The organism is Lactobacillus sp. ESL0700 (assembly GCF_029392095.1).
In the GTDB taxonomy this organism is placed as follows: Bacteria; Bacillota; Bacilli; order Lactobacillales; family Lactobacillaceae; genus Lactobacillus.
On the sequence record NZ_CP113930.1, the window covers coordinates 1,721,030 to 1,778,700 of the forward strand.

At 38.8% G+C, this 57,671-nt stretch carries 53 protein-coding genes (2 of these 53 running past the window's edge); 10 read left to right on the top strand and 43 right to left on the bottom strand.

Annotated features, from left to right (window positions below; all coding sequences use genetic code 11):
• Positions 1–632, bottom strand: partial view of a DeoR/GlpR family DNA-binding transcription regulator gene (locus OZX63_RS08255; RefSeq protein ID WP_277143093.1) — the 5' portion only. It extends 127 nt beyond the left edge of the window; only the first 632 of its 759 coding nucleotides appear in the window; the start codon lies at positions 630–632; the stop codon falls past the left edge of the window.
• A gap of 141 nt (positions 633–773) precedes the next feature.
• On the bottom strand, positions 774–1,964 hold the full coding sequence (locus OZX63_RS08260) for an amidohydrolase (protein WP_277143095.1): 1,191 nt from the start codon (positions 1,962–1,964) through the stop codon (positions 774–776).
• Between the two features lie 136 nt (positions 1,965–2,100).
• Between OZX63_RS08260 and OZX63_RS08265 the strand changes: the two genes are divergently transcribed.
• Entirely contained in the window at positions 2,101–3,456 is a 1,356-nt protein-coding gene (locus OZX63_RS08265; RefSeq protein WP_277143097.1) for a threonine/serine exporter family protein, read from the top strand.
• A 446-nt stretch (positions 3,457–3,902) separates the two neighbouring features.
• Here OZX63_RS08265 and OZX63_RS08270 read toward each other — a convergent pair whose 3' ends face one another.
• The 7 genes from OZX63_RS08270 to OZX63_RS08300 all read right to left on the bottom strand — a co-directional run bounded on the left by OZX63_RS08270 (position 3,903) and on the right by OZX63_RS08300 (position 11,597).
• The gene (locus tag OZX63_RS08270) at positions 3,903–4,628 is read right to left on the bottom strand and encodes an LrgB family protein (RefSeq protein WP_277132090.1); all 726 of its coding nucleotides are present in this window, start codon (positions 4,626–4,628) and stop codon (positions 3,903–3,905) included.
• On the bottom strand, positions 4,628–5,071 hold the full coding sequence (locus tag OZX63_RS08275; protein ID WP_277143100.1) for a CidA/LrgA family protein: 444 nt from the start codon (positions 5,069–5,071) through the stop codon (positions 4,628–4,630). The genes OZX63_RS08270 and OZX63_RS08275 overlap by 1 nt, the downstream gene beginning before the upstream one ends.
• 145 nt (positions 5,072–5,216) lie before the next feature.
• On the bottom strand, positions 5,217–5,960 hold the full coding sequence (locus OZX63_RS08280; RefSeq protein WP_277143102.1) for a LytTR family transcriptional regulator DNA-binding domain-containing protein: 744 nt from the start codon (positions 5,958–5,960) through the stop codon (positions 5,217–5,219).
• Positions 5,961–5,977: 17 nt separating this feature from the next.
• The gene (locus tag OZX63_RS08285; protein WP_277143103.1) at positions 5,978–7,732 is read right to left on the bottom strand and encodes a sensor histidine kinase; all 1,755 of its coding nucleotides are present in this window, start codon (positions 7,730–7,732) and stop codon (positions 5,978–5,980) included.
• A gap of 124 nt (positions 7,733–7,856) precedes the next feature.
• A complete protein-coding gene (locus OZX63_RS08290) occupies positions 7,857–9,260 on the bottom strand; it encodes an MDR family MFS transporter (RefSeq protein ID WP_277143105.1) in 1,404 nt (467 codons plus the stop codon).
• Between the two features lie 48 nt (positions 9,261–9,308).
• Positions 9,309–9,761: a MarR family transcriptional regulator gene (locus OZX63_RS08295; protein ID WP_277143107.1), complete on the bottom strand. Its 453-nt coding sequence runs from the start codon at positions 9,759–9,761 to the stop codon at positions 9,309–9,311.
• 66 nt (positions 9,762–9,827) lie between these two features.
• Entirely contained in the window at positions 9,828–11,597 is a 1,770-nt protein-coding gene (locus OZX63_RS08300) for an FAD-dependent oxidoreductase (RefSeq protein WP_277143109.1), read from the bottom strand.
• Between the two features lie 209 nt (positions 11,598–11,806).
• Between OZX63_RS08300 and mmuM the strand changes: the two genes are divergently transcribed.
• Positions 11,807–12,727, top strand: coding sequence for a homocysteine S-methyltransferase (mmuM, locus tag OZX63_RS08305; protein WP_277143110.1), 921 nt, complete (start codon positions 11,807–11,809; stop codon positions 12,725–12,727).
• A gap of 80 nt (positions 12,728–12,807) precedes the next feature.
• Positions 12,808–13,014 carry a hypothetical protein gene (locus OZX63_RS08310; RefSeq protein ID WP_277143112.1) on the top strand — a complete coding sequence of 69 codons (207 nt, stop codon included), beginning with the start codon at positions 12,808–12,810 and terminating at the stop codon, positions 13,012–13,014.
• Positions 13,015–13,075: 61 nt separating this feature from the next.
• Here OZX63_RS08310 and OZX63_RS08315 read toward each other — a convergent pair whose 3' ends face one another.
• From OZX63_RS08315 to OZX63_RS08380, 14 genes are all read right to left on the bottom strand, one after another.
• Positions 13,076–14,521, bottom strand: a complete 1,446-nt coding sequence (locus tag OZX63_RS08315) for an FAD-binding protein (RefSeq protein WP_277143114.1) — start codon at positions 14,519–14,521, stop codon at positions 13,076–13,078.
• Between the two features lie 71 nt (positions 14,522–14,592).
• The gene (locus tag OZX63_RS08320; RefSeq protein ID WP_277143116.1) at positions 14,593–16,455 is read right to left on the bottom strand and encodes an FAD-dependent oxidoreductase; all 1,863 of its coding nucleotides are present in this window, start codon (positions 16,453–16,455) and stop codon (positions 14,593–14,595) included.
• A gap of 25 nt (positions 16,456–16,480) precedes the next feature.
• Positions 16,481–17,689 carry an MFS transporter gene (locus OZX63_RS08325; protein WP_277143117.1) on the bottom strand — a complete coding sequence of 403 codons (1,209 nt, stop codon included), beginning with the start codon at positions 17,687–17,689 and terminating at the stop codon, positions 16,481–16,483.
• Positions 17,690–17,720: 31 nt separating this feature from the next.
• Complete coding sequence (locus OZX63_RS08330) at positions 17,721–19,205, bottom strand: FAD-dependent oxidoreductase (RefSeq protein ID WP_277143119.1); 1,485 nt, start codon at positions 19,203–19,205, stop codon at positions 17,721–17,723.
• Between the two features lie 197 nt (positions 19,206–19,402).
• Entirely contained in the window at positions 19,403–20,311 is a 909-nt protein-coding gene (locus tag OZX63_RS08335; RefSeq protein ID WP_277143121.1) for a LysR family transcriptional regulator, read from the bottom strand.
• A 131-nt stretch (positions 20,312–20,442) separates the two neighbouring features.
• Entirely contained in the window at positions 20,443–21,636 is a 1,194-nt protein-coding gene (locus OZX63_RS08340; protein ID WP_277143123.1) for an MFS transporter, read from the bottom strand.
• Positions 21,637–21,659: 23 nt separating this feature from the next.
• Entirely contained in the window at positions 21,660–23,147 is a 1,488-nt protein-coding gene (locus OZX63_RS08345; RefSeq protein ID WP_277143125.1) for an FAD-binding protein, read from the bottom strand.
• Between the two features lie 111 nt (positions 23,148–23,258).
• Entirely contained in the window at positions 23,259–24,749 is a 1,491-nt protein-coding gene (locus OZX63_RS08350; RefSeq protein WP_277143127.1) for an FAD-dependent oxidoreductase, read from the bottom strand.
• A gap of 202 nt (positions 24,750–24,951) precedes the next feature.
• The gene (locus OZX63_RS08355) at positions 24,952–25,845 is read right to left on the bottom strand and encodes a LysR family transcriptional regulator (RefSeq protein WP_277143128.1); all 894 of its coding nucleotides are present in this window, start codon (positions 25,843–25,845) and stop codon (positions 24,952–24,954) included.
• Between the two features lie 370 nt (positions 25,846–26,215).
• Positions 26,216–26,377, bottom strand: coding sequence for a hypothetical protein (locus OZX63_RS08360; RefSeq protein ID WP_277143130.1), 162 nt, complete (start codon positions 26,375–26,377; stop codon positions 26,216–26,218).
• A gap of 249 nt (positions 26,378–26,626) precedes the next feature.
• Entirely contained in the window at positions 26,627–27,817 is a 1,191-nt protein-coding gene (locus OZX63_RS08365) for an MFS transporter (protein ID WP_277143132.1), read from the bottom strand.
• Positions 27,818–27,991: 174 nt separating this feature from the next.
• Positions 27,992–28,876: a LysR family transcriptional regulator gene (locus OZX63_RS08370; RefSeq protein WP_277143134.1), complete on the bottom strand. Its 885-nt coding sequence runs from the start codon at positions 28,874–28,876 to the stop codon at positions 27,992–27,994.
• A 13-nt stretch (positions 28,877–28,889) separates the two neighbouring features.
• On the bottom strand, positions 28,890–30,311 hold the full coding sequence (locus OZX63_RS08375) for an aryl-sulfate sulfotransferase (RefSeq protein WP_277143136.1): 1,422 nt from the start codon (positions 30,309–30,311) through the stop codon (positions 28,890–28,892).
• 17 nt (positions 30,312–30,328) lie between these two features.
• Positions 30,329–30,634, bottom strand: coding sequence for a thioredoxin family protein (locus tag OZX63_RS08380; protein ID WP_277132125.1), 306 nt, complete (start codon positions 30,632–30,634; stop codon positions 30,329–30,331).
• Between the two features lie 189 nt (positions 30,635–30,823).
• Between OZX63_RS08380 and OZX63_RS08385 the strand changes: the two genes are divergently transcribed.
• Positions 30,824–31,744 (top strand): FAD-dependent oxidoreductase, encoded by a 921-nt coding sequence (locus OZX63_RS08385; protein ID WP_277143137.1) that lies wholly within the window; start codon positions 30,824–30,826, stop codon positions 31,742–31,744.
• Positions 31,745–31,769: 25 nt separating this feature from the next.
• Positions 31,770–32,960, top strand: coding sequence for an MFS transporter (locus tag OZX63_RS08390; RefSeq protein ID WP_277143139.1), 1,191 nt, complete (start codon positions 31,770–31,772; stop codon positions 32,958–32,960).
• A gap of 62 nt (positions 32,961–33,022) precedes the next feature.
• Here OZX63_RS08390 and OZX63_RS08395 read toward each other — a convergent pair whose 3' ends face one another.
• Complete coding sequence (locus OZX63_RS08395) at positions 33,023–33,712, bottom strand: 2,3-diphosphoglycerate-dependent phosphoglycerate mutase (RefSeq protein ID WP_277143141.1); 690 nt, start codon at positions 33,710–33,712, stop codon at positions 33,023–33,025.
• A 157-nt stretch (positions 33,713–33,869) separates the two neighbouring features.
• On the opposite strand from OZX63_RS08395, the gene OZX63_RS08400 reads away from it, so the two are divergent.
• The gene (locus OZX63_RS08400) at positions 33,870–34,661 is read left to right on the top strand and encodes a hypothetical protein (protein WP_277143143.1); all 792 of its coding nucleotides are present in this window, start codon (positions 33,870–33,872) and stop codon (positions 34,659–34,661) included.
• Between the two features lie 39 nt (positions 34,662–34,700).
• On the opposite strand, the gene OZX63_RS08405 is transcribed toward OZX63_RS08400, so the two are convergent.
• Positions 34,701–35,315, bottom strand: a complete 615-nt coding sequence (locus OZX63_RS08405; protein ID WP_277143145.1) for an RloB family protein — start codon at positions 35,313–35,315, stop codon at positions 34,701–34,703.
• 21 nt (positions 35,316–35,336) lie between these two features.
• A complete protein-coding gene (locus OZX63_RS08410) occupies positions 35,337–36,623 on the bottom strand; it encodes an ATP-binding protein (RefSeq protein ID WP_277163667.1) in 1,287 nt (428 codons plus the stop codon).
• A gap of 350 nt (positions 36,624–36,973) precedes the next feature.
• Here OZX63_RS08410 and OZX63_RS08415 point away from each other — a divergent pair, with 350 nt between their 5' ends.
• Both OZX63_RS08415 and OZX63_RS08420 read left to right on the top strand, forming a co-directional pair.
• The gene (locus OZX63_RS08415; protein WP_277143150.1) at positions 36,974–37,750 is read left to right on the top strand and encodes a DUF6612 family protein; all 777 of its coding nucleotides are present in this window, start codon (positions 36,974–36,976) and stop codon (positions 37,748–37,750) included.
• A 101-nt stretch (positions 37,751–37,851) separates the two neighbouring features.
• Positions 37,852–38,814 (top strand): Gfo/Idh/MocA family oxidoreductase, encoded by a 963-nt coding sequence (locus OZX63_RS08420; RefSeq protein WP_277143152.1) that lies wholly within the window; start codon positions 37,852–37,854, stop codon positions 38,812–38,814.
• A 47-nt stretch (positions 38,815–38,861) separates the two neighbouring features.
• Here OZX63_RS08420 and OZX63_RS08425 read toward each other — a convergent pair whose 3' ends face one another.
• From OZX63_RS08425 to OZX63_RS08455, 7 genes are all read right to left on the bottom strand, one after another.
• On the bottom strand, positions 38,862–39,713 hold the full coding sequence (locus tag OZX63_RS08425) for a PfkB family carbohydrate kinase (protein WP_277143154.1): 852 nt from the start codon (positions 39,711–39,713) through the stop codon (positions 38,862–38,864).
• A 127-nt stretch (positions 39,714–39,840) separates the two neighbouring features.
• Positions 39,841–40,980 carry an SLAP domain-containing protein gene (locus tag OZX63_RS08430; RefSeq protein ID WP_277143155.1) on the bottom strand — a complete coding sequence of 380 codons (1,140 nt, stop codon included), beginning with the start codon at positions 40,978–40,980 and terminating at the stop codon, positions 39,841–39,843.
• 28 nt (positions 40,981–41,008) lie between these two features.
• Complete coding sequence (locus tag OZX63_RS08435) at positions 41,009–42,229, bottom strand: glucosaminidase domain-containing protein (RefSeq protein WP_277143158.1); 1,221 nt, start codon at positions 42,227–42,229, stop codon at positions 41,009–41,011.
• A gap of 108 nt (positions 42,230–42,337) precedes the next feature.
• A complete protein-coding gene (locus OZX63_RS08440) occupies positions 42,338–42,844 on the bottom strand; it encodes a sigma-70 family RNA polymerase sigma factor (protein ID WP_277143160.1) in 507 nt (168 codons plus the stop codon).
• Positions 42,845–43,075: 231 nt separating this feature from the next.
• Complete coding sequence (locus OZX63_RS08445; RefSeq protein ID WP_277143162.1) at positions 43,076–43,915, bottom strand: hypothetical protein; 840 nt, start codon at positions 43,913–43,915, stop codon at positions 43,076–43,078.
• Between the two features lie 118 nt (positions 43,916–44,033).
• Positions 44,034–45,113: a hypothetical protein gene (locus OZX63_RS08450; RefSeq protein ID WP_277143164.1), complete on the bottom strand. Its 1,080-nt coding sequence runs from the start codon at positions 45,111–45,113 to the stop codon at positions 44,034–44,036.
• 11 nt (positions 45,114–45,124) lie between these two features.
• A complete protein-coding gene (locus tag OZX63_RS08455) occupies positions 45,125–45,553 on the bottom strand; it encodes a hypothetical protein (protein ID WP_277143166.1) in 429 nt (142 codons plus the stop codon).
• Between the two features lie 419 nt (positions 45,554–45,972).
• Between OZX63_RS08455 and OZX63_RS08460 the strand changes: the two genes are divergently transcribed.
• On the top strand, positions 45,973–46,128 hold the full coding sequence (locus OZX63_RS08460) for a hypothetical protein (protein ID WP_277143169.1): 156 nt from the start codon (positions 45,973–45,975) through the stop codon (positions 46,126–46,128).
• Positions 46,129–46,444: 316 nt separating this feature from the next.
• Entirely contained in the window at positions 46,445–46,600 is a 156-nt protein-coding gene (locus tag OZX63_RS08465; RefSeq protein WP_277143170.1) for a hypothetical protein, read from the top strand.
• 274 nt (positions 46,601–46,874) lie between these two features.
• Here OZX63_RS08465 and OZX63_RS08470 read toward each other — a convergent pair whose 3' ends face one another.
• From OZX63_RS08470 to OZX63_RS08515, 10 genes are all read right to left on the bottom strand, one after another.
• Positions 46,875–49,070, bottom strand: a complete 2,196-nt coding sequence (locus tag OZX63_RS08470; protein WP_277143172.1) for an SLAP domain-containing protein — start codon at positions 49,068–49,070, stop codon at positions 46,875–46,877.
• A gap of 315 nt (positions 49,071–49,385) precedes the next feature.
• On the bottom strand, positions 49,386–51,362 hold the full coding sequence (locus OZX63_RS08475) for an SLAP domain-containing protein (RefSeq protein WP_277143174.1): 1,977 nt from the start codon (positions 51,360–51,362) through the stop codon (positions 49,386–49,388).
• A 1,343-nt stretch (positions 51,363–52,705) separates the two neighbouring features.
• Positions 52,706–52,981 carry a DUF2922 domain-containing protein gene (locus OZX63_RS08480; protein WP_277143176.1) on the bottom strand — a complete coding sequence of 92 codons (276 nt, stop codon included), beginning with the start codon at positions 52,979–52,981 and terminating at the stop codon, positions 52,706–52,708.
• Between the two features lie 43 nt (positions 52,982–53,024).
• On the bottom strand, positions 53,025–53,237 hold the full coding sequence (locus OZX63_RS08485) for a DUF1659 domain-containing protein (protein WP_277143178.1): 213 nt from the start codon (positions 53,235–53,237) through the stop codon (positions 53,025–53,027).
• Between the two features lie 397 nt (positions 53,238–53,634).
• On the bottom strand, positions 53,635–54,501 hold the full coding sequence (locus OZX63_RS08490; protein WP_277143180.1) for a DNA/RNA non-specific endonuclease: 867 nt from the start codon (positions 54,499–54,501) through the stop codon (positions 53,635–53,637).
• Between the two features lie 97 nt (positions 54,502–54,598).
• Complete coding sequence (locus tag OZX63_RS08495; protein WP_277143182.1) at positions 54,599–55,552, bottom strand: exonuclease domain-containing protein; 954 nt, start codon at positions 55,550–55,552, stop codon at positions 54,599–54,601.
• A gap of 12 nt (positions 55,553–55,564) precedes the next feature.
• Positions 55,565–56,386, bottom strand: a complete 822-nt coding sequence (locus tag OZX63_RS08500) for a Sir2 family NAD-dependent protein deacetylase (RefSeq protein ID WP_277143184.1) — start codon at positions 56,384–56,386, stop codon at positions 55,565–55,567.
• Between the two features lie 11 nt (positions 56,387–56,397).
• The gene (locus OZX63_RS08505) at positions 56,398–57,033 is read right to left on the bottom strand and encodes a DUF421 domain-containing protein (RefSeq protein WP_277143185.1); all 636 of its coding nucleotides are present in this window, start codon (positions 57,031–57,033) and stop codon (positions 56,398–56,400) included.
• Between the two features lie 11 nt (positions 57,034–57,044).
• Positions 57,045–57,494, bottom strand: a complete 450-nt coding sequence (locus tag OZX63_RS08510; protein WP_277132173.1) for a DUF3290 domain-containing protein — start codon at positions 57,492–57,494, stop codon at positions 57,045–57,047.
• Positions 57,495–57,593: 99 nt separating this feature from the next.
• On the bottom strand, positions 57,594–57,671 hold the 3' end of the coding sequence (locus tag OZX63_RS08515; protein ID WP_277143187.1) for a PAS domain-containing protein. It continues 678 nt past the right edge of the window; 78 of the gene's 756 nt are visible here — the last part of the coding sequence; its start codon lies off the right edge, out of view — the gene reads right to left on this strand; its stop codon occupies positions 57,594–57,596.

The following is a 57,671-nucleotide window of genomic DNA, read 5'->3' on the forward strand; positions in this document are numbered from 1 at the left end:
TTAGAAGCATCAGTTAGCACATAGGCATGCCGCGATTGCATAATCTCCAGCTTCTTCATTGCGGCTTCTTCTGGGTCAGGCGTGGTTAAATTGCCTTCCTGATCCAGACCGTTAGTCCCAACAAAGCTGGCCGCAAATTTCATCCCTTGCAGCTGGGTAATCGCAGACTGGCCAACAACAGCGTGAGTATCTTCCTTGATGCGACCACCTAGCAAAATCGTATCAATCTCGTGATTTAATGCTCCCAGTGCTGTTTCAATGCCGTTAGTCACAACCGTCACGTGAGGAACATCTGCTAAAAAAGGCACCATTTCGTAAGCAGTTGTTCCTGCATCAATAAAAATATAGTCATTTTCATGAACAAAATGTTCAACCGCAAAACGAGCAATCTTAATCTTGGCTTCATGGTTCATACTAAAGCGAATATGTTGCGACACATCATGGGCAAAATTCTTCACGGATTGTGCGCCACCATGAATTCGCTTCAGCAGTCCCTGCTGCTCTAGTTGAATTAAATCACGGCGAATTGTCGACTCTGACGTGTTGGTAACCGTCGATAGGTCCTTGACCTGACACAATTCGTGTTGATTAACATAATTCTCAATGATTTTTTGCCTTTCTTGCGTTAACATTCTATCCACCTCTTGCAACTATTGTATTCGGTTCCATCGTCAAAAGCAATCATTTTTTATCAAAAATATTCATTTTTATTCATAAGTACGCATGAATAGTTATCAAAAAAGCACTAACTAAAGAAGCTAGTGCTTTTTGGGTTAAGCCAATAAATATTGCACGGTTGCCGTACCTGCAGCTTTTGCCGCAATTAGCAGACAGCGTTCGTCTAACATAAAGTTAGGACTATGATGCGGATGAGTTTGACCATCGGCAATATCACAGCCAACATATAAGAAGGTACACGGCTTTTGCAAAGCGTAATAAGAAAAGTCTTCAGACGGATCTTGAGCGCCAAAATCCGTTACTTCGTTAATTTCTGGAATATTAGGCACTTCTTTTTGTAAACCAGCGACTACCTGCTTGGTAAAATCTGGGTCATTGTACAGAACTGGTACATCCTTCGTGATTTCATATTCAGCCTTGACACCAAACATTGCCTCAGTTCCTTCAATTAATTGCTTGAGGCGCTCATGAATAACCTTACGCGTGCTTTCCTTCATAATACGAATATCACCTTTAAGTGTGACTGACTCCTTAATGGCGTTACTGGTGCCAACGCCGTCAAATGAGCCAACGGTAATACTTGCATGATCAGCCGGCTCAATGCGCCGCGAGACAATCGTTTGCAAAGCAGTTACAAAATAAGAACCAGCAACAATGGCATCATTTGACAATTGCGGCATTGAACCATGACCGCCCTTACCAATGAACTTAATCGTAAAGTTCGACCGTCCCGTCTGACTTTCACCTAAATGATAAGCAACTGAACCAACGGGCATGGTCGACATCACGTGAATACCGATGACATTATCAATATTGTCTAAAACGCCGCCAGCAATCATTGCTTGGGCACCACTTGGCGCCTTTTCCTCGGCTGGCTGGTGGATAATTCTAACTGAGCCGCGCAATTTGTCTTTCACCGCAATCAGATTTTTAGCTAACACCATTAAGTAAGCAGTATGGGCATCGTGGCCACAAGCATGCATCACTCCAGCATTTTGCGATTTAAATGGTAAGTCATTATCTTCTTGAACGGCCAAACCATCAAAGTCAGCCCGAAGCCCCAACTTAGGTCCGGGCTTGCCGCTATCAATATCTACGGTAATACCGTAACCTGAGCCGCAGTCTTTAACCGTGCAATCCAGCCCATCATAGAAATGCTTAATATAATCATGCGTTTGCTTTTCCTGATTTGATAATTCGGGATGAGCATGCAAGTGACGCCGAATTTTAATCATTTCATCCTGATCATCATCCAGGCGCCGCATTAATTCTTCTTCAACTGTCATTTTATTCTCCTTATAACTCTAGCACATTACAATTAATTCAATTATACAACACAATTTTGCTAGTACTAAAAATGGACTGGATCTTGTGCTAAAATTAAAAGGTTGTCTTTGATAAAGAAGTAAGGAAGTTTAATTAATGGAAGAAAACGAACCACAGATACGACGACACCACATTTCTGCTAGTCACCACATGAAAATTCAATGGAAAGAATTTTTTAAAAGTCCTGACGACACCCTAATTAAGGACACAACCTTGGTTGAAAAAGGGTCGCTAGTCGGCAGAATCGGCATTATGCTACTGGAGTGCGGAACGGGAGCTTGGCGCGTGCGTGACTCAATGAACACCGTAGCACGAGCACTTGATATTACTTGCTCGGTTGATATTGGGCTGATTTCGATTGAATATACCTGCTTTGATATTAACAACAAGTCATATTCGCAGACCCTGACTTTGGCAACAACCGAAGTTAATATGAATAAGCTAAACAAAATGGAGCAGTTTATTCGTAAATTTGAGAATGATCATGATCACTTATCCATTGGGGCAATTCACCATAGTTTAAATGAAATTGAACGGCACACGGTTAACTATCCCGTCACTGTTTCGGCTTTAAGTGCCGGAATTGCGTGCTGCAGCTTCATTTTTCTATTAGGTGGCGGTCTGCCGGAAATGATCTGTACCTTCTTTGGCGCATTAATCGGCAATTATGTGCGTGGCGAAATGGGCAAACGTAAAATCACCCTTGTGGCAAAAATCGCCGTGGGCGTTGCCATTTCTTGTGCAGTTTACTTTTTATGCTTTATGCTGGGACAAAAACTATTGGGCTGGAACCACGACCACGCATACGGTTATATTGGCGCAATGCTCTACGTTATTCCCGGTTTTCCTTTCATTACTTCTGGTCTTGACATGTCGAAGCTCGATATGCGCTCGGGATTAGAACGACTGGCTTATGCCTGCTTAGTAATCATGACGGCAACGATGGTTGGCTGGGGAATTGCTATCGTTCTTAACCTAACACCCGGCGCCATGCCTAAGCTCAATCTCGCGCCCGGTATTCTAACTTTTTGCCGAATTTTAGCAAGCTTTGGCGGTGTCTTCGGCTTCTCCGTAATGTTCAACGCCAAGCCGCAAATGGCGCTGGTGGCAGCCTTAATTGGTGCCCTTGCCAACACTTTGCGCCTCAGTCTAGTTGACTATAATCATTTACCGGCAGCACTTGCCGCCTTTATCGGTGCTTTACTAGCAGGGCTGCTCGCCAGCTTTGTTCGCGAAAAGGTGGGCTTTCCTAGAATTGCCATTACTGTACCGGCAATTGTCATCATGGTGCCCGGGCTTTACATGTACCGCGCCGTGTTCAACTTCGGTGTCACCAATATTAATGTCGGTGCCTACTGGATTATGAATGCCTTAATGATTGTGGTTGCTCTGCCAATTGGCCTGTTGACGGCCCGCATCTTAACTGATGCCAAGTGGCGCCACGCCGATTAATTTTTAGATAAAAACAAACTAAATTTAAATTTATTAATCAACAAAAATACTAGTATGTAAAAGGCTCTTTCATGTTATTTATGAAAGAGCCTTTATTTATCTTTGCTTATTCAAGACATATTTTTTACATAAAAAAGTCCTTGACAGCAGAGCCAAAGACTTTAACAAGAAAATATTTACAAGCTGGTTAGTGCTTGTAGGTGTTACCTTGATACATTCCATAAAGCAATTATATCGTATTTGTTTTTGTATTCAATCTAAACTTCTTTAACTCATTAAGTATGCTAAAAGACACGGATAAAACCGTGTCTTTTTTGAATTAATTTATTTTTACCCAAAACAAAAACAGACAAGACTCCTATCTTGTCTGTTTCTATGTAAGTAAACATTAGCTATTAAATATTAATAAAACCAATAAATTTTTACAACCTATTTGCTTGTCCCAACTACAAGCCCAACATGTGAGCAAAAACTGGAACAAGTAAATTATCAACTAAGCCAGTAGCGACCACTGCAACTGCAGCCATTGCACCTTGGACAGAGCCAAGTTCTAGACCAAAAGCTGAACCGATTGTGTGACCAGCAGCACCTAGACCTAAACCTGTACCCATTGGGTCACTATCAAGTCTGAACCACTTAACCATTTGCTTACCTAAAGCATAGATCACAACCGCATTCAAGATGCAGGCCATCGCTGTAATTGAAGCATTACCACCAATTGATGTCGTTAATGGCATTGCAATTGCCGTTGTTGCTGATTGACTAAGCATTGATCTAATCCCGACTTCATCAAGTCCAACTGCCTTAGAAACTAAAGTAATCAGGATTAATGAAATAAAGGTACCAATGATTAGGCTCAATAAGATAATAACCCAATTCTTCTTTACAACGTCATTACGTTTATACAAAGGTACTGCAAAAGCAATCGTAGCTGGTGTGATAAACCAAAAGATGATATCGCCACCAGGCTTGTAAGCCTTAGCATAAACCTGAGCTGTTGAAACATCAAAGAACTTGCCCAAAACTACTAAAATCGCAATTCCCAAAACCATTGCAACAAACAAAGGTTGGAAAATAAATAGTCCATGAGACTTTTTAAATAACCACTTACCAATTAAAAAGACGAGCAGTGATAAAAAGACACCGAATAAAGGATTACTGATATAAGCCATTATTTTCCATCTCCTGTCTTAACATCGTTAGAAACTGAACCCAACTTAACTGAGGTCAACTTCTTCTTTAACCAAAGCAATGCTCTAGTTGTGTAGGCAGTTACAACTAATAGAATAACTGTTGATAGTAAAATTACTAAGACTAGTTGCACACCCTGTGCTTTCATAATATCAAGATTACCTGCAATGGAAATTCCTGATGGAACAAACATAAAGCTAATTAATGAAATTAGGGCACTGCCAAATGAGTCAACCCACTCAAGTTTAATAACGTGAGTTGTTAATAATACATATAGTAGAACTAAACCAATAACTGGTGTTGGTATCGGAAAGCTCTTTGGCATTGTTTCTGAAATTAATTGTGATGCAAACAAGATTGCTGCATAAACCAACATTTGAAATAAAAGTGGAGCTGATTTATGTTCGGGTTCTTTATTTTTCATCTTACTCATCCTTTCTCGTTTCCTTATCTTCACTGATAAAGATACTAGGTAAAAGGCATTTTGTGAGCAAAATTACGCCGAACTGCAAAAATCGACTGGTGAACTGCATGTGAGCGAAAGTAAAAGTTATTTTCTTTTGTAGCGCTTACATTCCTAAACGCTGGCTTAAATCCTTTCTGTATGAGCGACCAACCTGTACCTTTTCGCCATTACTCATCACTAACAAAAGCGTGTTATTAAACCACGGCTGCACTTCTTTGACTTCCTCAACGTTAATAATTGCGTTGCGATGAACCTGCATAAACTTAGCTTGATTGAGCCGCTCCTTTAACCAAGCTAGGGTCTCACGGGTTTTATAATGATCTTGGGCCGTTGAGATTGTCAGGACCCCACTATTGATTGTCGCCGTAATTAAATCATTCTTTTTAATGACAATATTACGATCATCGAGTTCAATACTGAGCATCTCATTAACTACATGAGGCCGCTCCTTGCTAATCTGCGTTTGTACTCGCGACTCGATGACATTGCGCGCTTTAGTCAGGGCTTGGTCTATTCGTTCCTGTTCAAATGGTTTTAGAACATAATCCACGGCACCAACATCAAACGCCTTGACCGCATACTCATCATAGGCAGTTGAAAAGATAATAATCGGTGAATAATCCGCTGGCTTTAATTCATTGGCTAACTCAAAGCCATTTTCTTCATTAAGTGAAATATCCAAAAACATCAAGTCAATTTTGTTTTTAAGTAGTTCCATTTGGGCCTGCTTAATATCTTCTGCTTGATAAATATCGACTGCCACACCAGCAAGACTTGGGCTTTTTGTAATTAAATATTCTAACTCTGTTCTCGCCAGTGGCTCATCGTCAACCAATAAAATCTTCATTATCTGTGTCCTCTTTTTCAATTATTACCAATCAAATTCGCTGTCGCCTTATTTTTTAATGGAATATTCGTCCTAAAAATCGTACCGTTGTCATTAGTCTCAATCTGCAGCTGACTGCTGGTACCATACAACCCTTTGAGGCGCATATTTAAATTATACAATGCTGTCCCACTGCCTTTGGACTCACTAATTGGTTCTTTGCCTAAATGTTTAAGAACAGTTGGGTCAATCCCGTTACCATTATCAATAACCGCGATCTCCATGTGCTCATCGTCTAGCTGCTTAAGGCGGATAATAATCCGATTACCCTGCTTGCGGCCTTTGAAAGCATGACGGACCGCATTTTCGACAAAAATTTGCAGGCAAAATGACGGCAATAATGTATCATCGGGAACGCCAACTTGGTAGTCAATTGTAAATTTATTAGGAAAACGCAGCTTTTCAATACTCATGTACGAATCAACATGGCGTCGTTCTTCCTTGAGCGTTACCTCTTTTTCTTGCCCATTGCGCAAGCTTGACCTAAAGAAGACACTCAGCTGCATTAATGCTTGGTGCGCCTTTTCCACATTAACCCGCATTAACGCGCTAATTGTATTAATCGCATTAAAGAAGAAGTGCGGATTTATCTGTACCTGTAAGGCTCTGATTTCTGCTTCGTTGAGCAAGCTTGTCTGCTGCTCGGCGATTCCGATGGCTAATTGTCCTGAAAAAATCATGGCAAGGCCGCGAACCAAATTTTCTTCAACGACCGTCATCTTACTGCCTTCACAGAAGTAGACTTTAAGTGCGCCAATTGTCTGGTCATTGACACGCAAGGGGAAAACAATTGCGGAAGTTAACGGGCAGGATGGTTCCGGACAACCAATCTCCTCTTTGGTATATGCCAGCTTTTCTTTCCCTGTTAAAATCGCACTCTTGGATAAGTCCGTCATTACAGGTTCGCCAGCTATATGATGGTCCTCGCCAGCTCCAATATGCGACAGAACATTTACGCGGTCGGTTAACCCCACCGCATCAAAGTTAGTATACTTTTTAATAATTCGACACACATGGTCAGCTGAGTCAAAGTCTAGCCCATTGCGAAAATACGGTAAGGTTTTATTCGTTAATTCTAGAACGTCCTTAGTCTGAACCGCCTTTAATTGCCGCTCGTTAGATAAATACGTCCGCAGAATTTCGATAAATAAACTCGCACCAATTGTATTCAGAAGAACCATTGGCACAAAGATCAACTTAATCAAGCCATACCCGTGGAACGTAAAAATGAACGCCATCTGAATCAATTCCGCAAAAAAGGCCAGGACAGCAACCCACGGTGTTGATGGGTAAAGGTTGTCGCCTTTAACGCGGTCGCCGCAGATACCAACAAGATAACCGATTAGAACTGAACTAACAATGTAAAAATAATCGGAAAAGCCACCAAAAATAACCCGGTGCAAGCCGCCGACCAGACCAACCAGCATCCCAACATATGGTCCACCCGTCAAACTAGCGGCAGTAATCACCAAAATCCGCGTATTCGCTATCGAATCCGATTGCGGCAAACCCGTGATAATCAGCGGTGTCACTACTTCCTTAGAACTAGAAATTTCAACACCGGTCAAGTTAGCCATCACCACAAAAAGTGCAAAAATAATTGTCAGCCAAATTTGCGACTTAACTGTTCTTTTTTCAATTAAATTTCTAAAAAAGCGCATGTTAACAAGCAAAAATGCTAGCAACATAATAATGCCTAGCCGTTCCATCAGCAAAATCAATAAGTTAAACATTGTTATACTCCCAAATCTTTATCTTATTACATTATTATTGCACAAAATGAAATTAAATTGCTGCAAACTGCTATCAAAAAAAGCTTCATTAAGTTAAAACTTAACAAAACTTTTTAATTAATATTTATTTATTTTCTTCCTTAGCCGTTGGCAAGCCAAACGAGCCAATTAAACCAATTACCGCAAAGACTAACATCAGGATGAAGCCCCAATGATAGCCTGTTGCCAAACCCGCAACGTTGTTCACACCAGCATTAGCTGACCCCAAGGTTACAACTAGCATTGCTAGAGCTGTTCCCAGCGACCCGCCAATTTGCCGGATTGTTGATGAGCCTGCATTGGCATGAGCAGTCATATTTGCTTGTACCTGATTAATTCCGGCAGTGAAAGTCGTCATCATCGTAAAGGAAATTCCGACCATTCGCAATGCATAACACAGACCGATTACTACCAAACTAGTTTGCGTGCTGAACGTTAACATTGGCAAGGTTCCAATTACCAGCATTGCAAAGCCAAATAACGATAACTTTTTGATCCCTAGTTTATCATACAAAGTTCCTGAAACCGGATTGCAAATAATCATTAGCAATGCTCCCGGCATCATTACCAATCCAGAAGTCAGAGCCGATTCACCGCGCGTTGTTTGTAAATATAGCGGCAGCACCAATTCAATCCCGACCATCGCTAAGTTACTGATTGTGCTTAATAGGGTACATAAATCAAATTTAAGATTTTTAAACACCCGAATATCAAGCAAAGGCTCTTTCATGTGTAATTGCCGCAGACAAAAGAGATAGATAATTATGATACCCACGATTAAGACTAAACCAAGCATCAGCGTGATTTTGCCAGTATTACCGATTTCTGACAAGGCATACAGGATTAAGCCAAACCCAAAAATCGACTCTAAAAATGAAATCACATCTGTTGTGCTCATGTGTGGAGTAGTAATATTTTGCACCGCAAAAATTGCACAAACAGCCACTATTCCGCTAGTTACACTCAAAATGATAAAGAGCATCTGCCAGCCAGAATATTTTAAAATTAACCCAGAAATTGTCGGGCCAACAGCGGGACCAAAGCCAATGACTAAGCCGGTGATTCCCATTGCCATGCCCCGCTTTTCGGGTGGGAACATCATCAAAATTACGTTCTGAATAAATGGCATTAATCCGCCAGCTGCAATTGCCTCGATAATCCGCCCAGTTAGTAAAACGTAAAAATTAGGTGCAAAAACACAAATTATAGAACCAATGAAGAAAATACCCATCATCGTTAGATAATTTTGCTTCATATTAAATGATTCAAAAATCCACGCCGACATTGGAATCATTAGCCCAACCACCAATAAGTACGCTGTCGTCAGCCATTGCGCCGTCGATTGGCTAACACCAAAGGCGCGCATAATTGTTGGCAAGGCATTATTCAAGAAGGTCTCTGCTAACAGTGCCACAAAGGCTCCAAATAGCAGAACCGCCATCATTAAATTTCGCTTTTTTGTAGAAATTTGTTTTATTTCTTGCGTCATATTTTCTCCTTTTATGTAGTAAGCTACATTTTTGATAATAATAAGAAATTAGAAGTTAGCAATAATCTGATTTAAAAATGTTTCTAACTGTTTAACATCTTGAATACTAAGGCCAGCGATAATTTGCCCATTGATTTTATCCATAATCGCATGAATTTCCGTAATGTTTTCATCAATTAGTTTAAATCCAGCAGCCGACAAGGTCAGTACAATTTGCCGTTGATCACTCTGCAAATGTGCTGTTTGAATAAAATCATTATCTGCTAATCGTTTTACAATTCCGCGAATTGTCGGGTGGCTAAGTACAAAAGTATCAGCGATTTCTTTTTGCGTAATTGTTCTGCCCTTGGAATCATATAAATAGACCAAAAGCGAAATTTGCGCTCCAGTTAAGGAATAATTTTGAAATAGACTGGCAAAATGGTTGTTTAGTTCCTTCTCAATTAGTGTGTTGGCGATTTTTATCTTAGGTCCTAAGCGATTTAAAAGTTTATCAGACATATTTAGCTTCCTTTCTGTTATGTAGTATACTACATTTTTTAGAAAATTATCAAGCTCACTTAGTCTCTAAAGACCTTGCTCTTGACTCATCGCCTCAACTGCCATTCTACCAGAATTAATTGCAAAGCCCATTGAATTACCAGGCAAAGTAAAGTTATAGCTATCACCATAAATGGTATTAGCATCCTGACCAGAACAATACAATCCGGGAATTACTTGGTCATTTTTACCAAACACACGCATATTTTCGTCAGTCCGAATACCACCCAAAGTTGCATAAGCATATAAATAGAATTTGCCCACAATGAAGCCGCCTTTTCCTGTAAGTTGTCTGAGATACTTAGCTGGCTTGAAGAATTGTAAATCCTGATGCTCGGCGCACATTTCATTATAATCGCCAATTGTAACAGCTAACTTATGCTTTGGTATTCCTAATTTTTGGGCTAATTCTTCAATTGTCTTAGCTGCAATTATGCCCTCATAATGTTCTTTTTCTGCACGAACTATTTCATCATCAATGCCACCAAACGGATTCCCAGGTGACACAATGTTGACGATATCAACCCCAGTCTTTTTATATTGCTCCAGCATTTGTCGATCCATAATACAATAAGCATAATGCCCTGGTTGTAGCATCAGTGCATTACCTGTATATGTGGTATTACCCATTTGCGCTTCATTCATAAAGCGATCACCATTTTGGTTGATTAATAAGTTGGGTTGACGTAATCCCGCATCACTGTGGAAGTAACGGATATTATGTGGCAAGGAAAAAATGGTCTCGATATTTTCTGAAGTGCGGTCTTTTTGCGCACCTATTTGCCACATCATTTGCAAGCCGTCACCCGTAATTCCTGGAACTTCAAAGTCGAAGAAGTCCTCATTAAGATGCAATCCTAATTCATCGCGAAGCATTTCTTTGTTAGAAGCAAAACCACCAGTCGCAACTAAAACGTACTTTGCTTTAACTTCATATGCTTGATTGCCAGATTGAGCAACGACGCCTGTAACTCGGTCGCCAGTTTTAATCAACTGCTTAACTGGCGTTGTTAGGTAAAACTTGGCTCCTAATTCCTGCGCTCTTTCATACATACGCTTATTCATCCACGATGCTGCGGCTGGCCCAGGCTGACTACCATCTTCTGGCTGAACAATGTGCCATGTAGCGTTAGCACCTTTAAAATACGGAAACGCCCCCGCGAATTTAACACCCATTTTTTGCAGCCATTCAATTGTTTCTGCTGACTTTGCAAAATACTTCTTAACTAAGGCTGCATTTACCCGATAATGAGTGTAATTCATGTGTTCATTAAAGGCTTCCTCGACAGACAAGTCGTTAAAGTTATCCTTTTGAATTTGCGTATCAATTCCTAAAGGCCCCATTCCCATACTGCCTGTGCCACCTATGTTGCCATTCTTTTCAAAGACAACTGCTTTTAGTCCTTGCTCACCAGCCGTTACAGCTGCTGCTAATCCTGAAGGACCCGCGCCGACAATGACGACATCAGTTTCCAGACTGTGTGTTTGACTATCTTCATTATCAGATTTGGCAGTTGTATCTACTGTGCCTGCTTGCTCCAAGGCTTTTTTAACAGCGTTTTTTATACCAGCAGAAGTCATTGACGCACCACTTACTGCATCAACAGCATAAGTTTGCTCCTGAACAATTTTATCTGGTAATTCCTTTAGCGGCTTATCCGCAATCCCCCTAGTTTCCGATTCCGAAATTATTTTCACTGCAGCGATTTTGTTATTTTGAACACTGACCGCAACAGCTATTGGACCACCGTGGCCCATATCCTGAGCTTGGTAAATTCCATCACGCAATTGATTCATAATATTTCACTCCTTTGAATCATCTTGTTAAGCTAATCACTTTGATTAACAACGGAATTATAACACCGCTTACACTGCGTAGCAATAATGTAGTATGCTACATTTTAAAAATAAATTAAATGTCATCTTTGCTCGTCAACATAATTAGATTATAATTAAAATAAGATTGGTTTATTGTTAATTATGAAACCAAGTTTGAGGTAACTTAAATGGATTTACTAACAACTATTCACAACAAAGGATTAATTTTAGACGGTGCAATGTCCGATGAACTTGAAAAGCAAGGCGTGCCAACAAATAATAAATTATGGACAGCAGCTGCATTAAGGGACAACCTGCAGGCCGTATATCAAGCACACTGGGACTATCTTCAGGCAGGTGCCCAGCTGATTATTACCGATACCTACCAAGCAAACATTCCAGCCTTCATTAAGGCTGGTTATACTGAACAAGAAGCAAAAGAATTAATCACTGATGCGGTTAAAATCGCTAAAAAAGCACGTGATGATTATGAACGAAAGACTGGCAAACACAACTTTGTCGCTGCTTCTATTGGTTCTTACGGTGCTTATTTAGCAAACGGCAATGAATTTTGCGGTGATTACAACCTCACATCTGACGAATATCTTGACTTTCACTTACCTCGTTTAAAAACAGTCATCACGCAGCAGCCGGACTGTCTTGCAATCGAAACGCAACCTAAACTAGCAGAAGTTACAGCACTTCTAACCTGGCTAGCCAAAAATGAGCCACAAATTCCCGTTTATGTTAGTTTTACACTGCACGATACCGTACGCATTAGCGACGGCACTAGCTTAAAAAAGGTTGTTGAAACTGTAAATAACTATCCACAAGTTTTTGCAGTCGGTGTCAATTGCGTTAAGCCAGCTTTAGTCACACCAGCAATCAAGACAATTTGCCAATTCACTAATCAAGAAATCGTCGTTTATCCTAATCAAGGCTATGCCTATGATTCATTTTCTAAAACTTGGCTAAAAATCAACCGGACAACCGATTTTTATCAAAGCACCAAAGAATGGTACGAGGCAGGAGCTCATTTAATCGGTGGCTGCTGCACGACTGGACCAGAACAAACGCGCGAAATTGCTCGCGCTTTTCAAGAAATTTAGTTTAACTTAATTATTTTGTATATTTTTCTTAAGATATTGCGATTAAACTGACAATATATAAATAATCAAGGAGGGCTATAATGGGCTTTATTCTTATGATGGGTGGCTTAATTATCGGTGGTGCTTTAATCTATATCGCACTGTCTGGTACTGCCAACCATACCTTAAAATATTTAACTTTATCAGTCGGCAGTATAGCTTTATTAGGTGGTCTAGTCTTGCTACTAGCGCCAGCATTTTCACATCAAGTTTATGATTGGTTATACGCGTTAATCACAAATCATTAATTATAAGTATAAAAATAGAGTAGCTTTTAGCTACTCTATTTTGTTCCCAATTATTTATATTTTAATTCTTTTTAGCAATTGCCTTAATTGCATTTCTACCAGAGAAGATGCAGTATCCAGCATGCGTACCAGGTACGTTAACGCCGTATGTATCACCATAAAGAACGGCTGAACCATCACTACCAATTGCGTACAAGCCTTCAATTGGACGACCTTTAGTATCCAATACTTCGTTATTGACATTAACACGTAAGCCATCACCAGTAGTGTATGCACCAACGCCTAATTCAATTGAGTAAAATGGACCATCACCATCAACAGGCAACATGTACTTAGCTGGCTTATGGAAGTCAGTATCTTCACCTTTTGCGGCCATCTCATTGTAGTGCTTAACGTAAGCTGGCAAGTTTGGCGTATCAATTTCTTTAGCTAATTCTTCAATTGTAGCAGCCTTGTGTAAGAACTTGCGACCATCTTTTTCAGCCTTCTCAATGTCATCACGCAAAGTTGGGTAACGATCTTCTGGGACCATTGGCTTCATTGAACGTGGATATGATTTGTCGGTAAAGTCATCCAGAATCTTTTGGCTAAAGATACAGAAGACACGTCTTTGCCGGTTCATGGCATTACCTTCATTAGCCCAGTTAACAACACAAGCGGCCTCATCAACAAAACGCTCGCCAAGTTCGTTAACCCACATTTGTGGTTGGTCACAAACTGAACTCCACATTGCTGTTCCCCACAGCTTAAATGCTGGAATAGTGTCATCCTTAAATTGACCACCAAACATCATTGACATTCCAGTGAAGTACTTCTGAGCTCCCAAGTTCCAAGCAAGACGCAGGCCATCACCTGTACTTTTACCTGAGTTAACAGGGATTACGTTATCTGGATTTTGGTGAGGGGTACTGCCAAATAATTTCTTATCATTCAGGTAACCACCGGCAGCTAAGACAACGTTCTTGGCATTAACAACCTTAGTTGCACCATCTTCAACTGTTGTCAAAGTTACGGAATAAGTATGATCGGCGTTTGGCTCAACGTCCGTAACTTTAGTCAGTGTTTCAATAGCTAGTCCCTTGCCCTTAGCGTATGGTTCCAAGCCATTATGAATAGCGTCATGGCCCTTACCTTCAAACAAGTGCCAAGTTCTAACACTAGTCCCCATGTTGACAACCATCCAGAACTTTACACCGTGATCTTGCAGCCAAGAAACATTCTTACCAGCATTATCAATGTAGCGTTCCCACATTCTGCCGTCACCTTTATAGTGAGAATAATTTAATTCTTCTTCAAGCAGTTCCTTCTTGTCAATTACGGCATTGTCCTTCTTCTGCAATTCGGAATCAGCAGCAAACACACCTTCAACATAGTTACCAGTACCACCAGTTGTCTTGCCTTTTTCTACTAATAAGGTCTTCAAGTTGTTATCAACAGCTTCAGTTGCGGCAGCAAAACCAGCAAGCCCAGCACCAACAATGACAACATCGTATTGTTCTTCTGTCATAATTTAATACCTCGTTTTAACAAAAAACATGCACAAATTAAATCGCCTTTAATCTGCACATGTTATTACTTTTAATTCTTTTTAGCGGTTTGTGCTGCATCAATTCCGGCTAATCGACCAGATGTATATGCAAAGCCTAAAGTTCCACCTTCAAAGTCAACATATGCCTTACCATACATCCCTGAAGCATCAGCACCAGTTACATATAAGTTTGGAACAATTCCACCTTCAGGAGTTAAAGCGTGCATCTTTTCATCAATAGTAACGCCACCAAGAGTACCCAAGTTACGAGCAATAAATTTAACTGCGTAAAATGGTCCTTTTTCAACCGGAATAAATCTGCTGGCATCACCATAAAATAGTTCATCTTCACCGGTTTTCTTAGCGTTATTGTACTGTTCGATAGACTTCTTTAAGTTTTCCTTATCAACGCCCATCTTTTCAGCTAATTCGTCAATTGTTTGACCAATAAAGACAACATCAGTTGCTTCAAGTTTATCTAATAACGGCTTGAAATCTGTCTTTTCATGTTCACGTTTAATACCATCTTCGGTATCAGTTGGCAAGTTAAATTCCATGTAGAATTGACGCTTGTTCTTCCATTTACCATAGTGATCTTCAATGGCAACTGTGCCACTTTCTTTAATTGTATCAAGCATTCCCTGGTCAAAAATTGCATATTCAGTTTGCTTAGGCTGCTCTGAAAGTTCAGCACCATGTACAGCAAATAATGTGGCATGAGTTTCGTTAGCGTAACGTTGACCACGAATATTAACACGTAAGTTGCAATAACTACCGAAACAATTTAGTGAGTAATAAGCAGGTCCAACAAGCTTCATCATTTCGCCAGTATCTTTTTGGCTAAAGGTTTGCCAGAAGTAGTGTGTTGAACCTGAAACTTCGTGAGTTGCACCGGCTTTCCAAGCCATGTTTAAACCATCACCAGTATTTTGCAAAACTTGACCTTCAGTATTAACGTCGCCAAGTAATTCTTTACGCATTTGTGGATTACCACCAAAACCACCAGTAGCAATAACTACCTTCTTAGCGTGAACAATTAATTCACCATCATCGCTTTGTGCAACTACTCCAGTGACTTTACCAGCTTCATCTTGCAATAATTCTTTACCAGCATAGCCAAAGTACATTTGACCACCAATTGATTTAAAGTTCTCAATTAACTTGGTAATTGCCTTAGTACCACCTTCTTGGTAACCATGCAAAGTTGCTGGATCACTTTCGTGTTCATAACTACCACCAGTACCGGCATCAACTAACTTCATGATAGCTCCGTTATCATTAAGCCAATCAACAGTCTTACCAGCTTCATCAATAATCCGACGAACCAAAATTGAGTTCATATAACCTTGTGAAGCATCTAAATATTTCTCATATAACCATTTCTTGGATACAACTGCATCCGAATCTTTTTGTTGTTGACTATCAGCAGCAAACATCCCACCAGCAAAAGTACCAGCACCAAGTGGTGAAATAGTCTTTTCAAGTAAGGCTACACTTACTCCTGCTTGACGTGCAGCTAATGCTGCAGCACTACCAGCTGCACCAGCACCAACTACAACAACATCAACATCAATTGTCTTCTTAGATGTTTCAGTTTCTTGACCGCCGTTTTCCTTTAAAGCAGTAAAGTCAACATCAGCCTTAGTCAATGCTTCCTTAACCCCAGTCATAATTCCGCGTGAAGTTTCTGAAGCACCAGATACGACATCAACATCTGGTGATTGATGAGCAATAATCTTTTTGGCCATCTTATCAAAAGCATTTGCTTGTAAACTACCAGGTTGATACTTGTCAAGAGGTGTAACTGATTTAATTTCGTTTTCGTCAACTTCAACTTCTAGATGAATGACATCTTCTTTTCCTTGTCCTGAACCAGTGTATTTGCCTGGTTTAGTAGTAATCTTTTTTGTCATTTTTTAATTCCTTTCAACAACTAATCTATTTTCTCTCACCAGCATGGTTTGCATCTGGAAGAATTGCCAAAATAATAACTGTTAAGCCAAAAATTGTACCTTGAAGAATAAAAGTTAATGCAAAGTTATGTCCTGCAATTCCAGAAATAATAACTGGAACAACATATGACAAAAGCAATGACATAGTACCTACAAGTCCACCGGCAGAACCAGCATATTTAGGCCCAATTTCTGGGAATTGAATTGGCATAGCTTGTAGTAATGGACCAGTAATGGCACCGCATAGCCCACCAAAAATCAAAGTTACTAATAATACTCCGCCAAGTGGAACATACCAAGTAATACCCATTAAAACAGCAGATAATAATGTAGTAGTAATCATAAATGGTTTAGCATTCTTTAGCTTACCAACAATAGCTGGTCCAAATAATGATCCACATAAACTACCAACAGTAGCAATGGCAGCAAACATACCAGCTTGACGACCGTTCATTCCTCTAGCAGCGAATGCTTGTGGTAAAATTCCTGAGAATGCCATTGCAGCAGCAGTACAACAACCACCACAGATACCAATTAACCAAACTTTGCCACTCTTAGCAGCAACTTTGAAGTAACTCATTGATGATTCTTGTTGTCCTTGAGCTTGTGGTACTTCTTCTCCCTTAGGTGTATCCCTAACAAATAATACCCAGCAAACAGCAAGGATTAATAGCAAAACTGATGAAAAAGTATATGCAGAATTAATACTCTTAAACATTGGTCCAGTAATCTGAGATAACATAATCCCAATACTTGCTGAAGCAAAAAATACACCCATAGCCATGTTAGTATCTTGCTTGAACCAAATACCAAAAATTTTAATCGTATTAGCATTTAAAAGTGCCATGTAAACACCAAACATCAACAACATAATCATCATTGTAATGAAGTTATGAGCAATTAATCGGCCAAAAGCACCAATAACTGACACAACTAATCCAACAGTAACAACTTTCTTAGCACCAAATCTATCTGCTAATGAACCAGCAGGAATACTAAGAAACACGGCAATTAACATTGGAGCCATTAATAAACTCGAGTATTGTGCAGGTGTAATGTGCAATGCTGGCATAATTTGCGTAGCTAATGCAGAAACTTGAAATTGTGTATAATTGCTGACAACATCCATGAGTGCAGCAATAGCCAAGATTACCCAACGATAACTCGACAATTTTGGTAATTGTTTTTCTTCCATTATTTAAAATCCCCTTACTTTTAAATAAAAACTAATTTTCAGCGGCGTATTGACCGGCTAAACGTCCGAATGTCTGTGCATGACTGCATGTCAGACCCGGAACTCTGTCTGGGTAACTGCCCCAGAAGAAGCCACCACTGCAGTTCCCTGCTGCAAACAAATGTGGAATTGGTTTGCCGTTCTTGTCAATAACTTGCATCTTAGTATTAATCCGCAAGCCATCAAGTGTTGCAAGCAAACGGCCACCGTAAACAACACCGTAGTATGGGCCATGCTCAACTGGAAACAATCTAAATTGTTCCTTACCCAAATCGGTGTCTTCACCCTTCTTGCACATTTCGTTGTAGCGTTCAACACTATGAACCAAATTATCCTTTGGCATGTGTAATTTTTCGGCTAATTCTTCGATTGTGTCAGCCTTTTGAACCATACCGTCATCAATCCGGCGTTGAATTTCAGCTTTATTTTCCTCGGTGTTATAAATTCCTGGGAAGCCTAAGCGTGAACAACCTTGTGTATGGAATTGTGCCAAGTGATCCATTGTTTCTTCTGACCAAATTTCAGCTTCCAAATAACCAGGTTGCTTAGCAGCGGCATTGGTATCAAATTGATAAGGTACACTTTCGTTTTCGAAACGTTCACCATTCAAGTTAACCTTAAGCAGTGGATAAGCACCCATCCAGAAGTAACCTTGACCCTTAAAGTCGATGAGATAATGCTCTTCAGCCTTAGTGCCAACCTTCACAGCACCACGGTCAAAGATGATTTCGGCAGGCTCTTCATCACGAGCTGCGCCAACTTTCAAACCAGCTAAAATACCTGAACCATCATCACGTGGGCCATCAGAATAAACATTCTTCTTGTAACCAAGTGGATCCCACTTTTGCATTAATTCAGGATTACCACCGTAACCACCGGTACAAATAATGACACCTTTAGTTGCGGCATATTCAGTCTTAGCACCAGAAGCACGATCGCTAGTAATGACACCGGTAACTTTACCGCTGTCGTCAGTTACTAATTCTTCAAGTTTAGTATTGTACTTCAGCGTTACACCTAATTCCTTAACCTTATCAATCATCCACTCACCATAATGAGCCCAGTCATTATCTGGAGTTGTTAAGGCTAATTCTGTATTGAAAGCAGTATTGACGATTGTTTCATAATTAGCATCAGGTTGTACTCGTAAAACAGCGTTGTGTGGCTTCATGATATTATCTTCAAGCCAGTTAGCTGTTTCATCAGTGTGGTTAGCCCATGTCCAAAGCAAGCGTTCATCAACATTGCCTTGATAAAACAAAGTTAAGAAGTTCATTAACTTAGCTTTATCAACCTTAATTCCTGCTCTTCTTTGAGCATTACTGTCCAATGCGGCAAAGAATGAACGGAACAAGAACTGTGAACTACCAGACTTGTCAATCAATAATACCTTAGCGCCTTTTTCGGCAGCAGCCATGGCAGCCATAGCACCGGCATTGCTGGCACCGGCAACAATTACATCATAACTATTTTCCATTTTTCTCCCTCACTTCTTTTAAAATTTTGTTTTTTTAATACGCTTTCATAATACTATGAATAACGTGAACTTCTGCACCATATTTAGAATTGAGGATTACCAAATGGAATAGTCGAGTTTTTGAAATACAAAAAAGCCCGCCATTACAACATTTAATTGTTCATGTCAGACTTTTAGTAAATCAAAAAAATTGTGTGTTACTTAGCTTGATTAGGAGATAATTCCATCACAGTTTCCTTTAAAACAGCAATAACTTGATCAATATCAGATTGTTTTTCAAGTGACTCCATATATGCAATGCCATAAGGAGATATGGCATGATAATCAAACGGAATATAAGCGATTCCTTCAAGCTGATAATCAGCGATAAAGTTAGGCAAAATGCCATATCCCCAACCGGCTTTAACATAAACATCCATCGATAAAAAATCTTGTACAAATTTAATATATTTCATACCTAATGTATTAACGATTGCATTTTGAAACTTAACTTGCACATTCAATGAACTATTAGGATCCAGAAGAAAAATATCCTTTTTCTGCAAGTCATCAAGTGTAATCATTTTTTTGCGTGCAAGAGGTGAATCTTCTGGACACGCAACTACAAAACGGCCTTCAATTAAAGGCTCAAACTCAATATCTTCAACCACCTCAACATCATCTCGTGCAATCATACATATGTCCACGTGGTGATTTAGTAATTCACCAATTGAATTATTCAATACAAAAACGAATTGAACTTTTAAATTGCTAATCACTGATCTTAATTTACGCAAAAAAATTGGTAGCATTTTTTGTTCAAACGGCGTATCACAAACACCAATGCGTAATAGATTACCAGCATCATTCTTCTGACCCTGTAAATAAGCTACAGTATAGTCCATATCATCTAAAACGTTACGCGCAACATGATAAAAATATCTGCCAGCATTAGTTAAAGAAATTCGGTGATGTGCACGGTTAATCAGAGTCACGCCAATAGTATTTTCTAGGTCCTTAATATTCTTAGAAACAGCCGATTGCGAAAAGTTTAATTTTTCAGCAGCTATGGTAAAACTGGAATTATCAACAGCCTTAATAAAGCAGCGTAATTGGGTAAAATTCATTTTCATCATCCATTCAACGTATAGTTTTACTTTATTATACGTTAATTTGTAAGGCTTTTCATGAAAAGATGAATTTTCAATATAAAAGGGAAGGTATTTTCCCTTCCCTTTTAACTCTTTTTGATGGTCAATCATCTCTTACCCTTATTCGCATCAGGTAAAATCAACATAATAATGATTGTCATTGCAGTAACAATGGCTTCAATCATAAAGTTAGCTGCAAAACTGCGACCAGCAATAGCTGAAATAAATACTGGTACAAAGTATGACAATAAAGTTGAAGCCATACCAACTATCCCGCCAGCACTACCAGCATACTTTGGTCCAATCTCTGGAAATGAAATTGGCATTGATTGAACAATTGGACCAGTCATTGCACCTAACAGGCCACCAATAATTAAGTTAATAATTAACGGTGTTCCCATTGGAACATACCAGGTAATAAACATTGAACATGCAGCAATTGCCGTTACCGAACACATAAATATCTTAGCATGCTTCAACTTATTAATAATTGTTGGTCCAACCATTGAACCGAAGAAACTACCAACTGTAGCAACTGCGGCCATCACGCCGGCAGAAGCACTTGACATCCCACGACCCAAAGTAAAGGCTTGGGGTAAAATTCCTGAGTATGCCATTGAGGCAGCCATTCCACAACCACCACACAAGGCTACTAACCAAGTATTCTTACTCTTAATCGCAACCTTAACGTATTTCATTGCCGGCTCTGATGGTGGTACTACCTCACCTTTTGGCGCATCCTTGGCAAACAATGCCCAACAGATTGAAAGAATTAACAAAACTGTTGATGAAAACATGTATGCTGTTTTTACATCAGGAAATAACGGATTAGTAATCTGCGATAACATAATTCCGATACTGGCTGAGGCAAAGAAAACTCCCATCGCAACATTGGTATCTTGCTTAAACCAGATACCAAAAATCTTAATCGTATTCGTACTCAAAATTGACATATATACACCGAACATCAATAACATCAGCATCATAGTCACAAAATTATTAGCAATAATTCTACCGTAAGCTCCAAGTACAGAAACAATACAACCAACCATCACAACTTTTTTAGCACCAAATTTATCTGCTAGTGATCCCGCTGGAATACTCATCACCACAGCAACTAGCATTGGCGCCATCAATAAACTAGAAAATTGCGGCTGCGTTAAATGCAGTGCTGGCATGATTTTAGTAGCCAAGGCAGAAACTTGAAATTGAATATAATTACTAATAATATCCATTGAAGCTGCCAAGGCCAAGATTACCCAGCGATAATTAGATAATTTGGGCATTTGTTTAACTTCCATCTTTATTTCCTTTCAACTAACAATTAATTTTCCGCAGCATTTTGACCAGCCAAACGACCAAAAGTTTGAGCACGACTACATGCAAGTCCAGGAATCCGATCAGGATAGCTGCCCCAGAAAAAGCCACCACTAGCATTTCCTGCTGCATACAAATGAGGAATTGCATCCCCAGACTCATTGATTACTTGCATCTTGGTATTAATCCGCAAGCCATCAAGAGTAGCTAACAAGCGACCGCCCATTAAAATGCCGTAATATGGTGCTTGATCAACTGGGAACAATCTAGATGGTTCCTTACCAAGTGTCGTATCCTGCTTTTGCGCACACATCTTGTTGTAACAACGAACACTAGCAGCCAATTTTTCTGCCGGTAACTGCAGTTTTTCTGCTAATTCTTCAATTGTGTCAGCTTTTTGTGCTGTGCCATCATCCAGTCGTCTTTGAACTTCAGCTTTTGCGCCTTCGGTATTATAAATTCCCGGCCAGCCTAAACGAGAACATCCCAATGTGTGGAATTGCTCAAGATGGTTCAATGTCTCATCATTAAAAATGACTGCTTCAAGGTATCCCGGCTGCTTAGAAGCACTATTAATATCAAGCTCATACGGTAAACTCTCATTACTAAACCGTTCACCCTTTAAGTTAACCTTTAGCAACGGATATGAACCCAGCCAGAAGTATCCAAAGCCGCGATAGTCAATTACATAATGCTCTTTTGCTTTTGTTCCTGGCTTAACGCCACCACGATCAAAAATAGTTTCAGCGGGTTCCTCATCGCGAGCAGCACCAACAGCTAATCCCGCTAAAATACCTGAACCGTCATCTCTTGGACTATCTGAATAAACATTTTTCTTTAAACCTAGCGGGTCCCACTTAGCCATTAATTCTTTATTGGCGCCATATCCACCTGTACATAAAATCACACCCTTAGTTGCGTGATATTCTGTTGTCGCGCCGCTCTCACGATCACTAGCAACAATCCCAGTAACAGTACCATCTTCAGCCGTAATTAGCTTCTCTAATTTGGTATTGTACTTTAGCGTTACTCCTAGTTCCTTAACCTTATCAATCATCCATGTTCCATAATGTGCCCAATCAGTATTATCCTTAGTCGCAATAACATTTTCTGTTGGAAAAGCCGTGTTAACAATCGACTCATAATGTGCATCAGGCTCAGCCATAATATGGCCACCATTAGGCTTTAAAATATTATCTTCAAGCCAATTAACCGTATCAGCACTGTGATTAACCCACGTCCACAAGAGACGTTGATCAACATTAGATTGAGCAAACAACGTTAAGAAATTAATTAGTTTTGCTTTATCAATCTTTATGCCCGCCTTTTTTTGAGCGTTAGAGTCAACTGCAGCAATTGAAGAACGGTAGAGATATTGTGAACTCCCCATCTTATCAATTAACAAAACTTTAGCGCCTTTTTCGGCTGCTGCCATTGCAGCCATACCTCCTGAATTGCTTGCTCCAGCAACAATTACATCGTAAGTATTTTCCATACAAATTCCTGCTTTCCTTTAACAACTTTCAATACACTATTAAATTACCATGTGAATTAGTTATCTTAACAAGCTCATTAGAATTTAAGATAACGAAATGGAATGTCACTTTTAATTATTTTGTGCTGCATATTGACCAGCCAAACGACCAAAAGTCTGAGCACGGCTACATGCAAGTCCTGGAAGTCGATCTGGATAACTACCCCAGAAAAAGCCACCACTAGCATTCCCAGCTGCATATAAATGCGGAATGGCATCACCATCTTCATTGATTACCTGCATTTGGGTATTAATCCGCAAACCATCAAGTGTTGTCAGAAGCCGGCCGCCCATAATAACACCGTAATATGGTGCTTGATCAACTGGGAACAATCTAAAGGTTTCCTTACCAAAATCAGAATCTAAATGCTGATTGCACATTTCATTGTAACGACTTACACTAGCACATAAATTTTCCTTTGGTAGCTGCAGTTTTTCAGCTAATTCTTCGATTGTGTTCGCCTTTTGAACCATGCCATCATCAATCCGGCGTTGAACTTCAGCTTTATTTTGCTCAATCGTATAAAATCCCGGCCAATTTAAACGTGAGCACCCTAAAGTACGAAATTGTGCTAAATTGTCCATGGTTTTTTCATTCCAAATAATTGCTTCAAGATATCCCGGCTGTTTAGCAGCGCTATTAATATTAAATTCGTACGGTTCACTCTCATTACCAAAGCGATCACCATTCAAGTTAACTCTCAATAATGGATAAGAGCCTAGCCAAAAATATCCCGTGCCCTTATAGTCCACAAGATATTGTTCTTCAGCCTTAGTCCCTGGCTTGACTGTACCGCGATCAAAAATCGATTCAGCTGGCTCTTCATCACGAGCGGCACCAACAGCTAGTCCCGCTACAATTCCTGAACCATCATCTCTTGGACTATCAGAATAAACATTACGTTTTAATGCATAAGGATTCCACTTAGCCATTAATTCCTTATTAGCGCCATAGCCGCCTGTACATATAATTACACCCTTAGTTGCATGATATTCCGTTGTCGCGCCACTTTCACGATCACTGGTAATAATTCCAGTAACAGTACCATCTTCAGCTGTTAATAACTTTTCTAACTTAGTATTGTATTTAAGCGTTACCCCTAACTCTTTAATTTTATTAATCATCCATGTCCCATAATGTGCCCAATCAGTATCATCACCATTTGCAATAGTATTTTCAGTCGCAAAAGCCGTATTCATCATAGATTCGTAATGAGCATCAGGTTGTGCACGTACATGGCCGCCATTAGGCTTCAAAACATTGTCTTCAAGCCAATTTAGCGTTTCTGAACTGTGATTTGCCCATGTCCATAATAGTTGTTGGTCTACATTAGCTTGACTAAACAAAGTTAAATAATTAACTACCTCAGCCTTATTTAACTTTATCCCTGCTCGCTTTTGTGCGTTACTTTCAATTGCCGCAAACGCAGATCGAAAAAGATATTGTGAACTTCCCATCTTATCAATTAACAGAACTTTAGCGCCTTGTTCAGCTGCTGCCATCGCAGCCATACCACCAGCATTACTTGCCCCAGCAACAATTACATCGTAAGCATCCATCATCTTAATTCCTTCTTTCTGTAAACTATTTATATTTTTAAATTAACATGTGAATTAGTTATCTTAGCAAGCTCATTAGAATTTAAGATAACGAAATGGAATGTCTCAGTCGGCCGGCTAGTCTTCCGTGCTTTTTTGGCAAAACAAAAAAAGTATATTGTCAGTTCTATTGGAAAACCAACAATATACTCTTGCTATCTATAAATTAATTATTAACAGTTGCCTTTATTGCGTCTTTAAATACCTGAATGATTTTTGAAATATCGACATCCTTAGCTACTGAGCCAATATAAGCCAGTCCATAAGGTGGAATTCCAGCGTAATCTAAAGGCACATAAACTACGTCTTTATTTTCAAAATCAGCGATAAAATTCGGCAATATGCCTAAGCCAAAATTTGCTTTGACATAAATACCCATTGTAAAAAAGTCTTGCACAAATCTGATGTGTTCAAGTCCAATTTGAGCAATCAACGAATTTTGCATTTGAAAACTAAAGGAATTATTAGGATCAAACATAAATAATTTTTGATCTTTTAAATCAGCTAAGGTTATCTTTTCTTGTTCACTCAAAGGCGAGCCAGCTGGGCAAGCAACCACAAAGCCACCAGGAATTAAAGTTTCAAATTTAACATCCCCTACAACATCAATTGAGTCGCGAGAAATAACACAGACATCGACGCGATGATTAAGTAAAACCGACACAGTATTAGTTAAAATATCCACAAGTTGAATTTCCAACTTACTATCTGCTCGATGCAATTTCTGTAAAACCAGCGGCATTAACCTTTGCTCAAGGGGTGTATTGGAAAAACCAATACGGATTAAGTCGCCTACCTTATTTTTCTGGCTTTTTAAATATTCACTGGCATAATCCATATCGTCAACTACATTACGAGCAACTTTATAGAAGTACTTACCAGCATTGGTCAGCGAAATTCGGTGATGGCCACGATTAATCAGTGTTACTTCCAGTTCATTTTCTAAATCCTTAATATTCTTAGATACAGCAGGTTGCGTGAAATTCAAAGCCTCGGCCGCAATTGTAAAGCTTGAATTATCCACAGCTTTTACAAAACAATGTAATTGAGTAAAATTCATTTTTGCATTCCTGTTCATAAACATCTTTTATGTTAATTATATACTAAATGTAAGGCTTTTCAAAAAAGTTGCTAAATTGTTTGTTTTTTTGCTATAATACAGTTGTGAGTAGTTCTGTTGGTGTCAGAACTTCTTAACATGGGTTTCTGCTTAAAAAGCGGTGACTTAGACAATTATTTGACTGATAACCGCCGTCGTCTTGTGAACTAGAGCGGTTATTTGTTTGCTTTTTAAAACCATGCTATAATATGGCTGTAAATAAAAAGAAGTCCCGTTGGTATCAGGACCTCTTAACATGAGTTTCCGCTTAAAAGCGGTGACTTAACGATGATTAAACTAATAACCGCCTTTGTCTTGTGAACTAGTGCGGTTATTTGTTTACTTTAAATTTCTTTAAAGCAGCCATCAAGTTACTAAAAGCATTAACTAAGTTAGTAATTTCAGTAATTAAGCTGACTAATTGCTTAACTACTGTTACCAATACCAAGATAATCACTGCAACAGTTAATCCGAAGGCAATAACAGTATCCACGTGGGTACCCGACTAATCCTTTCTTTAGGATTCTGAACTTAATAGTTGTTACACCATAAGCACCACTTCCTCAGTTTAGAAATTAGTCACCGCATTCTATCTTCATCTCATGTTCAATTAATTATAGCAAAATTAACTGCAAATTTTGCAACATTCAAAACATTTTTAAGATTAATATTATAAGTAGTGTAAATTGCTTGTATCAAAAAAGGTGATGAACTTTTCGTTCATCACCTTTAATTTTTTCTATTACTTAACGTGGTTGGCATCTGGCAAAATCGTGATAAAGATCATCGTTGCAGCTGTCAAAACTGCTTGAATACCAAACGTAACCATGAAATTCTGTCCAGCTATTGCTGAAATAATAACTGTAAAGATATATGAAAGCAATAGTTGAATAGTACCAACTAAACCACCGGCACTACCAGCATATTTAGGACCAATCTCTGGAAATGCAGCAACCATGCCTTGCATCAGTGGGCCATTGGCTGCTCCGAAGAAACCACCAATAACCAAGTTTGCCATCATTATTCCGCCCATTGGCACAAACCAAGTAGCAAAAATTGAAATTGCGGCTACAATTCTTGTTAACAGCATAAATGGCTTAGCTTTATTAAGATTGTTAGTGACAGCTGGAGCAATTAGCGATCCAAGTAAACTTCCGATAGTTGCAACAGATGCTATCGCACCAGCAGAAGCTACTGCTACTCCTCTACCATTAATCAATGCTTGCGGCAAAATTCCAGTAAATGACATAGTTGCAGCTGAGCCAATTCCTCCAGTAATACCAACTAACCAAGTCTTCTTACTTTTGACAACAACACTTAAATATTTAGTAACTGGTTCAGACTTAGGTACAGGTTCACCTTCAGGTGTATCTTTAACGAACAAAATCCACAGAACAGTTAAAACTAGTAAAACTGTTGATGAAAAGATATAAGCTGCATGTACATTAGCAAATAATGAATTAGTCAATTGCGATAATGTAATCCCAATACTTGCCGAGGCAAAGAAAATTCCCATTGCAACATTAGTATCTTGCTTAAACCAAGTACTAAAAATTTTAATCGTATTTGCATTCAGCAGCGCCATATAGACACCAAACATCATTAACATTAGCATCATAGTGATAAAGCTGTGTGCAAATAATCTACCATAAGCACCAATTACCGATACAATACAGCCAATAGTTACGACTCTTTTAGCACCAAACTTGTCGGCCAGCATCCCACTTGGGATACTTAAAAATACGGCAACTAACATCGGTGCCATCAGTAAACTTGAAAATTGTGCTGTTGAAATATGCAATTGCGGCATAATTTGCGTAGCTAAAGCGGAAATCTGAAACTGGGTATAATTGCTTATCATATCCATTAACGCAATGATTCCCAAAATAACCCAGCGATAACTTGATAGAACTGGTAATTTTTTTGCTTCCATAATTTTTATTTCTTCCCTTATTTATAATACTTTGTCATTCGTTACATCTAATCAATAAACACATTGTATTAATTGTCTATAAATTATTAATCATTACTATATTAATTTTAAAATTGAACAAAAAGAGACCTAATCCAATAAATTTCAGAATTAGGTCTCTGCATATTATTGAATTTAGTAGTTATCAAGTAGCGTCCGTTCAATAATTGAACAGATCTGTTTATCCAACTTAGTCACGTTATTTTTGGCAGGATAGATTATTTCAAGGGGTACGGTCTGTTTCTGCTCAAGGGGAATGGTGCAGATCTGACCGGAAATGAAATAATTGTTTCCAATCGATGCCGTCTCCGGCATTACCGTATAACCACGATCGTGGGCAACAGCATTAAAAATAATGTCACGACTTGATAATACATACTGCTGTTTAGGGCCCGCACCATTTTTGTAATCATTTAAAACAAAACAGGTTAGGCCCTCAACGTCTGCTTCAGTAATTTCCTTTTTATGTGCTAAAGGACTATTTACAGAAGCATAAACTTTCAGCGGCACATCCAGTAACTTTTTATGTTGTAAATTCATTTCAGAGATAATTGTATTAAATAAAGTTTCGTCGTTCTTACGTTTACTGCAGAGGGCAATATCAATCTTGCCATCACGCAGTTGTTCCAAAAGTTTCTTAGGTCGCAACTCTTCCGGTGAAATCTCTAATTTCGGGAATTGTTGGTAAATCTCATTGATAATCTTAAGAAAGATTGATCCCGATATCATCGGTACAACTGCCAGATTAATCGACTCAATGTCTTCATTACTAATTGCAAACCGATTGAGTTCTTCCACATTACGCTGGATTTTCTGCACAATGTGGTAAACCTGTTTGCCCTTTGGGGTTAATTCCACGCCCTTACGAGTACGTTCAAAGATTTGGGAACCCATTTCGTTTTCAAAAGACTTGATCGACTCACTTAATGCGGGCTGCGATATATATAATTCACAACTAGCCTTTGAAATTGAATGGCATTCAACCACTTTTAGAAAGTATTGTAACTGGACGAGCTTCATTTTTATCTCCTAATTAAAGTTTATCTACACAGAATGCAGTACCCTTACCATAACCAGTAGCACCTTCAACTGAAACCTTAACATCATCATTGAAGTTAGGATCTGCAGCACCAGGTACTTGGAAGTCAGCAATAGCAGGTGGTGTAATTGCCTTAGGTTCTTCCTTAGTCAATTGTGGTACCCATTCATAAGGAATACGGTAAGCACGGTATACTAAATATTCACCAACATGTGGATAAACATATTCCCAAACAACTTCTTTATCAGGAGTAACTTCTAAGAACCGACCTTCAGTACCCTCATCAATCAAGGTATTACCGTTTGGCAAACGCTGTGCGTCACTAACTAGCGGTGAATAGAAGTGGTGACCGTGGAACGGAACTTTACTATCAAAGTCAGTTGCGGCAAAAGTCCAAACAACTTCTAAAGTAGTTGGGTTAAATTCAATTACTCTTGAAGTATCAATTCGAGTAGTCTTCATTCCCGTCTTAGAAGTTTGATCAGGCAAGCCATATCCGGCCCAACCACCATTGTTAAAGACCATAATGTTACCGGCACCCGGTAATCCTTGTGGAATCATGTGAGAATGGTGCATACCAACAAGTGGTCCCATTAATCTCAAAGCACGAGTAGCAGTGTAATCTGGACCAATTTGCCAAACAATCTTACCGCTTTCATGATCAACAATCCACATAATATTTGCTTCACGAGAATCCATAATAATATTATTAGGATTAAATCGTTCGTCACCTTCATCAAACCAGTGGTTCGGGCCTAAGTAACTAGCACAGTTAACGTGGAAAATGTCGCCTTCACCATGTTCACCACTTTGTTGGGTGTTAGGATCACGGAACATTGCGTTCTTTTGCACATTAGTCAAATGAAATTCACGGAAGTGATCCAAAATATGCCATGACCACAATTTCTTACCAGAACGGTCAATTTCAATCAAGACATCTTCTAGCAATGGTTGTGGTGAAATCTTGCGCTTCTTAACATTGTTATGTGTCAACAGCAAAACTTTGTTAAAGTCATCCTTACTGTCTTGACCTGGTGCATAGTAACCCACTGGGTTACCTTCAATTTGGTAGTCGTGGTGCTGGCGAGCAACCCAGCCCTTGCCAACATCTTCATCGTCAACTTCTTGATTGTGGTTAAAGCTCCAAATTGGCTTACCATCAAAGTCAACTTCAGTTAAATCAGCATAATCTTGGTATGCAGCAAAACGGTCACGGCAACGCAATGAGCCAAAGACTTTACCACCAGGAATCATCTTGTTAGGAAAACCTTGCAGGTCTTTCCACTCGTGAACAACTTTACCAGACATATCAATTAACACTGCACCTTCACCAGCAGCATTGAATAGAGTGTAGCCGCTCCATGTCTTGTCTGGATTATATCTAACAGTTCCTGTTGGATAAACGCTTCTTCCCATATTTTTTCTCCTTTAATTTACTCAGAAAGCATGTCTGCATATTCATCTTCGGAATGATTACCGCTGAGACGACTAACTGCTTCACCATCATCAAATAAAATCACATGAGGCACGCCCTTCAAGCGCATCTTAGCTTGCAAGCCTGGATTTTCCTCAACATCAACGTTGTAAAACGGGATATCTGGGAACTCGTCTTCCAAGTCCTCAATCTTTGGGTGGACCTTCTTACAAACGGGGCAGGTCTTACGTGAAAACAGAATCAAGCATTTTTGCCCATCGTCTTCAACAACTTCGTCAAAAAACTCAGAATTAATTTCTTTCATAATTGACACTCCTTTTAAATCTTATTATTTTTTTCACAATATTATCTTAATACAAAAGCGCTTACTTTAGTATATATGTAAAACCTATATCACATAGGAATCCCCTATATATTAGCGCTTTCAAAAAGTTATATCCTATAGATAGTTACAAAATGTGAATAATATCATTTATTTAAAAGGAGAATTCTTATGGAAGATTGTGATGTATTGATTTTAGGTGCCGGCCCAGCTGGCCTATCTGCTGGTTTATTTAGTGCTCGCTATGGCTTAAAAACCGTAATTTTAGAAAAAGATGAAGTTGGTGGTCGTGCTAACCAAATCACTAAAATTACGACTTACCCCGGAATTTTAGAGTCATCTGGTGAAGACTTAATTGCCAAAATGCGCGCCCATGCCGAAAAGTTTGGTGCCATTATTAAAATGCAAGCACCAAAATCAATTGAAATCCAGGATGGCTACAAGATTGTCCACACTCGTAAAGTTGATTACAAGGCCAAAACATTAATCGTTGCAACAGGTATGACACCACGAGTACTAGGCATCCCCGGCGAAGAAGAATTCACTGGGATGGGTGTTTCCTATTGTGCAACCTGTGACGCCGACTTCTACCAAGACCAAAAGGTTGCAGTTGTTGGCGACAATAATGAAGCCATCAGCGAAGGTCTATTAATTTGTAAATTCGCGAGCGAAGTTGACGTCATCGTTAACAAGCCAGAAGGTCACCTTACCTGCAGCGCCGCTAACAAGGAACGTGCTGACAAGGAACCAAAAATGCACTTTATCTGGAACACGACAGTTGAGGATGTTCACGGCGACATGAACGTTGAAGGCTTGAAGCTTAAGGATATGCAATCTGGTGAAACTCGCGACTTGCCTTGCGATGGCGTGTTCTTCTTCCTTGGTATGATGCCTGCAACCGCAGTTGTTAAAGACATTGTTGACCTTGACGACCAAGGTTACATGCATGCCAAAGAAGACATGAGTGTTGGCGACCAGGGAATTTTCGCTGCAGGTGACACACGTAAGCGATACCTCAGCCAAGTTTTGACTTCTGCTAATGACGGCGCAATTGCCGCCGCTGCAGCACAAAAATACATCGCCACACACTAGAAGCCACTGACTTCGGAGAATAATTATGAAAAACATTTCCCACAACAGCATTGTTTTCAAAATTTCTGTACTATCCATTTCTTTGGCAGTAATGCTGGCACCAACCATTTCTCCGGCACTGCCGTTAATGCACTTTCCTGGCGTTACTAAAGAGCAGATTGATACTTTATCAACTATTCCTAATTTAGCTAAAATTTTGGGTATTCTGTTCTGCCCGTTCCTCATTCGCTGGATTGGTCAAAAGAAAACAATCCTCATTGGTCTGGCTGGAATTGTTGTTTTAGGGATCATTCCCTTCTTCAGTAATTCTTATCAAGTTATCTTAGCAGCCAGAGTCATCGTGGGCCTAGCCTTCGGTATCTTTATGCCACTATGTACTAGCCTAATTGTGCAGCTTTACCGTAATGATAAAAACACAATGGCACACATGATGGGTTACCAGAATACGGTTCAGACATTAGGCAGTGCTCTCGGGTCATTCACAGTTGGTAGCCTTGTTGCTTGGGGCTGGCACCAAGCCTTCTTGGTTTACCTAATTCCAATCCTGCCGATTGTATTGTTTGGGCTCTTTGTCAGTATTGATCGGCCACAAGAAACAACTCAGAAACAAAAAAGCAAGACCAAATTTAAATTCACAGGTGAAATGGCCTTGACTTGCTTCTTTATGTTAGCAACCCTCGTGTTCTACATGCCAATTAACTTTACGATGCCACGGTTAATCATTCAGAAGCAGATTGGTTCTGCTAGTACGGCAGCGCTAGTTGCGGGAATTGTTCAAATTGCTACAATGGCTACTGCATCACTATTTGGTTATATGATGAAGCACGTTGGCAAAATTATTTTTCCAATCGGCTTCTTACTAGTTATGACCGGCTACTTTGCCCTTTCACAAGCAAACAACATTGTTGTTCTAATTTGTGCTTTGCTAATCATGGGCATTGGCAATAGTTTCTGCCTGCCGTTCATTTACAATTGGATGGCTCTTCTAACTAACAGCGACACGGCAACGATGGGACAGTCTATTTTAATGATCGCATTGAATATCGGTACGGTACTGTCACCGAAGATTGTCAACGGCATTAACCAAATGATGGGCAGTAACGATCCGTGCAACGTCATGATTATCTGTGCTTGTGGTGACTTATGCTTAGCGGTAATTGCCGCAATCAATTACGTGCATAGTAGAAGTAAAAAGCATACACATGCATTAGCCTAATAAATTTTCAAAATAAAAAGAACCACCTCAATTACGAGGTGGCTCTTTTAGTTAGGACTTAATTAATCCAATTTTTCCTTGTTAGTGACATTCAACTTGTCATCGAAGGTGTAAACAACTGGTTCACCAGTCTTCATTTCCAAGTTCATAATGTCAGCATCAGAAATGTTTTCGATGTACTTGGTCAAAGCACGCAATGAGTTACCGTGAGCGGCAATGATAACGTTCTTACCAGCCAACAAGTCTGGTGCAATGTGGTCTTCCCAGAAAGGCATTACTCTACCAAGGCAAACCTTCAAGTTTTCAGTCCGTGGAATAATGTGTGGGTCAAGGTCAGCATAACGACGGTCGTGCACTTGACTAAATTCTGAACTGTCCTCAATCTTTGGTGGCAAAACATCATATGAACGACGCCAAATGTGAACTTGCTCATCACCAAACTTTTCAGCAGTTGCCTTCTTGTTCAAGCCTTGCAAACCACCGTAATGACGTTCGTTAAGACGCCAAGACTTGGTTTCTGGAACCCAAAGTTGACCACTTTCTTCCAAAGCATAGTGCAATGTCTTAATAGCACGGGTTAAAACTGAAGTATAAGCTTGGTCAAATTGCAGACCAGCTGCCTTAATCAATTTACCTGCGTTCTTTGCTTCCTCGACACCTTTTTCTGATAGGTCAACATCAACCCAACCAGTAAATTTATTTTCAAGGTTCCATTCACTTTGTCCGTGACGGATCAAAACTAATTTTGACATGAAATATCTCCTTTGCAAATTAAATGTTTCACTTACTATTTTACACATTTCGTTTTTATTTTCATAGGGTTTACCATTAAAAATCATTTTTTAGCTAGCGATTTTACGATACAATAAGGGTAACAAGTATTATCAGAAAAGAGCATGTTCACATACTATGAAATTTAAAAAAATAATCATTGGTCTTAGCCTTGCTGCAGCCTTAATTGTCGGCGGTTGTTCTAAGCAGCAGAAAAAGAGCGGGCCAATCTTAACTAAGACCCAGGTCATTAACGCCTCACAAAAGACATTCAAAAGTGGGCAGGTCAAGCAAACCGTCACCTTGGGCAATGACACTACTAAACAAATTGTAATCACCAATGCGGCCTTTGGCGGCAAGCCAACTGTCTTCCACGTCAATTACCAAACGCAAGCTAAGGGCAAAACCCAAAATTCAGAGCAGTGGGCCGACAATATGAACCACCTCTATCTTAATGGTCAGAGTGCCTGGTACAAAGCAGACCTCGCTAAAATCACGGGCCACTCGTACGCAGATTTAGTCAACGCCGTCTTTAATAATGCCATGTTAATGAGTCCACCAGCTGCCTTAACTAAGGCTTACAAAATGACGCGCAAAGGCAACACTTATAAGCTGACCGCGACAATTAATGACACTAAAATCATGCAAAAAGCCGTTGAGCCAATTTTTACAACCAATACTCAAAGCCCACAGCAGTTAAAGGTCTATCGTAAACTCGAAAAAGCTGGCAAGTTCCAAGATATGACTGTTACATTAGTAGTTAAAAATCGCAGGCTGTACTCTTTCAACTACCTAGTTAACATTAGCTTAGGCAAGGCAATGAAGCTCAGTGCTGGCCAAAGTTATGGCAACATGGGACGACAAGACTTCCTGAAGTTGCCAAGCAATGCGTTAAATGCTAAGCCATTACCGAAAAATAATAAGAAATAATAAAAAGACAACTTTCCTCAACGAAAGTTGTCTTTTTTATTACCATTTATCTTTTTGCTTATCAGTAAGGTCAAAAATTAGCTTTACTTCTATACCTACATTAGTGTATGGATTACAATTCAATAACTGCGGATTATTCTCTAAACTAGCATATTCTTTTGTATTCTCTAAGGCATTACGTACTCGATCAATAAAGTCATTGGTCATATTTGAACCTTTATAATCCTTATAATCGCTGACATTTAAGAACTTTTGCAATTGGTTATACAGGTCATTATGAGTCATTTCTCTTATATGGCTTAACTTTCTAAAATGATTTAGCAGCCAAACTTCAAAAGAAACATTAGAATACATTACTTTTAAATTATTATCTTTTGCTTCTTTCAGTTGCTGCTGTAGTTCCTTAAGAGTAAGATCATCCCTATCAAAGCAAACGTAAATTTCACAATTCTTATACTTACGGCGACATTCTTTGATTTCACTTAGATGCCTAGTTATCAAGCCATTGCCATTACCCAATTTTTTGAATTTAATTTGAACATTGGCACTGCGGTATTTTAACCGCAGCATATTAAAGTAATTTCTTTCTGTTTCTCCTTCACAAAATATCACAATTATTTTCTTTAAATCTAGTTTCTTTGATCGTCTTACCACTTATTTTTCCTCAGATAAATATTAAGACAACGATTTTTCCATCTCATCAGGCTGGACTGTGGGCATAGCACCAAACATGCCAGTCAGATACTTATGATAATAGGAGAAGTCTTTCCTTGAAGTCGTAATATCCTTGAAGTCAAAGAGTGAATAAAGCTTGGTTTCTCCCTGAAAATCCTTATCAGCAAAATAAATTTGATCTCTTCTTAAATTACAGTCAAGCAATGCTAAATCATGTGTTGTTAAAATAAATTGATTTTTATTGACTTTAGAATTAAAGACACTGAGCAATGCCTTGGCAATTTCAAAATGCAACGAATCATCAAATTCATCGAATAACAAAGTTTTATCATTATCATTGACATTAGCATTAATGATCGCTAAAGCAATTCCTAACAGATTTTGAGTACCCTGCGAATCTCTAACCAGTGGAATATACCGCAGTTCATCAAGCAATTGGCCTTCAGCGTCATATTGCTTATAACCAACATACAAAGTCGTGATATTCTTCTCATCAGCCAAAAAATGCTCAGCTTCTTCATGAGAAAGAGTTTTAGTCAAAACTTCAATTACGCGTTTAGGAATTGCTTGCTCTCTAACATCAACATCTTCAATATTAATATCCGCAAACTTAAGAAAATGTAGTAACTTTTGCTTATTTTTTGGATCTTTAAGTAAGTAATACAATTGGGACAGGTTAGTTGTAATATCTACGCCAAATAACAAATCATTCTCAAACCAATTTAAAACAGCTATTGCTCTAGTATCATTAACATTTTGTGCGACATTTAAAAACAAGATATTTGGTCTAGTTAGTTTGGTATATGGCTTTAATGACTCAGATATTTGTGTGAAGTGTGATCTTTCCCTAGAAAAATAAATTTGGCGCGTATTATTTAAGAAATAGTCTAGCTCCTCAGTAACAACTTCGTTTTTTGTATACGACATTGAATATATGTATTCTTGTCCTTGAGTTTTGAAGTGAATTGAAAAAGTAGTCGGCTTTTGCAAGTTATTCTCACTCATCAGAAAAGGATTGTATGGCAGTACTGCTGTTGCGCTTTGAGTGGGATTAATTATCAATGATTTCATTACTCTTAAAGCAGATAAAATATTTGTTTTACCTGAACCATTCGGACCAACCAAAATTGCAGATTTTAAAACAGCTTCATTATCATCTTGAAAAGTGTTCGTATGTTTATACTTACGTAGTCTTAGGCCGGTTTCCATTGAAAATTCCACTTCATTTTTCAAAGACATAAAGTTCTCAGCAGAAAAACTAATCAACATGTCAACTACTCCTTTCATAGTTTAGGAAGATATTTCTTCCTAAACCGCTATTTTAATTAATTTTACACTAGAATATTTGCTTTTAACACAATTTTATTGCATTTTAAGAATAAAACTTTTAATAATCAACTCGTTTTTGCCCAGCAGCTACAATCAATTATTGAAATGGCTGACCACATGATTTAACAAATATCAATTAATTCAGACCACTTTTATTGGCAAAAGTGGTCTTTTTATCGTGATTTTTTATATCAAATTATAAATTAATTATTGTCTATCAGAATTTTAACCTGTATAATGCACTTATACATATAGAATAGCGCTAACATGTAGTGCTATTAAGTAACAAAATAATATGAGGTGAAATTATGAAATTCAAGAAAACTGTCATAACATTATTAGCCGCTATTGGCCTTGGTACTCTTGGCACTACTGCAACACAACCTGTTGCCGCTAGCACAAGCAAGGCTGACGTTATTAAAGTAACTCAGCAAGATTTAGCTAAAGCTACTGATACTAAGGCAGCCATTAAGTTCGGTATTAAAACTGGTAAAAAGCAACTTAAATTCAATGGCACAATGACAATGGGCAACAAGCCAATCGTTGTCCACATGGTTGCCAGCAACAAGCTTTTGCCAACTAATATAGAAGAATGGATTGACAGTGGCACTGGTAAATTTTACATCCTAGACGGTAAGACCTGGGTTAAAGGCGATATGTCTAAGGAAGATTTAGCTTCATTTACTGACACTACTCAAGCAGCTACCACACCTGCCTTTTACAAGAAGCTAGCTAAGAAGGCTAAGTTAACTCATTCCGGTGATGCTTATACTGTTAGTGGCAAGATCACCGATCAAAAATGGCTTTCTAAAATTATGCTTGAGACAGCTAAGTCTACAAAATTGTCCAAGAAAGAACAAAAAGCTATTAAGAAACAATTGAAAAAGACGAAGTTCAAGAACGTTAGTGTCAAGATGACAACAACTAACGATAAATTAACTGATTACAAGCTATCTGCTAAAGTTGGCTTGAGCAAGAAAATTTCCTTTACTTTCAGCATGGACATGTCAGAATTTGGTCAACACAGTGATTTAGCTGTTCCAAGTGACATTGTTAGCTCTGCTACCGAAGCTCCTAAAGATTAAATATTAAAAAGATGTCTTAAACGACATCTTTTTTTATTGCCCAAATTGAATTATGTTAACATAAAGGTAATTAAAAACGTATTTTAGATGGAGGCATATCTATGAAATTAGGAATTGTCGGCAGCGGCAAAATTGTCCACGACTTTTTAACAACAGCAAATAAAATTGCCAACTTAGAACTGGCTGCAATTTCAACAACTCAGCGCAGTCAGCGGGTTGCACGCGATCTAGCTAAACAATATGGCATCAAAGAAGTCTTTGCCGATAATGACCAACTTTATCATGATGCTAACGTCGACACGGTTTACGTGGCTGTCCCTAACTCCTTGCATTACGAGGTAGTTAAAAAGGCACTTGAAGCTGGTAAAAACGTGATTTGTGAAAAGCCGTACATGGCAACAACTGCTCAGGCTCAGGAACTCAAACAAATTGCGGACGCCCACCATGTAATTATCGTTGAGGCGATTACCAACATTCATCTGCCCAACTACAAGGCAATCAAGCGTGCTTTGCCTAAGATTGGGCCAGTTCATATTGTTGCGCTCAATTACACCCAGTATTCAAGTCGTTATGATAACTTCCTAAAGGGTATCATTGAACCCGTCTTCGATCCCGCAAAGGATGGTGGCACATTGAAGGACCTGAACATTTATAACATTCACCTCGCCGTTGGCTTATTTGGCAAACCCGACCACGTTCAATATTACCCAGTAATGCAGAAAAACATTGACACTTCCGGCATTTTGAACCTGACATACGCTGACAAACAGGCAACTTTGGTTGCAGCTAAGGACTGTTATACGACACCGCGGTCATTTATCGAAGGTGAAAAGGGTTCAATCTACTTCGATGGTTCAACTGGAGTGATTGACAGCTTCACCATTGAATTACGCACCGGTGAAACGAAAAAAGTTAATTTAAACGAATTCGATCACAGAATGGCCAGTGAATTCACCGATTTTGTCAATATTATTGACAATCACGACGTAGATACTGCCAACGAATTATACGCTCACAGTATGACTGTTATGGATGTGCTGGCTGCCGCCGTTAAGTCAGTTTAATAATCAAATAAAGATGCAGTTAACTACTAATAAGCTAACTGCATCTTTTATTTTGTCTTCGTTTGCGTTATTAAATACGCTAACGCCGGGCTGATGTCCATCCCGTAGCGTAGTTCTTCCTGCTTCTCAAACTTATTGGCTGCAATTGCCAGATGTGTGGCAGTCACTGCCGCCTTAATGGCAGCAGGTAACGTCCACCCCAAATTAAGTAACCCGGCTAAACTGGCCGCAAACAAATCACCGGCACCATAAAAATGCCCTGCAGCATATTCCTGACCATAGTAGTGCAGTTGCCCCTGCATTAACCAGCAGCAGCCGATCTGTTCACCACGGCGAACACCAGTTACTACTACTTGTAAATGATGCTTGCTTTGCCCCTCAACTGCTTTAATTGCCTGCATCAATTCTGCATCACTAGCAGTTGCGGGCAATTTAGATTTAGTTCCAGATAAAAAGCTTAACTCGGTCAAGTTTGGCGTCGTCACGGTTGCCGTCGCTACTAAGTCCTTGACCGCCGCAATATCTGCTGGCACTAATTCGGGATAAAGTTCGCCATCATCCCCCAGCACCGGATCAACAACTACCTGCTTAAACTGACCCTTACGACATTCTTCAGCCAGCAATTTACAAGTTGTGCGACTGCCAAGATAACCCGTCAATATTGTTGTAAAGTCTAGATCAGCAATCTGCCGCCAATGTGCAAATGCTTGCGGGATAAAAGTTGTTAAGTCAGCTATCTGCGGAGCGCCGAAGCCCTCAGTTTGCGTTGATAAAATCTGCGTTGGCAGACTGCAATACTTAATTCCCAATGCGCTCATGACACTAATTGCTGTGGTCGTAGAAATGCCACCAATTGCCGAATAATCTTCTACGAGTAATAATTTCCGCTTTGTTTTCATATTTTCACTTCATTCAGTAATTTAAATTTACTTACATTATAAACTCATGAAGCGACCACTGCAGGACATTTTAAGACTAACGAAAAAATCACTTTAGGAATAAGCTAAACTCCTAAAGTGATTTTATTTAATTAAAATTTGCGGCTTTCACAAATTCAGTAGTATTAATTTGGTAGTAAGTCATGCCATTAATCACAACTTTGCCACCATACGTGCGAACACGACTACCGCGATGAAGCTTGACGCCGTTCGTCCTCTTACCAGCCGTATCATAAACATAAGCATTATGACTCAGCTTCCGCGTCTTACCAATAATGTTGCTAGCAACGACATATTCGTCGGTACCAATTTGCAAGTACTTTTTACCATTGATAGTTTTAGAATTACCAACTGTTACCTTACTGCCAGCAGTCTTCAAAGCTGCACTGGTGCGCTCGCCTTGGCCGTTATAAGTGTAAGCATCGTGCATCAAAGTTTGCTTGCCAGTTGGTGCTTGTGAAACAGTTGTTGTATCAGCAGTTGTCTCATCGGTTGTGGAAGCATCAGTATCAGTCACACTCACGTCAGTATCAGCACCCTGCAAGTCATAGTAATACTTGATTAAGGAGTAAAACTTGCTCATTGAATAGCCCCACTTGCTGAAGTAGCCATCGGGGTCAGTATGATTGGTGCCGCCTAAATATTGCGAAACAGCATGGTGCGACCAGATTGTCCCTTTACCAGTGTTAACCGCATTACTTGGCGTTAAATCATAGCGGTGCAAAATCTTGGCTGCATAAATCGCATCGTTGTTCACACTCTTAGCAAAGTTATCCCGCGTGTTTTCCTCAGCTAATTCAATTTGGAAAAAGCGGTTGTTGGCAACTGCGCCGGCACCCCAAACACCGTACTTGGGGGTCATCATTTGAATAACTTGCTTGTGGTCAACAAAGGCGTGAACATAAGCGTACATATTCATCCATTCACGGTTGAAGTAAATGGCTTCGTTATAAGCAGTCGCGTTGGGCGTTGCTGTCTCATGGATAACTATTCCTTCAGGCTTGCCGTAGCGATACTTAATCTTATTGCCGTTGGCATAAAATTTATTATACTTAATCCCCTCTGTCTGGAGCAATTTGTATAGGTAGGTCACACCCACATAATCGTTCTCTTTCGCAAGCGAATTAATCGAGGCAGCCTCCGTTGTCTCACTTTGACTCATTCCAAAAACAGGCGCAACTAAACCTACTCCGATAGCAATAGTAGTTATTAGTTTCTTTATCTTCATCTAAAATTTCATTCCTTATTACTATGATTTATTTAAAATTACCGGCTTTGACATACTGATGGATACCAATACGGTAATATTTCTGGCCAACAATCGTGTAAGTAGAGCCGTAAGTGGCTACGGCTGTACCCTTCTTTTCAGTGGTTTCATTATCACGATTGCCATAATCATTGTAAACATAGGCATTATGCTTCAAAATGCGCATTGTACCATCAATGTTGCCGGCAGCAACATATTGGTCGTCTCCGATCCGGTAATACTTCTTGCCGTTAATCTTCTTGGTACCATAAGTGGCAATGACCTTGCCTTCACTACCTGCCTTAAGAGCCTTCATGCCCTTAACACGCGTTAGTTTTGAAGTATAAACATAAGCATTGTGCATCAAGGTCCTCTTAACCTTGCTTTCACCCTTAGGAGCTTGAGATGCTGGTGGCAAAGCACTGCCGAGATTTAGACTGGCGCCATTAACCCAGCCCTTGCCAGCAATGTACATTCTCTTTTTACCATTATAAAATGTGATGGTCTTAGTAACGGTAACGTTATCGCCCTTAGCAATTGAGTTGGTCTTTGCGGAAACCGAATGATCGGTCGGCCAAGCATAAGTTGCACCGGACTTCTTAACCGTGTAGGCAGCACTAGCGTTAGAAATCTTAGGGTCATATTGTGTCAGATTATAGGCAGTAATCTGCCGGTTCAAAGTTGTGTTGTAATTAGGGTCCGTAGCATAAGTTCCCGTCAGAGCCTTAGTTGCATCACCGTAACTAGTCGCATTCTCAAGCCAAGTGCCTTGGTAGCGGTCTGGTTGCCAGCTAACACCTTCACGCAGCTTCATTCCATTATCATCGAATGAACCTTGGTAGCTTGGATATTTTCTAAATTTAGCCGTTACATAGTAACTCTTGCCGTTCTTATCGACCTCACGTGTCTTACTGCTGTAGACATCGCCGGCCCAGCTATCGTCGGCCTTCATCCCGAACAGGTTGTTGGCATTAACAGACAGCCCTGATTGACCCCAGTTAGATTCGATGATTGCCTGTGCAATCATCACTGACGGGTACAAGCCGTACTTCTTAGCGACCTTTTTTGCTTGTGAAGCAGCAGTAGCTAAAAACGCACTTTGATTATCCGTAGCAGCCTTAACCTTCTCAGCCTTAGCTGGAGAAGCAGCAATTAAGTTGTTGGTAACTGGTATAACGGCTGACGATAATAAAGCCGCGGCAGCAAAACCAGTGATAAATTTATTTTTCATAAAGTATGTGTCCTCCTTAATCGACATCTTTATTGTATCGGGCAAATCACGACTAGACAATAGTTTCCATTTAATTGTAGTCAAAAAGTAATATTGCCCGTCATTTTATTACAAATTAGTAATCTGCACATCTAGAACTTGACGCAGATGAGCCAGTAATTGACGTTTAATCCGTTGCAACTGTACCCGCGTGACGCGTGCCTCTTGAGCTAACGCGCTGATAGGTTCACCAGCAATTAGATTATGAAAAAATAACAGTTGTTCTAATTCCGACATCTGTGCAACTTCTCTTTCTAAAATCAGATAGTTGTCCCAGTTATTCATCATGCCCAAATCATGTGCTTGTTCAAGTTCGGCCTGCCGCTCACTCGTCTTTTGTTCCTTGCGCAGCTGGTCAATCGTGTGCCAGATAATCTTGCGAAAGCTCCGCCGATCAACTTCTTCTGGAGATAAACTCCCTTGTTGATCTAACATTTGCGCATAAACGCAAATTCCTTCCTGCAACAGGTCATCATAATTAGTATAGTCCTGTCTAACGTGGGCGGCTTTTAATGCGCCCCGAACTAATCTTTGATTCTCCCATGCGGCCATAAAAGCCTCTTTACTAATCTTCATGTGTGACATTTCCTCGGTTTCGATATTGTCACAAGCGCTTGTGCACTATTAGATTAGCAAGATTGAGCTATGATTAAAAAGCAGATAAAGTAAGCGATAACATTTGCTAAATTAAGCATGCAAATTATGAGAATTTACGTGACCCAAAGATAGCTATCATGTAGTCAACCCTTACTTTTGGGTGAAAAAAGTCAGAAAAAAAGCACGAATTAGCTAATTCGTGCAGTGAAACTAAAATAATGTGTTTGGTCGTCTACTTGAAAGATAGACAGTATGGTGGTCATCTTGAATTAACGGCTGCTCAAGGAGCTTGGCCAAACACTGGCCATAGCGAGCATGACTCTTATCCAAGACAGACTGATAAACATCTCTGAGAGACGATGTATTTAATGTTGGATGCGGGTGAAAATAGGCACGCTTATCAAGTAGTGACTTGCCTGTCGTGCGCCGCACCTGCCAACCTAAAGAAGACTCTAAGTGACTACTGCCAAGCTTGTACATGGCATGGTTATAATATAAGCTGCTATAGACCTGCGTACTGATATAACGCGTGCAATCTGTAAACGTAAAGGTGTACGTCATTCCTTGGCATGTCACCGTATTAAAGGCAATAGCCGACTTGCCAAGAGAACGAAAATTAGCCATGTGATGCAGCGCCACCCAGTCAGTATCGCCAGTTGTGTAGCCATGCATGGAAAAGTAGGCACGTTTGCCAGTCGCAATCACATAATGTGATCTCTGGTTAAGCCAGTTAGCAAACTCACGTTGAAACTCTAGCCCACCTAATAGGTTATTTTGCGTAAAAGCATTAATTAACGACCGACTGCTGCTGGTGCACAAAACAATCCCTTTTTGTAGGTCAAAAATCGCACTTTTATACTTATTTAACAGTGGCTGTTTTTGAAATTGGTAAATGGCAAGAGTATTCTCGTTCACCTGATATTTGGCATCTTCTACCACATACCCGCTTAATTCCGGCGATTGCACCTCCTTTTGCAACTTAGCCTTCGACCAGTTACGGTACTTCTTAGCAGTTGGTAAGCACCAACCTTGATTTGTCGTTTCAGGCAAATTAATGTCCTCCATAATAATATATTTTAGTATTTATATACTTATATAATTATACTAAAATTGTTATCGCTTTCATAGAGGAAAATAAAAAATAGCCAAAGTTTTTACGCTTTGGCTATTAGAGTGCTTTGGTTATACAAGCTCCGATTATACAAATAATTAAAATAAATACTAATATTTTTAAAACAGTCCAGAATGGGTGGCGCTGCCAACAATGCTCTCTCTCATCAAAGTCAATAGATATTTTACCTGTAATCATCGCAATTGATTCCATTAAAAATGACATTAAGCAAAAGATAATTATGCCAAAAATAGTAAGAATAATGCCACCACGCCACAAATTAGCTTTAGTTGTAAGTTGCTTTACTACTATGGCAGAAATTTTAACCCCACCAAACAGTGTGAAAATTATTGCCGCAAAAATTCCTAAGATTGTTATAAAGTCACCATAAATAGAACTCTTAATGGCTTCGATTTTTTTAATACTGTTATCTATTTTTGTGGTCCTATCTTGTTGCTTTTTAAACTGCTTATCTTGTGCAATGCTTTGCTCTTTAAGTTGAGCTTTGAGCATATCATTTTTTTCTTCAAAATTTTGAAATTGTCCATAAATCATTGCAGTTTGTTGACTGATAGTATCTCTTTGCCTATCATTTTGCTCTTTAAGTTGAATTTTGAGCTTATCATTTTTTTCTTCAAAATTTTGAAATTGTTTCTCAATCATTGCAGTTTGCTGATTAATAGTATTACTTTGTTCAGCAAGCTGATCAGCTAGTTGCTTATATAAGCTTTTTAATTGCTTATCTGCCAGTTTAATATCTTCAGATACCTTAATTAATATTTCATAGCAAGCTGTTATATTATCGCCACTAGCAACATTGCTTTTAATGCTCTCACTGATTGCATGATCAAATTTATAAAAGAAGCTTTCCATTCCAGCTGTATTTGCATTAATTTCATTACCATACATAATCCTTGTGATTTCCGAGTAAGGTATAAAATCAACTTTGATATCTTTTATCGACTCATATAATTCTTTAAAATCATTATCAAATTTAGAATCATTAATAATATCAACTGAATACTTGCCATCAATGGCATACTTTATCATATTAGACAATTGTTTTAAAAAAATTTTATAATTTTTATTATATTCAAAATTTAAATAATTTAATGCATCTTCTTTTTTAGTGGCCATACTAATCCTATTTACTTAACAGCAACATCTTCTAAACTATACGGAATATTACTAGTCCATCGATAAATCTTATCTTTATTTTTTTGCCAAAATGGCTCCTCATGTGATTCATTCACCAATTTAAAAGGATTTTCATGTAATCTTTTTAAAATATCATCATTCAATGGATCAAGTTCTGAAGTATCAACGCCATCTTCAATTATTGGATCAGAGCTGTAGACGCTGTACTGCACATAAATAGATCTTACAACTGGACCATATTTCCACACTTGAAAGGGTTCATCATAAGTTTTGCCAATAACTTCTTGACTTAATAAATCATTCCGAATGGCATCCTTAAGCACAAAATACATAACTTTTTGTAATTGCAAGTTAGTTACAAGTAAATCCCTTTGATCAGCTACATAAAGTATTTGATTTGCTAAATCCATCATTGTCATGATAACTCTCTCCTGACACGAAAATTATATTTTATATGAATAATTATACACGTTATACACATTAAGTACGAACAATTTTTAATCTAATAATCAAGTATTATAGTTTAGACTGTCTAATTTTAAACATTTTTCTTGTTTCGTCACTATAATTTTCCTACCACAAAAGGCAGTGACTAAGTTACTACCTTTTACTTAACAAAATAATACAATACTTATCTTTAATAAAATTAATTTGAGTGGCAAGTACAATTACATGTTGTTCAAAAAATTTATAAAGACAACTAAACAATCAATTTGCTATAATATTTAAGACGTAGAAAAGTTAAAAGACGGTTTACTACCTGTGAGTGAAAGGACTGATGCCTATGAGCATGAGTGGATTCATACTCCAATCTATTGTAAGAAAGGAGGACAGGTAGTTGGAAATCATTTTGGCTCTGGTGCTAATTTTCGCTATTAGCTTAGTAGGATTAGCATTTAGATTAGCCAAAATAAAGCAGTACCAACTTTTAGCGGTAGTGATAATAAATATACTGCCACTAGTAGTTGAACTGCTAAGAAGTTTGCTCAATTAATTTTGAGCAAACAAATACCGTCTTGATCTACCAGGAAAAGGACGGTTAATTGTAATCTAATTTTATTCTGGTAGTAAATCACTTCTAAATGATCTACGTCAGGGAGTTGTGTTACCAGCGCAGCTCCTTTTTCATTACAGAGTTAGTTTAACACGAAAACATAAAATTATAAAGACAAACGATAAAACGTTTTGTTATAATATTCAAGACGTAGAAAAGTTAAAAGACGGTTTACTACCTGTGAGTGAAAGGACTGATGCCTATGAGCATGAGTGGATTCATACTCCAATCTATTGTAAGAAAGGAGGACAGGTAGTTGGAAATCATTTTGGCTCTGGTGCTAATTTTCGCTATTAGTTTAGTAGGATTAGCATTTAAGCTCGCTAAAATGAGGCAGAATCAATTGTTAGCGGTAGTTATAATAAATCTATTGCCACTAGTAGTTGAACTGCTAAGAAGTTTGCTCAATTAATTTTGAGCAAACAAATACCGTCTTGAACTACTGAGAAAAAGACGGCTTGCTAAGCATGTTATTTCAGGTAGTAAACCACTTTTAGTGGTACTACGTCAAGGAGTTGTGTTGGCGCACAGCTCCTTTTTTATTACAAAGATAGTTTAACACGAAAACTAAAATTTATAAAGACAAGACTAGCCTTACTTTCGAGGAGTGACCATTAATTATATTTAAAAATAACAAAAAAGACAGCGACTAAATCGCTGTCTTGATATGATGTAATCTTATTTAATTATTTTAGGTTATTTAACCAAGTAAAATCACCATTTTGTAAACTGTTATAAATGTCCTTCAGATTTTGAATTTGAGCTGGATCTTGAGCAACTTTTTGGTTCAAATCTTCAAGACTATGTAGAATATTTACAAGTTGAGTCTTAATGCCTTTACCCTCAAGGTTAGAAGCAACTGCCCGCAAATCTTTGTAAATAGCTTTAATAGCGTCTATCTCTGAACAATTTTGTCCTGTTAAGTGTGCCATAGCAACATCATTTAAGAAGGTATTTGAATCTGGCAAGTTTTCAATATTACCAAGTGCATCATTTATTGCAGTATTAATTGCAGCAGTATCAATTTGAGCTGTTGTTAATGCATCAAGTGCATGATAAATATTTACCAAATCTGCGTGAGTTAACTTAGCAAGACCTTTAGCCTTATTAATGGTTTCATCTGTACCAGAGTAGTTTTCTAAGCAATCATCTAAGTCCTTCAAATCATTGAATAATTTAGACTCATCAGCCTTTAACGTAGTATTAATATGTGCAGTATCAGCCAACAACTTTTCTAGATTAGTCTTGACACCTTTACCTTGCAGTTTATTGGCAATATCCTTAGTAGCAGTATAAATTGTGCTAAAGTTACCCAACACACTTTGAACATCATCGTCTCCGATATGATCAATTTCATTTAATTTTGACCAATCAAAGTTAGATGGCAATTCCTTGGTAGCACTGATAATAACTTTAATATCATTCTTGATACTTTGATAATCAGCTGGTGAAACTTCACTCTTAATGGCTTCTAGATCATGATAGATATTTGATAAGTCTGGATGCAAGCCTTGTGCAAGTTCTTTAATATCTTTACGAACTCTACTTGTTCCTGCGTCAATATTTTCTAATGCAGCATAAACATTCTTAAGGTTTTGAATTTGACCTGGATCTAATTGTTGATCTACTTTTTCAAGTCCATGTAAAACATTCACAAGATCAGTCTTCACGCCAGCTCCCTCAAGCTTCTTAGCAATATCTAATGCTTCATTCAAAATTGGTGTTACCTTTGAAATCATATCACTAGTATTTGTCCAAGTAGTTGGTAAAGCCTTAATCTTAGCTAATACGTCCTTAATATCATTCTTGATAGCTTGATATTTAGGATCCTTTAATTTGCTACTTAAATCACTTAGACCATGATAAATCTCTGTCATGCCTGGACGAACAGCACTAGCTACAGAAGCAGCTGAAGTAGATGCTACAGATGAATTCTTAACTACATATACTGTAATTGTTTGTAAGCTATCTTTAAACTTCAAGTTCTCAAAGCCCTGCTTCTTACTGCCCAATTCAGTTGCTGTTGCTAATCTATATTGTCCCATTGAATTTACTTTAATCATTGAATCAAAGATCTTATTGTCGACACTTTCACCAACCTGATGACCATCAGATTTAACTTCCCCATTAATAGCTACTGCTTTTCCATCTGGATCAGTAATCGTTGCATCTTTATCATCTAAAGTCTTAAAATTTACTGTAATATCCTTAGCAGTTACTACAGGTGCTGGTGTCGGAGTACTTGATGAACCAGTTGATCCACCATTACTTGGAGCTGTTGGCTTAGTAGGTTCAGTTGGTGTTGTTGGTACTACAGCAGTTTCTACATTAGCTGCAACAACATACTTACCATTACCTAGATAATAATACTTCTTACCTTTAATGATCTTAGTTCCGTATGTCTTAATTCTCTTACTCTTCTTTAAGACTTTCTTACCAACACGTTTACCTTTGCCATTGTAAATGTATGAGTTCTTCTTAAGAGTTATAGTCGTAGCAGCAATAACATTCTTAACTAAAATGTAACGGCCCTTGCCTAACTTATAGTACTTCTTACCTTTGATAGTCTTGGTACCATAAACTTTAACTAACTTGCCCTTTTTAATTGTCGAGCCAGTCTTCTTGCCTTTTTTGTTATATACAGCCGAAGTCTTCTTAATTACAACTGACTTAGCCTTAACAGCTTTCTTCTTAGCAGTCTTAGCTTCAACAACTGAAGTAGTTACACTCGGGTTAACATTAGAAGCAAATGCCAAACCACCTAAAACACTACCAGCAGCAATTGTAGTCACCAATAAATTGCGAGCAGACTTATGAAGCTTTCCACTCTTTAAAGCTTTGGAAACATCTTTTTGTAATTTCCGTTTACTATTAAAATTCACTTTTTTAAACCTCCATATTAATACTAAACATGTACATTACCTCATAGTCTATCTTATTACTTTTACATTAAAAATCAATAGTGCGCTTACATTTTGTGGAAGAATTTTGTTATTTAATTCTAATATATCAGTCTAAATAAGGCTTATATCTAAACAGTTATGCAGGCATATCAGGTTAATAACTTTATACATAAAGTTATTTAATTTATTTATCAGACTTAAGTGTCGTTTATAAATTTACTTTACCAATAAATAATTCAACAAAAAAAGCGATGAAAATCATCGCTTTTTCTTAAATTGGATTCAATAAATCAATTATTTAACGATATCAGCGTTAACAACCTTGATATATTGCTTCTTACCAATTCTGTAGTACTTTTGACCATTCTTGAAAGTAAATGAAGAACCGTAAACAGTTACAGTTGAACCCTTCAATAACTTCTTGTGGTTAGCACGTTTCTTGCTTGTCTTGTAGATGTATGAGTTGTGGTTCAAAGTTACCTTGTAACCATCAACGTTACCAGCATCGATGTATTCACCATCTGCAACTTGGTAAGCTTCAGTGCCATCGTTCAACTTAGTCTTGTCACCGTAAACAGTAGTGTTAGTGTATGAACTAATCTTCTTAGTACCTACACGCTTGTGATCTTTGTTGTAAACGTAAGCATTGTGCATAACAGTTACAGTAGTTTGTTTTGCAGGCTTGAATGAACCATCAACATATTGCGATTCAATATATTGATTAGAATTTGCACCATTAATACGTACATACTTCTTACCATCAATAGTAGTTGCATTTCCATAGATAGCTACTTGAGTACCGTTAGCAACAGTGGTGTTAGTCTTAGTTACTACATTACCATCAATAGTATATACAGGAACATCACTGTCTGATTGAACAGTCTTGTAAGTAGCGTTTAAATCACCAACAACAATGTTGTAAGTTGCAGTAGTAGTGTATCCGTTAGGGTTAGTTGCACTCAAAGTTACAGGATAAATACCAGCAACTTTACTGTTAACCTTGCTTGAATCAACACTTAAGCCAATAGCATTAGCTGATTTCTTAGAAACTTGAGCAGTAAATACGCTCTTAATTGCGGCTTCATCAACATTACCATTAACTGGAATGTTACCAACACCTAATTTCTTTTGGTTAGCCTTTGATAAATTAAATACTTTATTGGTTGATGTGCCATCAACACTTACAGTACCATCAGCACTTACAATACCACCATTAACAATATGTTCAGCAGTTGCACCAGATTGGTTAATTACTGGGAAAAGATCTTTGTCATTAACATTTGATTTAAGAACAAAAGTCAAAGTATTGGTCTTACCATTTCTTGCGCTAACAGTAAACTTAACTGGAACATCGCCAGCAGGAGCATCAAAGGTATTGCCACTCTTAACAGTAACCTTTTGAGCCTTAAGTGCATTAGTAATTATTGCAGTAATATGTGACTTGTCCCAAGCACCAACTACATTGGTAGTATCATTAACACCAGTTGCATCTACTTTTCTACCAAAGTGATCAAAGACATATTGAGCAATGGTATCAATTGAGTTGTTAGTTGCAGCTAATTTAGTGTAATTAGCAGTAGAAACTACTGCACCTGCTGCAAGGTCGTTACCAGAATTATCTACTAATTCACCAGCAACAGTGCCAGTAGCCTTTACATAAAACCAAGGTGTACCTTGTGATTTATCTGGAACAGTAAATGGATCACTGATGATGTTATGCTGTTCACCCATTTCCTTACTGGTAATGTTGCCGTATTCACTTGCAACAATATTTGTCTTACCAAACAAGTTGTACTTCTTACCAGGTGTCAAGCCGCTAACAGTAACATTTGGAGTTACTGCAACATAACTATTACCAGCGGTAAGCTTTTGAACAGCATTGTCCTTACTGTAGTGACCATATCCAATTACAGTGTGTCCATCAGCACCAACAGTTTGACCAGCATCATTTAACTTGAAAATGTATGTAGGACCATTATCAACTTTTGGTGTACCAACAGTTCCAGTAATAGTTGCTTTAATAGCAGAAGCATCCATTCCGTCAGTTAATGAACTTGAATCAACAACTGAAGTAAAGAGAATGTCGTTAGCTTGAGTATCGGTTGAGCCAGCAACACTACCATTTGTACCAGTAACTGAAATAGCACCAGTAGATGCATTTGCAGTACTTGTTGTATCAGCTGAAACAGCTGTAACAGCACTAGCAGCAACTGGAGCAACAGCTAATAAAGCAGCAGCAGCAGCGCTAACAATTCTATAATTTTTCTTCATGTGGTCTTCCTCCTTGTGTATATACAAAATCGTAATAGACTATAGGTTCAGTCGCATTGAGCCTACATTGTTACAACATTCTTCAAGTCAAAATCATAAGTTTATAACTCTTATGAGGTAGCTTATCTGACTGAAGAATCCGCATGCGTACAGGTTTGCGAACCTGAAGCATAGCTATTACTTACCACGCTTCATATTGTACTAACCTTTTAACGAAAATGCAAGGCGTTAAGCAATTTTACACACTTTTGTAATAAACGTTTTCACCAACTTTTTGAACGTGTAAATTTATCACAAATGGTAAAACCCTATTTAGCAATGTATTTAGCGTATTTTCTCACTATTCTTCACATAAGAAATCTCTAGTTTTGCATAAATTTTACAAAATAATAACAAAATTATTTGAAAGCTATCCGTTTATGTAATTAACCAGTTAAGTTAAACTTTCGGATCATTTCCTATTGTAATGCAAATAAAAAGAACACTGCTTTAATAAAGCAGTGCTCTTTTATATGTATATGGATGATCTCGAAGTTAGTTGTATAAGATAAACTGTTAGAGAAGGTTGTACTACTCAAGCGAGATCATCCCAAAAGTGCTAGAAAAGAAAATTTATGAGTAGCATAACCACGTATATTATAGCATTTTTTACTGAATAAACCAGTTCATTTTAAATAATTGCTGACCGAATTTAGACATGTAAAAAGCCATATCAAGTCGCACCTTGATATGGCCTTTTAGTGACAAATTGCGATTGCAGTTTTGACTAAATTGATTATTCAATTGGTCAATCTGTTAGTAGATAAGATCATACATATTCTGCATAATCGCAACAAGCGATGACACTTAGATTATAACACGAAATATTCAAAAATAAATATTTATTTGCTAATTTCATATACCAATCAATAACTTATTTTGATATAATCTTATTTGTCATCGCACCTCCTTAAACATGAAGGGAGGTGAGGAAGATGCGCAAAATTATCGCGCAAGTTGCGATTGCAGTTTTGACCAAATTGATTATTCAATTGGTTAATCTGTTAGTAGACAAAGTTATATGCTATCTACAAAATCGCAATAAGCGATGACGTAAGTCATATAACCCAAACGCTTCTTTAAGTGAAAAAAAAGCCATATCAAGGTTCCAGCTTGATATGGCTTTTTGGGTTACCCCAATGAGGAATAACACGCAAAATTATCGCTATGAATTTATTATAACATGGTTTATTCAAAAAAGAACAAATTTATAGATAAAATTAAAGAGGCATGCATCCCTCAACGGAATCCACGCCCCTTTTAATCTCTATCTGTTAAAGAACTGCCTAATTGTCCTAATTATCTTAGCCAACTTGACTAGGATTAGCAGGCTGTTCTGGCTCACTTGCAGTATCGTCAAACATATCAGTAACAGTTCGTTCAATATATGCAGCAGATTGAGGAATCTTATACAGATCAACTCCATCCTTTTGGAAGGCATCAGCCTTAACGATGGCATCCATTGCTGCCTTAACTCCAGCTGGCTCTAAGTCATTTGCTGCATCAGGCAAAGATAAGCTGGAGCGCTTATTTGCACCATTTAAAAATACCAATTGTAGAGTCTTTGTTGTCTTAGTCATAATTATTTACCCCTATTCTTTTCTAATAATTGCTTTACTTTTCTTAGTCTGCCAATGGTACGATTTGCTTTTGAATTAAAATCGCCGCACCAAGTGTGTCACCTTGCAATGTTGATAAGGCTGCCCCGACATCTGCTAAACCAGCTGCAGTCACGCCCTCCTTCACATTGTTTAAGATGCGACTTTTGGCACCGCCGGTGTATTTTTCATTCAAAAAAGTGTATTGGATTGATTGGTCTGATAATTCAAAGTTCATAATTGTTACTCCTTAGTAATTAATAATTGCGTTTGTGTAATCGACCTGCGCGCTAGATGTCTTACACTATTACTAACGAATTGAAATCGCCAAGTGTAACATTTTTATTTAAAATATGGCAAAATTCTGCGAGATACCAAAAGACTACTGCAGTGCAGTAGTCCTTTAGTAGTATATTTATTGTTTATCCAAGCAGCCAAAGTTTTTGACTGCCAATGACATTTTTCATTATAACTTTCTGCTGCTCGCACCTGCTCTCATATCGTTTAGGCAAGACAATAATTATGGTGCTTGGACCATTTATATTAATTGTATTGCCTAACTAGTACACTAGTCCATATTGGCAAAAAAGTCAACTGCCACTAAAAAAGGGCTATGTCACAATAGTCCCCGTTAGTTATTCAATTACCTGTAACTCGTGGTTAACCTTGGCGCGGCCATTGGCGTAATCAAAGATATAGTCTGGCTGCACGTTAAATAGATACACGTTAAAGTCCAGGCTGCCGTCAGTTGCAATAGCCTGCAGGTTAATCCCACGCGCCATCAGCTCATTATCACGAAAAATCGGCGTTGCTTGATAAATTACCCGCTTGTTAGCCCGCAATGCTGCCCTAATTTTGCTTTCAAAAATCGTTTGGATCTTTTGATTAGAAAATGCTGTCTGAGTAAAGAGATTTTTCGGATTATTTTGATCGCCGGATTTATTATTGGGGTTATAATTTCCCTCCTGATCAATCCCAGCTGACACGGAATAAGCAATCATGTGCCCGCGATTATAAAGTTGGGTGCTGCCGCGATGATTATAATGCCACGCGGTTGGCTCAACGAACTGCCGCACACGCAAGCTATCATTAGCCACGTTGCGCTTTTCCAAAAAGGCCGTGTTGGAATGTGACGTGCGGTTCAAGCTGTCCAGATCAGAATAAATTACCCGATTGACCTTCCATGCATTCTTAATCAACGTGGAATGATCATGATTGACCGTAATATAGGCTTTACTGCCACTCTTAAAGTTCAGTTGCGCCAACTTTTGATAGTCCTTTTGCGCAAGGCCACCATAAACTTTTGCTGCTCTTTGCGCCTTACCCACATCAGTAGTCTGCGGCTTTTTGCCAGTTAATTGGTCGGCCAAATGATTGCCGCTGGAGTCGCTGCCGCCCTTAGTCGAGACGCCCCACACGAGGGCAATCAAAATAATCACAACTGACCAAAAGTTGCTGCTCTTCTTGCTAGTTCGTTTACTTCTACTTCGCCTGCGCGCCATGAAATTGCTCCTTAATTAATATCAATTAAGTATAACTAATCGAACTGTTGTTTGCAATATGCGCAATAAAAAAGCGCGATTGTCATCGTGCTTAGTTTTAACTTCTGGCCCACTCATCGAGCATGTTAAGAAAGAACTTTTCTGACCAGCGTTTAATCTTACTGCCAGCGTGATTAAACTCCTCAGCCTTAAGCCTTACCGCATTATTTTTATCAAAGAAATCATGGTCGCCCATAATCAAGTAATCGGTATCTGGAGTGACTTCAGTTTGAGCTTGGCCGCCGAGATTATTAACCAGCTGCATTGCTTCCTCATGAGCCATCCCCAAGTTGCCCGCAAAGACAATCTTCTTGTTGTTAACAGGATTGCGAAAACCCAACTGCCAGGATTCCAGTTCATCTGCCAGTAAATCCAGATTCTTCACCTTGTCCTTAGCCTGCTGCAGTAATTCATCGGTAAAGTGCTCGCGAAAATCATCGTAGACCTTTTTAGTATCAATCGAATCTGCCAAGCCGTGGTGCTGCTCAACTTGTGCAATTCTAGCACGCTGAATACAGTCGAGCAAGCGATTATGTTGGCGGGGATAATACACCCGCGCTAGTCGCAAGACATCAACGTAGTCATTATTCAACTCAGCTAGCTTGAACTTTTTAGTTAAATCATACAAAAAATTCAGATCAAAATTGACGTTGTAACCAATAATCACATCATCCCCGATGAAGTCGCGAAATTCGGTCATTGCTTGTCTAACAGGGATACCTTCATCAAGCAGCTGCTGCTCGGTAATTCCATTTAGCTTAGTGATAAAGGCTGGCACCTTATTAGATCCGGGATAAGTTACCAAGTTGCTGTATTGAGCAACAATTTCGTTATTCCGCACCTTCACGCCGCCTAATTCCGTCACGTGATCGCGGTAAGGACTAAGGCCTGTGGTTTCAATATCCAGCATTATGTAGTCGGATAAAAAGCTCGGCAGTTCTTGTCCCTTGCCGCGCAACTTATTTTGGGCACCAGAAACATGCAGCACCCCATTTTTAATAAAAATACTCATTCTTACTTCCCACTATTTTTGTACTAAACCGGCAATTAATGGTGCAGTGCCGCTCTCAGTTGCCGCACTACGCTTTTGCAAATCATCCGGCAACATTTCCGGCGTTAAGTCGGCTGCCACATACGACCACTGCGGAAACTGCTGGACTAAATGCACAATCGGGTCGAGCAGCTGCGGACTTGTCGCGTCAACCCCGAGCTCCAAGAAGACCACACGCTTGTCCTCGTTTCCTGTCAAAAACCAACGAAACCGCGTATTTGCATCAGTATCGGGATAAAAGTGCGCATTTAACGGCATGTGCAGCTCCATTGGCTGCTGGCAAATTTTACATTTAGGCACCATTTCCGCCGTAACTTGGTCAATTTCCTTAGTTGCCAATTTAGCAACAAGCGCGCGATTATCCTCTAGACCGTGGTTAATCCCGCTTGAACATTGCATCTTGGTCCAATCACCAAAGGCATTAAAAATCCGGTTTTCATTAAAACCTGCTGTTTCAAAAAAATGCCCAAAAGTCGACGTGGCAATAAAGTACTGTTTCTGACCAATCAGTTGCTTTAATTGGCGCATTGTCTTGCTCGGCTGATAGGCCAGCGTATATTTTTGCACCAATTTGCTCCAAAAAAGCCACTGCTCCTGCCATGACTCAAATTTTTTATCCAGAGCACCCCCAATTGTATGCACATCATACTTTTGCGCAATTACCGGGAAGTCTTGGTCAAACGTCCCTTGAGCCAGAATGTCCAGCCCCTCAACTTGCGCCATGCCATTGCCCGCAGTCACGATGACTACCTCGGCATCTGCCAGCAACTGCTTTGCCTTGTCTAAATTTTCCATAGTTTCCTTTTCTAATTATCGTGATAACCCGTAAACGACAACTTGCCATGATTAAAATCGGCTAAGAAGACATCGCTCACGTTCTTGAAGCCAGCTTTTCGGGCTTCTTCTGTAAGCCATTCATTGTCCTTATGAATTAATTCAAGCACATCTTGGTTAACTTGACCATCATTAATAATAGGAAAGCGGACATTTGTCTCATCTTTTTGAATGACTGTTAATTGACCATTCTTTTCAAAAATACAATTTTTGACATTTTCAACCGAATAAATCCCCTGGCTGCGCAGCTTAAACATTAATTCATTAGCAGAAATCCCAGCAGTTAAACAGTTGCGAACAAGCACCTTGCCCTCTTTAATTACCTGAATTGGCTTGCCATCAATCACGTTGCGAACCCAATTATTGTGCTCGCGCGCATATTTAAGAATGAAAACGACCAGTGTCCAAACGATCAGTACCAGCATAAACTGCATAACAGAAATATTAGCATTGTAAATCACGCCGCCGATAATGCCACCAAGGACATAGTTTTGTAATTGGTCCAGAGCCGTCGTCGGTGCCAAGTTGCTTTTGCCAAAGACATTAATCTGAAAAATCAGGGTTAACACACCAAGGGCAAATTTAATAAAAAGTTGCAAATAATCCATGAGACTGCCTCCTAATTCTTCACATTAACATCATGATTGATAACGTGAGCTTTACCCAAGGTATAACTGTTATTATCCTCATTTAAGTTAAGCTGATAATCAGTGTCTTTAGAATTAATGCGCACAATTATGCCATTCTGCAGCGTTGTTGAATTAACTAGAACATCGGATGTCGTCACGCCTTGATCGCGCGCAATTGACTTGATAAACGGCACAATCTGAACCGACTGCGACTTAACCAGCGTTGTTTCCACGTATTTTTCGTATTGCGTACCCACAAACAATAGTAAAAACAGCAGCGCAATAATCCCCAAATCGCGATAGCGCGTATCAAACCGGTGGCGCAAATACAAAATCGCAAACACAATCATCGTTAGTGCCGCCGCCGCGATCAACACATAGAGTATCGTCTTGCTCGTGTTTTGATTTTGCTCAATATATTTAAGTGTATAAAAAGTCATCACATTGTCATCCTTTGTCCTAACAAACTCAAGTTACAATCTATGCTTTTAGTATAACAAAAAGTGGCCAACTATTAGTTGACCACTACTTAGTGATTTTTAGTTTTCAGAAGCGCCACTAGCTGTATCAGTTGTTGGCTCTGGTTCTGCAGGCTTTTCTTCCTCTTTTGCGGCCTC

What these genes read in the sequence shown, in the direction of transcription:
- OZX63_RS08390 (WP_277143139.1), top strand. Translation starts at nt 31,770, where the DNA reads ATGAAAAACATTTCCCACAACAGCATTGTTTTCAAAATTTCTGTACTA.
- OZX63_RS08475 (WP_277143174.1), bottom strand. Translation starts at nt 51,362, where the DNA reads ATGAAGAAAAATTATAGAATTGTTAGCGCTGCTGCTGCTGCTTTATTA.
- mmuM (WP_277143110.1), top strand. Translation starts at nt 11,807, where the DNA reads ATGGATTTACTAACAACTATTCACAACAAAGGATTAATTTTAGACGGT.
- OZX63_RS08320 (WP_277143116.1), bottom strand. Translation starts at nt 16,455, where the DNA reads ATGACAAAAAAGATTACTACTAAACCAGGCAAATACACTGGTTCAGGA.
- OZX63_RS08400 (WP_277143143.1), top strand. Translation starts at nt 33,870, where the DNA reads ATGAAATTTAAAAAAATAATCATTGGTCTTAGCCTTGCTGCAGCCTTA.
- OZX63_RS08345 (WP_277143125.1), bottom strand. Translation starts at nt 23,147, where the DNA reads ATGGAAAATACTTACGATGTAATTGTTGCTGGAGCAAGCAATTCAGGA.
- OZX63_RS08350 (WP_277143127.1), bottom strand. Translation starts at nt 24,749, where the DNA reads ATGATGGATGCTTACGATGTAATTGTTGCTGGGGCAAGTAATGCTGGT.
- OZX63_RS08285 (WP_277143103.1), bottom strand. Translation starts at nt 7,732, where the DNA reads ATGTTTAACTTATTGATTTTGCTGATGGAACGGCTAGGCATTATTATG.
- OZX63_RS08295 (WP_277143107.1), bottom strand. Translation starts at nt 9,761, where the DNA reads ATGTCTGATAAACTTTTAAATCGCTTAGGACCTAAGATAAAAATCGCC.
- OZX63_RS08395 (WP_277143141.1), bottom strand. Translation starts at nt 33,712, where the DNA reads ATGTCAAAATTAGTTTTGATCCGTCACGGACAAAGTGAATGGAACCTT.
- OZX63_RS08480 (WP_277143176.1), bottom strand. Translation starts at nt 52,981, where the DNA reads ATGACTAAGACAACAAAGACTCTACAATTGGTATTTTTAAATGGTGCA.
- OZX63_RS08430 (WP_277143155.1), bottom strand. Translation starts at nt 40,980, where the DNA reads ATGAAGATAAAGAAACTAATAACTACTATTGCTATCGGAGTAGGTTTA.
- OZX63_RS08365 (WP_277143132.1), bottom strand. Translation starts at nt 27,817, where the DNA reads ATGGAAGCAAAAAAATTACCAGTTCTATCAAGTTATCGCTGGGTTATT.
- OZX63_RS08300 (WP_277143109.1), bottom strand. Translation starts at nt 11,597, where the DNA reads ATGAATCAATTGCGTGATGGAATTTACCAAGCTCAGGATATGGGCCAC.
- OZX63_RS08330 (WP_277143119.1), bottom strand. Translation starts at nt 19,205, where the DNA reads ATGGAAAATAGTTATGATGTAATTGTTGCCGGTGCCAGCAATGCCGGT.
- OZX63_RS08505 (WP_277143185.1), bottom strand. Translation starts at nt 57,033, where the DNA reads ATGGATTATTTGCAACTTTTTATTAAATTTGCCCTTGGTGTGTTAACC.
- OZX63_RS08495 (WP_277143182.1), bottom strand. Translation starts at nt 55,552, where the DNA reads ATGAGTATTTTTATTAAAAATGGGGTGCTGCATGTTTCTGGTGCCCAA.
- OZX63_RS08420 (WP_277143152.1), top strand. Translation starts at nt 37,852, where the DNA reads ATGAAATTAGGAATTGTCGGCAGCGGCAAAATTGTCCACGACTTTTTA.
- OZX63_RS08415 (WP_277143150.1), top strand. Translation starts at nt 36,974, where the DNA reads ATGAAATTCAAGAAAACTGTCATAACATTATTAGCCGCTATTGGCCTT.
- OZX63_RS08385 (WP_277143137.1), top strand. Translation starts at nt 30,824, where the DNA reads ATGGAAGATTGTGATGTATTGATTTTAGGTGCCGGCCCAGCTGGCCTA.
- OZX63_RS08310 (WP_277143112.1), top strand. Translation starts at nt 12,808, where the DNA reads ATGGGCTTTATTCTTATGATGGGTGGCTTAATTATCGGTGGTGCTTTA.
- OZX63_RS08260 (WP_277143095.1), bottom strand. Translation starts at nt 1,964, where the DNA reads ATGACAGTTGAAGAAGAATTAATGCGGCGCCTGGATGATGATCAGGAT.
- OZX63_RS08510 (WP_277132173.1), bottom strand. Translation starts at nt 57,494, where the DNA reads ATGACTTTTTATACACTTAAATATATTGAGCAAAATCAAAACACGAGC.
- OZX63_RS08440 (WP_277143160.1), bottom strand. Translation starts at nt 42,844, where the DNA reads ATGAAGATTAGTAAAGAGGCTTTTATGGCCGCATGGGAGAATCAAAGA.
- OZX63_RS08315 (WP_277143114.1), bottom strand. Translation starts at nt 14,521, where the DNA reads ATGACAGAAGAACAATACGATGTTGTCATTGTTGGTGCTGGGCTTGCT.
- OZX63_RS08380 (WP_277132125.1), bottom strand. Translation starts at nt 30,634, where the DNA reads ATGAAAGAAATTAATTCTGAGTTTTTTGACGAAGTTGTTGAAGACGAT.
- OZX63_RS08490 (WP_277143180.1), bottom strand. Translation starts at nt 54,501, where the DNA reads ATGGCGCGCAGGCGAAGTAGAAGTAAACGAACTAGCAAGAAGAGCAGC.
- OZX63_RS08265 (WP_277143097.1), top strand. Translation starts at nt 2,101, where the DNA reads ATGGAAGAAAACGAACCACAGATACGACGACACCACATTTCTGCTAGT.
- OZX63_RS08370 (WP_277143134.1), bottom strand. Translation starts at nt 28,876, where the DNA reads ATGAAGCTCGTCCAGTTACAATACTTTCTAAAAGTGGTTGAATGCCAT.
- OZX63_RS08355 (WP_277143128.1), bottom strand. Translation starts at nt 25,845, where the DNA reads ATGAATTTTACTCAATTACATTGTTTTGTAAAAGCTGTGGATAATTCA.
- OZX63_RS08335 (WP_277143121.1), bottom strand. Translation starts at nt 20,311, where the DNA reads ATGAATTTTACCCAATTACGCTGCTTTATTAAGGCTGTTGATAATTCC.
- OZX63_RS08500 (WP_277143184.1), bottom strand. Translation starts at nt 56,386, where the DNA reads ATGGAAAATTTAGACAAGGCAAAGCAGTTGCTGGCAGATGCCGAGGTA.
- OZX63_RS08425 (WP_277143154.1), bottom strand. Translation starts at nt 39,713, where the DNA reads ATGAAAACAAAGCGGAAATTATTACTCGTAGAAGATTATTCGGCAATT.
- OZX63_RS08375 (WP_277143136.1), bottom strand. Translation starts at nt 30,311, where the DNA reads ATGGGAAGAAGCGTTTATCCAACAGGAACTGTTAGATATAATCCAGAC.
- OZX63_RS08340 (WP_277143123.1), bottom strand. Translation starts at nt 21,636, where the DNA reads ATGGAAGTTAAACAAATGCCCAAATTATCTAATTATCGCTGGGTAATC.
- OZX63_RS08455 (WP_277143166.1), bottom strand. Translation starts at nt 45,553, where the DNA reads ATGACAATGATGGATTTAGCAAATCAAATACTTTATGTAGCTGATCAA.
- OZX63_RS08280 (WP_277143102.1), bottom strand. Translation starts at nt 5,960, where the DNA reads ATGAAGATTTTATTGGTTGACGATGAGCCACTGGCGAGAACAGAGTTA.
- OZX63_RS08450 (WP_277143164.1), bottom strand. Translation starts at nt 45,113, where the DNA reads ATGGCCACTAAAAAAGAAGATGCATTAAATTATTTAAATTTTGAATAT.
- OZX63_RS08485 (WP_277143178.1), bottom strand. Translation starts at nt 53,237, where the DNA reads ATGAACTTTGAATTATCAGACCAATCAATCCAATACACTTTTTTGAAT.
- OZX63_RS08275 (WP_277143100.1), bottom strand. Translation starts at nt 5,071, where the DNA reads ATGAAAAATAAAGAACCCGAACATAAATCAGCTCCACTTTTATTTCAA.
- OZX63_RS08290 (WP_277143105.1), bottom strand. Translation starts at nt 9,260, where the DNA reads ATGACGCAAGAAATAAAACAAATTTCTACAAAAAAGCGAAATTTAATG.
- OZX63_RS08410 (WP_277163667.1), bottom strand. Translation starts at nt 36,623, where the DNA reads ATGAAAGGAGTAGTTGACATGTTGATTAGTTTTTCTGCTGAGAACTTT.
- OZX63_RS08435 (WP_277143158.1), bottom strand. Translation starts at nt 42,229, where the DNA reads ATGAAAAATAAATTTATCACTGGTTTTGCTGCCGCGGCTTTATTATCG.
- OZX63_RS08270 (WP_277132090.1), bottom strand. Translation starts at nt 4,628, where the DNA reads ATGGCTTATATCAGTAATCCTTTATTCGGTGTCTTTTTATCACTGCTC.
- OZX63_RS08325 (WP_277143117.1), bottom strand. Translation starts at nt 17,689, where the DNA reads ATGGAAGAAAAACAATTACCAAAATTGTCGAGTTATCGTTGGGTAATC.